Origin of the sequence: Polynucleobacter sp. Adler-ghost (assembly GCF_018688495.1) — a bacterium.
Taxonomy (GTDB): domain Bacteria; phylum Pseudomonadota; class Gammaproteobacteria; order Burkholderiales; family Burkholderiaceae; genus Polynucleobacter.
In genome coordinates, this window is record NZ_CP061320.1 from 1,343,703 (window position 1) to 1,401,373 (window position 57,671).

A 57,671-nucleotide genomic window follows, 5' to 3' on the forward strand; every position below is an offset into this window, starting at 1 on the left:
TTTGGCATTAGACCGCCTGATAGCAAGGTGGCACCCGTGACCCATGCCAAACCTTCGTAACTAATTCCGCACGCAAGATTTCCAAGCCAGCCATTATTTTTAAAGCGGATCGGTGGCATGCTGTAGAGCCAGGCAAGCACTAAGGCTAATAAGGTTGCGGCGAATCCAATCGGACCCAAGTAACTTCCAACCCAGATAGAAATCAAAGACCAAATGATCGCGATGTATAAACCCCAGCGACCAGGTATGCGACCAGAAGGTATTGGCCGCATAGGTTCATTGATCGCATCTACGTGTCGATCAAACCAATCATTGACCGCCTGACTAGAAGCACAAACTAGCGGACCAGTGAGAGCCAATCCGACAAGAAAAATCGGTAAATTGTCAGCAATTTTTTCACTGCCAGTGATAGAGCCACAAGCAAAGGCCCACATTGGCGGGAACCAAGTGATGGGCTTTAAAAGCGTCAAAATTGCTTTAGGATCAGGCAGATTCATGTAAATGATTTTGTCATTGACATTTAAAAGTGTCAATTAAATTTGACATTTTTATTGCCTGTTTTTACAAGTGAAAACCCTTATAGATCATCACTTAAGGGGAAAAGGAGGGGTTTAGGCTGCCCTGAGAAGCTCTTTTGGGAGAGAAAAATTCACTGTTTCCTCAATTCCCTGGAGTGGCGAAACAGTTCCACTAGAAAATAGACCAATAGCTTCGACGATTTGCGCTGTTAATGCCTCTGGGGCGGAAGCCCCTGCTGTTACGCCAATATTACGAACCCCATCAAACCACTCGCCTTCAAGTTGAGATGGGTCATCTACTAAATAGGCGGGTACATGCATGCTTTCAGCAAGCTCTTGAAGACGCTTAGAGTTAGAGCTGTTTGGACTACCCACCACCACCACTAAATCTACCTGAGGAACCATTGCTTTGACGGCATCCTGACGATTCTGAGTGGCATAGCAAATGTCTTGGCGTTTTGGTGCATGAATATTGGGGAACTTTTCCACCAATGCTTGAGTGATTTCTTGTGTTTCATCAACCGATAAGGTTGTTTGAGTGACATAAGCTACTGGCACATTTTCTTCAAAGTGCAGCTGGGCAATATCTTGTACGCTCTCAATGAGATAGATCGAAGAATCAATCTGACCCATCGTACCCTCAACTTCCGGGTGACCACGATGTCCAATCATGATGATTTGATATCCACGCTCTTTTAAGCGGACCACTTCAGCATGCACCTTGGCTACCAAAGGGCAAGTCGCATCAAATACCTTGAATTGACGATTATCTGCCTCAATTCTGACGGCCTGTGAAACCCCATGCGCACTAAAAATCAGAATGGCACCCTGAGGAACATGCTCCAATTGATTAATGAAGACTACACCACGAGATTCGAAATCTTTAACAACATAGGCGTTGTGAATGATTTCATGCCGAACATATATGGGGGCACCATAAATTCTGAGCGCCTCCTCAACTATCAAAATAGCCCTTTCAACTCCGGCACAAAAACCGCGGGGTTGCGCTAAGAAAATAGTTTTTTTTGAAAGCATATTCGAATCAAATTAGTGATTTTTTTTGTAGCCCCACTTCCAAAGTAATTCACTTGGAAAGGGCAGAATTAAAAAGAGGTGCTCTAATAAACCAAGGGCTAACAGGGTTCCTAGCAAAGCATATGAGGCCCTATCGAAGGGCGAAGAATCCAATCCTGCACTTGACCAAATCGGGATCAATATCATCACCGAGACTAAAACAGAAAATGGCATCAGGAAGTTCATTGCCCTACGTCTGAAGTAGGTGACTAAGTACTGTAGGTGCTGCGGCAAGAAAGACTCATTAAAATTAAGGACGCCCAAAAAGATATTGATCTTCGTACTCTGGCGCATTCCCCATAGGATGACAAAGGTCCAAAATCCAGTTTGATTCACTGAATCTAAGTTAATGAAAAATAGAATCATTCCTAAGCTCAGTAATGCCAGCTCGTGATAATTGATCGTCTGAAATGCATACCATGCTCTGGTCATGGGGCTCAGCCCATTAGGACATTCCGAACGTCGTGATCCAGTGATGTAGCCCAAAAGAAAGGCCAGCTCTTGCCATCCCCAAATGATGATGGCACAAGTAAATGAACAGTAAGCACCAGCAATCGTCGCCTGCTGACTGGAGATAGACAAACCCCAAAAGGCAAGCAATAAAACGCCAACCGAGACTACAAATATGGATTTAAAAAAACGCTTAGGAAGGCTATGCACCTTCAAAATAAGCCCTGTGCTAAACCACCATATAAAAACGGTGAATATCAGCGGGCTTATCCAAAAATACATAGTGAATTACCAAACAGGTGCCATACGAATATCACTCGGTAATTCATTTGGCACTACTGGCAACATATAAAGACGTAAGAAGGTAGCAGTAGCCGCAATTGCTAGAGCACCTCGTTTGATAGCTGAAAAGACACCACCAACCTGCTTCAAATGATCTACCTCATCTGAAATTTTTCTCAGCTTTTCAAAACACTCCCAAATTCTTGGATCATCTAAATTGATAGTGAAAGGGAAAACCTGCTTAGTGATATCAGAAGTAATTTCTAGTACCTTGCGGTCATAGTCTGTTGGTGATACCCCAAGCGCTTTATGGAACTCTGGTCTGGAATGATCGCGCACATACATTGTTGCGTATACCGCCAATAAAAAGAAGCGAATCCACAGTCGATTACCACCACTGAGTAACTTTGGAGTAGAACGCATTAATAAAGCAAAGGCCTCACCATGACGGAATTCATCATTACACCATTTCTCAAACCAGAGAAAAATCGGATGAAAGCGCAATTCTGGTTTGTTTTGAATGATTCGATAAATCGTGATGTAGCGGGCATAGCCAATTTTTTCAGACAAATAAGTTGCATAAAAAATAAACTTTGGCTTAAAGAAGGTATATTTTTTAGTTCTTGCCAAAAATCCTAGATCAACCCCAATACCAAAATCTTTGAGCCACTGATTAATAAAACCGGCATGTCTACTCTCATCACGAGCCATGTATGAGAACAAGTCTTTTAAGTCGGGATTCTTGATCGACTTTTTAATCTCTGAATAGAGAACACAACCTGAGAACTCTGAAGTAATTGAACTAATTAAGAAATCTAAAAACTCTTGGTACAAGCCCTCTGGCAAGTGGGAGTAGTCCTTAGACATATCATCAGGACGCTGAAAGTGAGCCTGATTAATATCGGAATCAAATTCTTGCATGAGCTTATCCCACTCGGGCTTTACTGAGCTGATATCAAAACGATCCATCTCATCAAAATCAGTGGTGTAAAACCGAGGACTTAGGATCGTACTCTCTAGTGCGCGATCGGTTGATTCATTAATGGGGCGAAGCGCTTCCATGGTTGGGGCATTAGCACTCATACTTCAATACCTTTAGTCACAATAAGGGGTTGTGTGTGCACTACTGGGCGCACTCTTGGATATTTTTTCGCTTGACTGAATCGAGTAGTAGAAAAGCTGACCTCGTATAACAAGGTAATTTCGAGTCTTGCAGTGAGATATACCCACAAACGCGATAACCAGCCAGCCTTAGAGACAGTTGCTGTTCTTTGATAGCTCAAAACCTCACCAAACGGCAGCTCTACAATCGGATCATGGACGAGCACCTGATCTCCTGGGCCGACTTGAACGCCGTCAAGATCCACATGGGCATATAGATACTCTGAAGTATTGGACATATCTACAGAACATTTAACCAGCTGTTTAGACATCATTGCCCCGCGCTATTTAAAAATGCAGCAAACTGCGCTGCGTTATCTCGACCAAATGACTCCAAATCAATGCGATTGCCTGTTGCTAGATCTACTAAAGTCAATCTACCATCAGAACGACTAATTAATTCAAATGCATCATCGCTGGTAATTTGGCGAATGCGACGTTCACGAGCCAATGCTCGCAAAATCCCCCTTACAAAACCAGCCTGACCCTCTACTTGTGCAATCATTCTCCCATTAGAAGCTGATATAACCCCTACTGAGCCATCAGGGAGATCCCTAAAAAACAATGTTTTTTTCGCGATCACACTGGCGTCTACCTGCGTTTCCGCTTTACCAGACTGAACGGCATTGGCAACCACGAACACTACCCCCACCAAAACGATGACCACAAATACTGCAATATAGTTTTGAATACGGATAGGATTCATGCGCAAAATCATGCTGCCTCTGCCCCTGAGTAAGGTGTATTTACCATCGATGGATTGCGTTGAGCAGCTTGAACTGATCGAGCAATGACATTGTTCTGGGTAGCCCAAGCATCAACCAAAATTTTGGCAACTTCGGAGCAGTTTTTAATGCACCGGAGAGTAGGCTGAGGGCTGGCCCAATGTGATGGTCTGGAATGAGGCCATAAGTGAAATATCGCAATTTTTGTATCTTTACTTAACTTCAGAGAAATATCTCCCGTACCCTGCTTGGTGACACAGCAATCTGCCGACTCAATCATCTTGAGCGGGAAATTAAAAGTCATATTCAACACAATTCCAATACGCATGACTACGCGCTTATTGGTGATGGTGTAGACCGCAGTTGATGCCATCAAATAAGCAAGCAGAGCAACTAGGGATAAACCAATGGCTGAAAAAATCGTAATCCTTAAGGAGGAGAAAAATATCGCACTGAGGGACTCTCCATCAGTAACGCCAGTAACAATCTGATAGAGCAAGATCAAGCCAAAATAAATCAAGAGCCCTTTGAGGTGAAACACTCGCAGAAGCATCGCCTTTACATCAGGCGAGCCCTGCCACAAAATACGCTCGCCCTCAGGCAACTTTTCAGGAAGTCCTAGCTCTGGTTCAAATTCATGCTCTGGACTACTAGGAATGTTCAGGCTCATATTAACGGCTCCTGACGATCGGGAGTGGCATATAAAGTGCCGGCACCAAAGTACGCCATGATCTTCTCTTCTTCCAGCAAGGTGATTTCCTCTGGATTTTTTGTTTTTGGCACAGCTGCAAACTGATCTGCAAGAATTGACTTCACCCGAATGTCTTGCTTGCCAATACGTGAAAAATTCACTGGCAATAGGACTGTCGCACCCTTTGCATCAACCTCTAGGTAGCGAATCATCATTTCCATATGATCAACCCAGACATCTTTCACAACGCCGGCTTTATGACCATCTGCACCGATGACACTCAAGCCAATCGGATTAATATCCTGCTTTGCAATTGCGAAATCATTTAACTTTCTCAGTGGACGAATTCGCGCATGACCCTCTAGATCATAATCAACATGATCAGCGCGGTTAGCATAAGAACCTGGCCCAACTCCTGCTAATAATGGATTGCCAATTGGGGCAATAGGCGCGCCATTCCATGGATGAATTGGCTCCGCTGATAGGCGCTCAGTTTCAGGCGGGGTTTCTAAGGGAGCGTAATAAGTTTTGCCAAATTCTGTGACAAATTTTTTCACCCTTGGCATGCCAAGAATTCCGTCTTCACGTCGAACCTTACCGAAGCGCTCAGTTTCCAGTGGAAATCCTTCTCGTTTACTTTCCAATGTTAGGTATATAACAAGACCCACAAAAAAAAGTAGGAATAGATAGAACACCACTTGAGCGACATCTATATATTGTGTAATTGCACCAGTACCCATTTTTTCTCTCCTTCTTTAATAAACTAGCTTGGAAAATCCGCTAGGCCAAACTTACTCATTTTTGAAATATCCAGGTTTCGCTTTTGGGCTACTAGTGGACCTAACGCGATCAAAGTAATAAACAACAAATAAATCTCAATGTGATAAACAAAGCTATAACCAGTAGCAGGGCTCATTAACGTAGAACCAATCATTCCGCCCATTGCTAAATCCGAGATCAGATCACGAATAACTCCACCCAGTGACATACCAATTCCGGAGCATGTAGCTGTTACCGCTCCCCAAGCACCAATGACCATCCCAGTTTTGTTCTCCTGATCCATGCTCATCGCAATAGTGAGCGTACTGACTGCGAATAGGCCGCCACTAAAACCAATCAGAAGTGCGCCCAATCTGAAGAGATTAGGTGAACCTAATGGCTCTGAAAATATCACCATGGAGAAGGCAATCAGCCCAAGCAGGAGGCCGGCTGCAGAAATTCTGTAGGCGTTATAGCCCTTGCTTAGCCAGCGTGCAGAAAGCGTAAATGCCAGTAAAGATCCACAGGCAATCAGTGCGGTCAAAAAGCTGGTGGCAGATACATCCAGTAGAAGTATTTCTCCGCCATAGGGCTCCAAGATAATGTCTTGCATGCTAAAGGCAGTGGTTCCAAGACCTAGCATGATGAGGAAGCGACGAACCTGTGGCGCCTTAATAAACTCACTCCAACTTTGTGAGAATTTTGGCTGAACAATAGATGGCGCAGTATTTTTAGGTTGCCTTGCTTCTTGCTTCCACAAGGCAAATAAATTGAGCAGTAAGGTAATGAGCGCAACTCCCTGAATCACCTTAATTAACTGAATCGGGCTAAATGGGTCCAGGAAGACGCTAAACATGACGCCGCTCAAGACCATACCAAAGAGCAGCATGACGTACATCATGGCAACAACACGGGGGCGATTTTTTGCGTCTGCCAAATCTGTAGCAAGAGCTAAGCCAGCAGTTTGAGTAGTTTGCATACCCGCGCCAACCAGTAAAAATGCCAACGCACTGCCAAGGTAGCTAAACCAAGCGGGCCAGTGAGTATCTCCAGATAGGATGATGAGGGCAAAAGGCATGATGGCTAAACCACCAAACTGCAACCAAGTCCCAATCCAAATATAAGGAACTCTTCTCCAACCCAATATGGATCGATGGGTATCTGACCTATGGCCAATCAAGGCTCTAAATGGTGCAAAGATTAATGGCAAAGCAACCATTAAGGCCACCATCCAAGCCTCCATGTGTAACTCAACAATCATGACTCGGTTTAAGGTGCCAACCAATAAGGCAGTAGCCATACCTACTGAAACTTGAAACAAAGATAGTCTTAAGAGGCGGCTCAGAGGTAAATCTGGGGTCGCCACGTCAGCAAAAGGCAGAAAGCGAGGATCAATCCTCGTCCATGTCTTAGCCATCTTTGACAGATTGATCATGATACTTTTTCAATCTCCATCAGTTGTGACTTATAAAAACCGCTGGAAACTAATTGGGTATGGGGAATCTTCCAATCCACAAACCAGGGTGATTGATCGATTAACTTACTTAGCTTATTTTGACTTATAGGCTCTATAAAAGGAGCCCGATCTTTTCTAGGAAATAGACGGCCAACACGAATCATCACCTCAAGCGGTAAGGTACTTGGCGCAAAAGTAAATACAATCTTATTTCTAACTCGCGGGGCCAACTTTTCCAGCACAACTAACATATCAGTCGCGCAATAATGGATCATCGAATCCATGCCCACAACATAATCAAATTCACCTAAGCTGTCATCAAGCATATCGCCAGATCTAAAATCAATATTTTGACGATCAGCTGGTGCAATCCTTTCTTTAGCCAGCTCAATGAGATTAGGCGATAAGTCAATCGCAACAATACTCGCCCCTTTTTTCGCTAACTCGAGGGCCAAAGCGCCGGTGCCGCAGCCCGCATCCAAAATCCGCTTGCCAGCCAATGACTCTGGTAAGCGAGCAATTAGATTTGAGCGCATTTGATCACGCCCTGCCCTGACTGTTGCCCTGATTCCACTAACTGGAGCATCAGAAGTTAATTTTGCCCAAGCATCATTTGCAGTCCGATCAAAATAGTCCTGCAACTTACTACGTCTATTTAAATAAGAAATAGCACTCATGATTAGTCAAATCCTAGTAAGTCAAATATTTCACGGTCTTTGAGTGACTCTGTCAGCAAAGGATCGTCGTCTAAAAGTAGGCTAGCAGCTAAACGCATGTATTCATCTTTAACCTTCTCAATCTCCGGGGTCGATTCCATTTCAAAAACGGTACATTTTTTGAGGCGGCTTTTACGAATCGCATCGAGATCTGGAAAGTGCGCCATTGTTTTTAAACCTACCCGCGTATTGAACTTATCAATCTGGTCTGTATCCGCGCTTCGATTAGCGATTACGCCACCCAAACGCACGTTATAGTTTTTTGCTTTAGCACTGATAGCCTGAACGATGCGATTCATGGCAAAAATAGAATCAAAATCATTCGCCGCGACAATGAGGGCTCTGTCAGCATGCTGTAACGGGGCAGCAAAGCCACCACACACCACATCGCCTAAGACATCAAAAATAACAATGTCGGTATCTTCGAGCAGGTGATGCTCTTTCAAGAGCTTTACAGTCTGACCCACAACGTAGCCACCGCAACCGGTTCCCGCAGGGGGGCCACCAGCTTCTACGCACATCACACCGTTAAAGCCTTCGTAGACAAAGTCCTCTACTCTGAGCTCTTCCGAGTGAAAATCGACTGACTCTAGAATGTCAATGACGGTAGGGACTAGTTTTTTAGTCAGCGTAAAAGTGGAATCATGCTTTGGATCGCAGCCAATCTGAATGACTCGCTTACCTAGCAATGAAAACGCTGCAGACAAATTAGAAGAGGTTGTACTCTTACCAATCCCGCCCTTTCCATAAATGGCAAATACTTTAGCATTCCCAATTTTTTCATTGGGGTCTAGGTGAACCTGTAAGCTCCCCTCGCCATCAGTTGGTTTACTTCGAGTGTTAATCGAAGAAACTGGCACACTAACTGTATTCATTAAATAGGTACTCCCTCATAAACGCCTTCAAGTCGATCTTCAAAGTCATTAGCAACGCGACGCAAGGTCTCTAATACTGATGGCTCTGGCTTCCAATAATTTCTTTCTGATGCTTCCAATAGTCGACTTGCAACTTTTGCTGATGAAGTTGGATTGAGCTTCATCAATCGCTCCCGCATTTCTGGATCCAATATGAATGTTTGTGTTAGATGCTGGTAAACCCAAGGCTCTACCTGACCAGTCGTAGCAGACCAGCCAACAGTGTTAGTCAAATGGCTTTCTAATTGACGAACACCTTCGTAACCATGTTTGAGCATCCCTTCGTACCACTTTGGGTTCAACATGCGTGAACGGGTCTCTAGTGACACCTGCTCATTAAGGGTTCTGACTACGGCAGTACCGCGAGTTTGATCGCCAATATATACGGGTGCTGCTTTTCCACCTTTTGCTCTTCTGACCGCTCTACTAACACCACCCAAGGTGTCAAAATAAGTATCGATTGTGGTGACGCCAAGCTCAATGGAGTCAAGGTTTTGATAAGTAAGCTCAACATCAGCAAGGATATTATTAAGAAGCTCACTTTGCAGCATAGGGACACCAGTTCTGCCATATGCAAAACTTTTGCGACGAGTATAAGTTTCAGCTAACTCGTTTTCATCCTTCCATAAGCCGTTATCAATCATCATATTGACATTGGCGCCATAGGCACTCTCAGCATTACCAAAGACACGTAGCGCAGCAGTCTCAAGATCACAGCCGTTTTGAGCTTGATAAGCTAAGGTATGTTTTCTAATAAAGTTTTGCTCAAGCGGCTCATCAGCACAAGCCGCTAAGTAGGCTGCCTCTGCAAGGATACGGATTTGCAAAGGCATCAAATCTCTAAATATCCCTGAAATGGATACCATGACATCAATTCTGGGCCTGCCCAACTCTTCTAAAGAAACTAGTTGAGCGCCAGCCAATCTACCGAAGCTATCAAAGCGTGGTAACGCCCCCATCAGCGCCAAAATCTGGGCAATCGGTCCGCCTTCAGTTTTTAAGTTGTCAGTACCCCACAACACCATCGCAATCGACTCTGGCAGTGGATTGCCATCGGCTTTATAACGTTCCAAGAGCATATTTGCTTGAACCAGACCATCCTTCATTGCAAATTTACTCGGAATACGGAATGGATCGAAGCCATGAATATTTCGACCAGTTGGCAATACCTGCGGGTTACGAAGGACATCGCCACCAGGTGCCGGGCGAATATACCGCCCCTCTAATGCCTTCATCACACCTTGCATTTCGCTATCGGCCTGTAACTCCTTGTACACCGCCAGCAATTCTTCTAGCTCAGCACGTAGTGCAGGAGTCAGACTCATTTTTTGGGCTTTTACAAACTGCTCCAAACTGTCGCTATTAATCAGCATTTCAATACTAGCTCGATCAATATTTTTGAGTTCACCCTCTTGAACAGATAAAAAGCTCACCAACATATCCAAACTCTGCTCCATGCTCAGCGGACTGCCAAGCACATGAAGTCCGTAAGGAATCAAGGTGTACTCCAACTCCAGAATTTGTTCATTCAGATGCATCACAATCTGGTTTACTTGGCTTGCGCTTAAATTTTTCCAAGCCGGCTCTTGTGAGGAAAATTCGAGTTCAACTGCTTGTGCTTGAATTGAATTCAGTAACTCTTGCTCGGTTTCGCTCCACGCTTGCGCTGTTTCATTTGGAACCAACTTACGCCAGTGCTCAACTGCTTCTTTAAATTCCAGCAAGCCTTGATATAGGCCAGACTGTGAAACAGGTGGAGTTAAGTAGCTAATTAAGGTTGCTCCAGCACGACGCTTGGCAATAGCACCTTCCGATGGATTGTTTGAAGCATAAATATACAGATTTGGTAAATCATGAATCAGGCGATCTGGCCAGCATGCACCTGACATCCCCGATTGCTTACCTGGCATAAATTCGAGTGCGCCATGGGTACCAAAATGCAATACCGCTGAAGCTGCAAAATCTTCGCGAATATAACGATAAAAGGCGGAGAAAGCATGCGTCGGTGCAAAACCTTTTTCATACAACAAGCGCATTGGATCGCCTTCATAACCAAACCCAGGCTGAAGAGCTACAAATACATTACCAAACTGTTTACCCAAAACAAAAAGTGAGGATCCATTACTCAGGAAGTTTCCTGGCGCTGGGCCCCACTGCGCTTCAATCTCTTTTAACCAAGGCTCACGACGAATGTGATCTGCTGCACTGATCTGGGCATGTACATTAGCATCTGTACCGTGCTCTTTCGCATTGCCAATCAGAATCATGTCCCGAAATTCATCGATGGATGCGGGTACGTCAACGCTATAACCTTCTGCCTTGAGGCTTTTTAAGGTATTGAATACGGATTCAAAAACACTTAAATGGGCAGCAGTACCAACCCTTCCCGCATTTGGAGGAAAGTTAAACATCACCAGAGCTACTTTGCGATCAGCACGCTCAGCTTTGCGTAAGGCAATGAGTTTTGATACACGTGCAGCCAACATCGCTGTACGTTCGATGCAGGTATGCATGTCATGACGATTAATGCTGGCCTCAAATACGCAGCCTTTATGACAACCTTTGCACTGCACATCTGCATCACCTGCTCTGCCACCAAATACCATCGGCACGATCGCACCATCGAGCTCTGGTATGGCGATCATCAGAGTGTTTTCTACGGGCAATAATCCTCGGTCAGAGCTACCCCAATCATTGAGGGTCTGAAACTCTAAAGGCTGCGCCGCGAGATAAGGGACATCTAAAGAGGCAAGCACTTCTTCCGCCGCTTTTGCATCGTTATAGGCAGGCCCACCTACCAAGGAGAACCCAGTAAGAGATATGACCGCATCAACTACTTTCTCGCCATTCTGATAAAAGAATTGATCGATAGCCGGTCTTGCATCCAAGCCCACTGCAAATATCGGCAGTACTTGTAGTCCTTGCGCCTCAATTGCAGCGATAACTGAGTCATAGTGCAAAGTATTGCCAGCCAAAATATAGGATCTGAGCAACAGCAAACCAACGCGACCCTTAGATTTCTTATCAGAAACCAATTTAGGCAAATCATCGATAGACTCACTCATACGACCTTTGAGCCGTGGGTGATAAATGCCATTATCTGGATAGATGACTGGCTCAACTAGCTTTTCTTTGGTCCTTAAAACTTCTCTTTCACCAGCGGCATAGCGATTGACTAAGTTGGTCACCATATGGAAGAGGTTCTCTTCGGAACCACCTAACCAATATTGCAGCGTTAAGAAATAGGCCCTGACATCTTGCGCATTGCCTGGAATAAATCGCAGAATTTTTGGCAGGCGACGCAACATGCGCATTTGAGCTGCACCACCAGTTTGAGACTTCTCTTTATTTCCGCGTAAACGCTTTAGTAAGCCCATCAAGCCAGTTGCCGGCTTACCCATATCAAACCCACCCATGCGAGTCAGGGAAACCACTTCACCTGCTGACATGGCACAAATCATGGCATCACATTCATTGCGCCGAGCTTTTAAGGCTTCAATCACTGGTTTGTAGTGATCTTCCATAAAGAGCATGGTCACAATCAGAATGTCTGCAGACTCAATATCGGTAATACAGTTTTCTAGAGCTTTAGCATCCACAGTCCAGCTAGAAGCCGCATGAATGCTTAGCTCAAGACTTGGCAGCTTTTTCTTGAGGGCGTAGCGGGCTCTCTCTGTCGCACTACTCAAGTGCGTATCCATCGTAATGATGGAGACTCTCATGGGGATTTTCTTATCTGCCATAGTGAGCCTTTGCATCGTAGAGCGTTTCAATAGTGATATGGCTAATACCATGCTCAACTGCAAATTTCTCAGTATTGCGTCGTGCTTTTCCTCTAACAAAGAATGGAATTTTTCCCAATTCTTTTTCCGCTTCTACATCCCATAATTTTGCTGGCTCTGTACCGCTAAATGTCTCTGCATTTACCTGGGTATGACTGACAACTGGAGCGACCTCATTGGATTGTGCATCCGGTGAGTGCAGATTTTCTTTCACGGCTGCTGAATGACCTAGATGAGAAGGTGCTGCCTTAGCAGTAAATTCAAAATCATCGCGGAACATCATAATTAGATGCTCTTCAAGACCCATCATAAGTGGATGAATCCAGGTATCAAACAATACATTGGCGCCCTCAAATCCCATCTGTGGTGAGTAGCGCGCTGGAAAGTCCTGAACATGGACTGGCGCAGAAATTACAGCACAAGGAATGCCGAGTCTTTTAGCGATGTGGCGCTCCATCTGCGTACCCAAGACCAAGTCTGGAGTAAGTTCAGCTACCTTTGCCTCAACCTCTAAATAGTCATCGGTAATTAAGGCTTCTACCTCGTACAGCTTGGCAGCTTCACGGACTTCGCGGGCAAATTCACGACTATAGGTACCTAAGCCAACTACCTTAAAGCCTATTTCTTCTGATGCCACTTTTGCGGCCGCAATCACATGACTTGCATCACCAAATATAAATACGCGCTTATCGGTGAGATAAGTGGAGTCGACTGATTTTGCATACCAATGGGCCCGCTCATCTTGAGACTGTAAAAAAGTCTCTGGATTGATATTGGCCAATGCAGCCACTTCTTGAACAAAGGCTCTAGTTGCTTTAGTACCAATCGGAATGGTCTTTGTGAAAGGCTGCCCAAATGTTTTCTGTAGCCAAGTGCATGTGAGTTGAGCAACTTCTGGATACAGCATGACATTAAAATCTGCCTGAGGTAATTGGGTGATATCTGCAACTGAGGCATTGAGCGGTGCAACCACCTTCACCTCAATACCCATCGCCTCTAATAGAGACTTGATTTCTTGAATATCGTCGCGATTTCTAAACCCTAATGCAGTAGGTCCAAGAATATTGCAGCTAGGCTTTTGATCTTGTTTTGCATTATTAGCTCGTACCTCTTGATACTGCTGAGCACTCACGGACTTATCAACTGGAAGCAATCCACGAACAATGTGATAGAAAGTTTCTGAAGCACCCCAATTTTCTTTTTTCTGATATGAAGGCAATTCCAGTGCAATGACAGGAATCGGCAAAGTAAGCGCTCTTGCCAAACCACCTGGATCATCCTGAATTAACTCTGCAGTGCATGAAGCGCCCACGATCATGGCTTTAGGCTGGAAACGTTCATATGCAGAATTGACAGAATCCTGGAACAACTGCGCCGTATCCCCACCTAAATCTCTTGCCTGAAATGTTGTGTAGGTAACAGGTGGACGGGTTTTAGCGCGTCCAATCATCGTAAACAATAAGTCAGCGTAAGTATCACCCTGTGGCGCATGCAAGACATAATGCAAATCGGTCATGGAGGTAGCGATTCGCATGGCACCAATGTGTGGCGGGCCTTCATATGTCCAAAGTGTCAGTTGCATGTGAGCCCCTTAAGCCGCTAGTTTCAGACTGCGATTTAAAGGTCGCGCAAACAGCTCTGCTAAATCAGCAGCCTGCTCATATCCATGCACGGGGCTAAACACCAACTCAATTGACCACTTAGTCGTAATACCCTCAGACTCAAGGGGATTGGCTAAGCCAAGTCCACAAACCACGATGTCGGGCTTATCACTCCGACAGCGATCTAATTGCTTCTCGACATCCTGTCCTTCAACAATGCGAATATTTTCCGGCAATAAATCAAATTCACATTCCAAATGCTGCTTATGAATATAGGGTGTGCCTATCTCCAGAACTTTCATGCCACATTCTTTGGACAAGAAGCGCGCTAAAGGAATTTCTAGCTGTGAATCTGGGAAGAAGGAAATACTTTTATTTTCCAAAGCTGGCAGGTAACGTGCGAGACTCTTTTTAGCCCGATCAATTCTGACTTGGGTTACTTGATCAAATTTGCTGTCATCAATACCCCAAGCCTTGGCTGCAGCTTTAAGCCATGCAGTGGTGCCTTCAACTCCAAACGGGAATGGTGCAGATAGTCTCTTTGCGCCCCGCTCCTCAATGAGTCTGGCGGTTTCAGCTAAGAAGGGTTGGGCAAGTAGGTATTGAGTATTGTTGTTGATCTCAACAACTTGCTTTGAACTCTTTGGCGGGAAGAACGATACATTGGTAATTCCCAACTCATTAAAAATGCGCTGGAATTGATCCTCAACGATATCTGGCAAGCAACCAACGATGAGTAAATTTTGTTCGGCTGCAGGAGCTTGTTTTGGTGTGTCAGATATTAAGGATGCCAAGCATGCATCCTCGCCTTGAGTAAAAGTTGTCTCAATCCCGCTGCCTGAGTAACTCAATATGCGGCATTGATTGATCATCTCTTTATTTAATCTTTGCGCGGCACGAGACAGATCTAATTTAATCACTTCTGACGGGCAAGAACCTACCAAAAAAAGCATCTTGATGTCGGGACGCCTTGTCAGTAAAGCCTTTACAACGCGATCTAGCTCATCATGCGCATCCGCAATTCCAGCAAGATCACGATCATCAATAATCGCCGTCGCAAACCTTGGCTCTGCAAAAATCATGACTCCAGCCGCTGACTGAATCAAATGCGCGCAGGTCCTAGAACCAACAACCAGGAAAAAGGCATCTTGAATTTTTCGGTGCAGCCAAATGATCCCTGTGAGTCCGCAAAATACCTCTCTTTGGCCACGCTCTTTATAGATTGGAATATTTTTCCCAACATGGGACTGAGCTTCTTTTGGCAGATCAACGATAGCGTTCATGCTGCAACCTGGTCGTTAAACTGCAGGCGAGCCATCCGAAGCTTATAAATAAATTGGCCTGCATTAATAAAATAGGATGCATACGCTGCGAGAGCGAGATACATCAGGCTACGATCACTCATACCGCCAGCCATGAGGAAGTAGAGATAAATTGTATGTAGGGAGATGACCAACATACTAAATACGTCTTCCCAGAAGAAACTATCGGCAAATAGATACTTTCCGAAAACAACCTTCTCCCAAATACTTCCGGTAAGCATGATCAGATACAAAAAGAAGGTTTTAACCACTACTGAGATAGTGGCTAATTCATAGTTACTTCCAGAAATGAGATATTGCAAGACCAAATACAGACTAATGAGGCAGACTAAAAATTGAACTGGCGCCAAAATTCCCTGAACTAGGGTCCACACAGTAGCATCGCGTTTTGCGCGTTGTTCCTGACTGTATAGAGGCTTATTAATCTTCATTTTTGGACGTCATATATTTGGCTATGTGTAAACAAAACTTTACGCCAATTAGAACTTACTAATACTAGTACTTTCCCTAATTTATACTAGTATTTACCCTAGTTAATAGAAAATAATTGCCATTATTAGATCTCTAGTGTAATAATTATTTTACATATGTTTGTAAATAACACAACAATTTAGATCAAGGGCCATTTGGTGAATCCATCTTTTAAAAAAGAACTCATCATGGAAGTGTTCAGTACGCAACTACCCCGCTTAGTTGAGGAAATTGAACGCAAAGTTGAGGGAGCCAATCAGCCCAAAGCCTCTAATGAAGATGGTTGGATTGAGTCTCCAGCACCTACCCTGGGTAAAAAGGGGGGCATGCTGGATGATGAGGAGATTAATCGGATCACCCAATTACTACTATCTACTGAAGATGGTGCCTTTGAACTCGCAATCACAGTACTCAAAACTCATGGGGTATCAATCAATTACATCGTCTTAGATCTGATACCCACTATTGCAAGAAGATTAGGCAAACAATGGGAAGATGACACTCTGAGTTTTGCTGAGGTATCGATTGGCGTCAATAGACTTGAGCGGGTTATTCATAAGCTCGACTACCTTTTTCAGGTGACTCAGCTAGAAAAAAGGGGGGATCATTCAATTCTCATCTCGGTTTTTCCAGAATCGCAGCACTCTTTAGGTACGCTCATTCTTTCCAATTACTTTATTCATTCCGGCTGGCGTGTTTATCGTCCAGAAAATACCAGCTTAAAGTCCATCAGCCGAGAGCTTGAGTCAAATAAGCATGATGCTATTGCCATCTCAATATCGTGTGACGAGCAATTAGAGCGGCTACCAAATACCATTAATGTCCTGAGGGAAAAATCGAAGAACCCGAAAATCATCGTTCTTATTGGTGGCCCGCTCTATAATAAAGCGCCTGCAAAATTTGATCACATTCAGGCAGATATAAAAGCATTTACCCCTGAGGAATGTGTCGAAAGATTAAATCTTGTGCTCAGTCAAATACAAAAATAATTATTAGAAAAATCGGTAAATAAAATATAGTGGCCAAAATTTTTAATCTAGATCCTCAAGCAATCGATGCCTTAGATGTGCATCAAGCAGCCGCCATGCTGTCGCTTTCAGTCGATCTTGTTCTTGTGATGAATAATTCAGGCTTAATAGAGAATGTATTAAACGGATCAAAGCCGATTGCTAACAATACACAGTCTTTAATCGGGAAAAATTGGCTCGATACTGTGGCTATTGATAGTCAACCAAAAGTAAATGCCTTGCTAAAGACAGGTGAGGATGATTCCGAACAAAAGTGGCGCCAAGTAAATCAATGGGTTGAAGGCTCGCCCTCTCTTCCAATTCAATTCAGTACGATTTTTTTTTCAAAAGAAAATAAGCTGGTTGCCATTGGCAAAGATCTCAGCAGTATCTCCACGCTGCAGCAAAAGCTTGTAGAGTCTCAACAAGAAATTGAGCGTGACTATGCCAATCTTCATGCAATACAAAATCGTTACGTCCAACTATTTAATAATATTGATCAAGCCTATTTAATAGTAGACAGCCAAACTTTGAAGATTCTTGAGGTCAATAAATCCGCAGGCTTTTTAGTAGGCGATTTAAAAAAGATTCAAGGGAAATTATTTACTAATTTATTTCCTGTAAAAGATTATGAAGCGATCCAGACCTACTTGGCAGATTCAAAATCCGGAATTATGCAGTCTTCAATTCAATCAACGCTTGAGAATCTCAAGGAGAATGTAGAAATCTCTAGCGTCTTATTGCGTGAAGGCAATCAAAATATTTGCCTTGTATCTATTAAGCCAAGATCGAAGAGCGTCCAGACTAATAATCTGAATGAGCAAACCACTTTACTTACACAGGCCATTGAAGACTTTCAAGATGGCTTTATTGTCTGCAGTACTAGCGGCGTCATTTTGACCGCCAATAGCACCTTTGTTTCTATGTCTCAATCTGCCCAGAAAGAAAATATTCTCGGCAAGTCTTTGGAAGTATGGCTTGGAAGAGCAGGTATTGATTTAAAAATAATTCTTGGCACCGTACGTGAATATGGTTCCATCAAAGACTACTCAACAACCATTACCGCTGATGATGGTAGCTCACCACGAGAAGCCCAAATTTCAGCAGTCAGCTTTATTAGTGGAAAACTTTCAGCGGTTGGCATCAGCATTCATCTAATCTCGAAATCTGTGCAACAACCCAGCGCTAAATCTGAGAACTTGGGAAAGAATGCAAAAGAACTGACCCAATTAGTTGGGAAAGTTCCTTTAAAGCAAATCGTTACTGAGACTACTGACATTATCGAAAAATTATGTATTTTGGCTGCTTTAGATCTGACTATGTCCAACAGAGCATCAGCAGCTGAATTACTTGGCTTATCTCGACAAGGTCTTTATATCAAAATGAGACGTTTTGGCATCGTTGATGGTAATGCTGCCGAAGATCTTGATGCCTAATTTCTCATGACTAATCAGACAGCAGTATTAGCTTTAATTAATATTGCTGCTGGTTCTGGTGGATGGGGACTATCACGCTATATTCTGGGTAAATATCCCTTCACTGGAGTGCCCGGACTTCAGTTCTGCAAAGTATTGGGCTCTGGATTTAACGGGGGATTTAGTACAAAACCAAGCCTCACGAAACAAGGCTTCTTTTGTGTATTTGATGAACCAGAAAATGCGGGTGCTTTCTTAAAGAAAGCTTCTATCGTGCGTGCATATCAAGATCATTCCAGTGAAATGTTTACCGCCACACTTCAGGCATACTCAAGTCGTGGTTCGTGGTCTACATTTTCAATTCAAGACTTGGTACAAAAACCCATTAGCGGACCTATTGCATCCCTCACTCGGGCCTCAATTAGACCTACTAAAGCGATGCAGTTTTGGAACAAAGCAAAGCCTGCTGAAGATTCTATTAATAAAGCATCTGGAAAAGTACTGACCGCGGGACTTGGCGAAGCGCCCTATCTTCGCCAAGCCACGTTTACTATCTGGAATGATGAGCAATCTCTAGATCGCTATGCGCAGGAGGGGGCTCATCTCGCCGCTATTAAAGCTGCATACGGTAAAGACTATTTTTCCGAATCGATGTTTACGCGCTTTGTAGTCAATTCAGCTCAAGGTGTATGGCAAGGTAAGCATGTTGACATCGCCTAAGGTTCTGATTGTTGGGGCAGGTGTCGGCGGTCTTAGTGCCGCCTTGGCGCTATCTCATCAAGGTCTCGATGTTACGGTAATCGAGAAGAATTCAGGGCCAGGCGGAAAGATTCGCCAAGTGCAAGCAGGTAATTCTTTTATTGATTCTGGTCCTACCGTCTTTACGATGAAATGGGTCTTTGAAGAACTCTTTGCAGATTGCGGAGAAGATTTTGATGCAGAATTTGAACTTGAGTCGCTAGACATTCTCGCAAGACATAGTTGGGGTGATGCTTACTTAGATCTCTACGCTGATAGCAAAAAAAGTGCTGATGCTATCGGTCAATTTAGTGGAGCAGAACAAGCAAGGCAATTTTTACAGTTTTGTAAAACAGCAAAAAAGGTATACCAAGCACTTAAAACGCCTTTTATTGAGTCCCCTCGCCCCAGCATGATGGGAATGATGTCCTCTTTAGGGCTAGCAAAAAGTAAAGTGCTTTGGGATATCGGCCCTTTTAGTAACTTATGGTCAGCATTGGAGCGCTACTTTCCCGATCCCCGTCTACACCAATTATTTGGTCGCTATGCAACCTACTGTGGCTCATCACCCTATTTGGCCCCAGCAACCCTGATGTTAATCGCCCAAGTAGAAATGGAAGGTGTTTGGTCTATTAAGGGCGGAATGATCAAAATCCCCGAGGTCATTGCACGCTTAGCCCAAAAGAAACAATGCAACTTTAGATACAACGCTGAAGTCCAATCATTGGATATTGCCGGGGATAAAGTAAAAGGTGTATTACTCTCTTCCGGCGAATATCTTAACTGTGATTACCTGATTTTCAATGGCGACATTAACGCCTTAAAGCATGGCTTACTGGGTGAACCAGCTAGTGAAGCAATTCCTAAAAATCTTCAACAGACAGACTCCCTGTCTGCAGTCACTTGGTCAATGCAAGTAAAAGCATCTGGCTTTCCACTGGTCAGACACAACGTTTTCTTTAATCAACCTTACCGTAATGAGTTTTCGGATATTTTTTCTCAGAATAAGATTCCAGAAAATCCGACGGTGTATATATGTGCTCAAGATAGAACGGATCATGCGATCGAGAGCGACTCACATGAACGACTGCTTTGCCTGGTCAATGCACCAGCAAATGGTGGCAGTTCATCCTACGATACAAAGGAAATAGATCGATGCGAGCAAAAAATCTTTTCACTCATGAGCCAATATGGTCTTCAGCTTCAGAATCTGGAAATGACTCGAACGAGCCCTCAAGAATTCGCCAAACTCTTTCCAGGTCGTGGGGGAGCTCTTTATGGTCAAGCAACCCATGGATGGATGAGCTCATTCCAGAGGCTCGGTTCTCAATCTCAAATCAGCAATCTACTGCTGACGGGGGGAAGCACCCATCCGGGTCCGGGAGTTCCCATGGCGGCTATGTCCGGTCGCTTGGTGGCCGCAACCCTAATGGAACACCTCGGTTTGACCAAGCGGTAGATCCAGGCAATTATCTCTGGTGGTATATCGATGGTCTGAGTGATGATGGTCTTTATGGTTTTAGCATCATTGCATTTGTCGGCAGCGTGTTCTCGCCCTATTACGCTTGGGCTAATAAAAAACAGCCTGCCAACGCAAATGACTACTGCGCTATTAATGTTGCGCTTTACACACCGAATTCAAAATACTGGACCATGACTGAGCGAGCTCAGAATGCAATCAAGAGAACAGAACATACTTTCACGATTGGCCCCAGTCATTTACATTGGGACAAGGATGTATTAACAATCAATATTAAAGAGCGTGTGCCTTTACTGGGGCAAAAGGTAGAGGGAACAATTAAGGTATATCCAGATCAACTCTTTAATCAGGTTGTTGCATTAGATGATCTTGGAAAGCATCGCTGGGGGCCGATCTCTCCATCGGCAAGGGTCGAAGTCTCCTTTACCAAACCCAATTTACATTGGAAGGGAAGTGCCTATTTTGACTCGAACGAAGGCGATGAGGCAGTCAGCCAATCGTTTAGCGAATGGGATTGGTCTAGAGCACATCTTAAGGACGGTAGTACAGCCGTTATTTATGATGTCCGTCAAAGTAATGGCGTCGAGCGCATCATTGCCTCCAAATTTAATCTCGATGGCACAGTTGAGCCCTTTGCAGCTCCCGAGAGAGTCTCTCTACGCAAAACTGGCTGGGGCATCAAAAGAAATATGCGCTCAGAAAAGTCTCAGTCAATTGAGCTCTTAAATACCTACGAAGATACCCCGTTTTATGCGCGCTCCAGAATCCAATCCCACCTACTTGGGGAGGAAGTCATTTCAATGCATGAGACCCTCAACGTGAATCGCTTAAAGTCCAATATTGTGCAACTCATGTTGCCTTGGAGAATGCCTAGAAACCCGACAATGATTTTTTAAGCTAATCGGGTTTTTAGGCTTGCTGCTGAGCCTTAGCATGATAGCTTGCTGTTTTTCGGAGTTCGACTTTTTCAAGTAGTCCTACAACCCAAATTAATCTTTCCTCGACACTTCCAGTGTAATGAGCGTAAGGCTCTTCTGGCCTGACGACATCAACTAAAAATTGAATAGAGGCAATCTGACTAAAGCTACGGTCTGGCTTTGCAGTAAAAATAGCGGTTCTAAAAGCCTTAACGAGTAAGAGTAGCTTTCTCTTTTTAGAGACTACAGCACGTCGGGAGACTGAATCATAAGCTTGTCGCTCTACCTGACGACTGATTTCCGAGTAAATAAAGCTAGCAGCGGCAATTGCTGACCTACAGTTACGCGGTAAGCCAGAGAATCCAAAGGAAGAACGGTTGTAAAGGTCATCCGCGTAAGTAATCAGTCTTTTCACTACTCTGGATAATGCAGGACTAAATTGTGGATCGAGTAGCCACTGATCCGGATCAATACCCTCCTCTTGAAGCCATTGCTTTGGAAGATAGAGTCTGTGATTTTTTGCATCCTCACCAACATCTCTGGCGATATTACTTAGTTGCATTGCCAATCCGAGCTCGCATGCCCTCTCTAAGACAGCGCGATCTCTGACCCCCATGATTAAAGTCATCATGACTCCTACGGTAGAGGCCACTCTTGCCGAATAATCACAGAGTTCCTCTATCGTGTCATATTGCCTACCATGGCGATCCCACCTGAATCCCTCAACAAGAGCCTCTAGCAATTCCCTGGGAATCAAAAATCGTTCAACCACTAAGGCTAGCGCCCTGTCTGCAGGGATATCAGCGGGATTCTGCGCATAAATGCAATCGAGTCGATGCTCAATTTGTTTGATAACATCATCTGGAGCATAGGGGTCGTCCACCATGTCATCCAATAGTCGGCAAAAAGCATACAGGGCGATGGCAGAATCTCGTATTTTGCTGGGTAATATGCGTGAGGCAGAAAAGAATGACTTAGAGCCTTCTTTCATGAGATCTTCACAAGTCTGGAGATCTTGCTGAAATCCAAATTCAGCGGTAATTGCTCTATCGTGCACGGCCACCTGCAACCTTGACGGGCTCGATTAAGGAATCAAGGGCTTTTGCTGAAGACAGCACTCCAGGTATGCCAGCACCAGGGTGGGTGCTAGCACCAACCATATACAGACCCTCAATGTCTTCGCTACGATTATGCGGTCTGAACCAAGCGCTTTGGGTTAGGAGTGGCTCAAGTCCAAATGCAGCACCCTTAAATGATAAGAGTCTGTCTTTGAAATCCTCCGGAGTCATCACAAAGGATTCCACAAGATTTTCTTCTAAGCCAGGCAAAACCGTCTCTTCCAACATTTTGGCAATAGCCTGCCTATAGGGCTCAGCCTCTTTCTTCCAATCCGTTCCACTATCTAAATGGGGCACGGGAGACAAAACATAAAATGTGTCGCAGCCATCTGGTGCCAGACTAGTGTCGGTAGCAGTCGGTCGATGCAAGTAAAGACTGAAATCTTTTGCTAAGTGATGACGTTTAAAAATATCCTCTAGTAATTCTTTATAGCGTTTGCCAAGCAACATCATATGATGCGGGATTTGTGGATACTGTTTCTTGGTTCCAAAATACCAAACAAATAAACTCATGGAATACTTCCCATTGTTTATTTTTCTATCTGTCCAGATCTTTCTATGCTGCGGCTCAATGAGATTTTTATAAGTCCACGCAGTATCTGCATTGGATACCACCTTATCGGCGTAAATTACCTCACCGCTCTCTAGGGTAACGCCTGTGACCTTACGATCGACGATATTAATTTTCTTAACTGTGCTGTTATAACGAATTGAGACACCAAGCCCCTCTAACAAACCTACCAATCCTTTAATAATGGCGCCAGTGCCACCCATCGCTGAATGTACGCCCCACTTACTCTCCAAGGAATTAATTAAGGCGTAGACAGCTGTTACTGAAAATGGATTACCGCCAATGAGCAAAGGATGAAAGCTCATGACCTCTCGGAGTTGAGGATCTTTCATATGCTTGGCTACCAAGCTGTAGAGAGTTTCCCATGCCCGCATTTTGATCAGACTGGGGAATGCCTTTGCAAGATCGGCCAGACTATCAAAGGCGACATCGCCTAACTCTTCAAAACCCAACTTATAACGGTATTTGGCATCTTCCAAAAAGCGTAAATAACCCGGTAAATCCTTGGGATTAAATTTACTGACCTCCCGCTTCATTTGCTCTAAATCGCCGGTGTAATTAAAGATCCGTCCATCAGCAAATCGTATTTGGTAGAAGGGATCCATGGCTCGAAGATCAACATCGTCGGCCATTTTTTTACCGCACATCTCCCACAACTCTTCCAACAGAAATGGGGCAGTAATGATGGTGGGGCCAGCATCAAAGGTAAAGCCATTCTTTTTATGAACGAATGCCCTGCCCCCTGGACTCTCAAGTCGCTCCAATACTTGTACTTGATACCCTTTTTTTGCCATGCGAATGGCGGAAGCTAGACCCCCAAATCCCGAACCTATAACTAGCACACGTTCAGCATGATGGCCGTCATTAAAGGTTGTGATTTGTTCCGGAATCTTAAATAGATCGACCTTTTGGTCCATCACACTTCCTTTAGTGAAATCCCCCTCTTACTCCCGATGAATAAGAGGGGGTCTACATCAATTCTTAGCGCTATGAATACTATCGCTCGGCTTAGTCTTAGCAGGTACGAGATATGGATAATCTTGCAGCATGCTTTTTCCTAATAGAGGCTTATTCACTCCTTGGTGGCAAGTTGCGCAATTGGCTTTGGCTACATCACCAGTAGGTCCCAAACGATTTGCTGGGAATACATCCGTTAAGGAGCTAATGAAATTCGTATTAACATCCTTCAGCATTTGGATACCGTGCCAAGCCTGTACGCGCTGCGGAGTACTTTGCTCCCAACTAGAGAAATTATTTGAGTTGTGGCAATAGGTGCAGTTCACATTCAGAGAAGTAGACATGTGAGTCATGAAGCCGTACACATTTTCAGTGCTCTGCAGGGTGGCCTTATTACCAGTCGGCAATGCGGTATCACCAATCACTCTTGCAGCCCCAGACTTACTTGTTAAATAGCTTCCAAAAGGTTGATTTGGCAATGAAGTGTATCCAACATTGCTTGAGGGATCATTTTGCCCATTAGCATTGCCGAGCATATTGCCGCCCCGCTTTTCTTCAGGATTAAACCAAACGTTTTGTGGAATATTATTACCTCGGTGACAGGTATAGCATGTCACCCCAGTAGTTTTCACGTGGTTATTCCAGGTGCCATTGATCTCTTGATTCATCAAGATCATTTTTCTAGCAACAGTCTTGGTGTACAAAGAATCATCAGCAAAGTTTTGAACGTTATGGCAGTATGCGCAACCCTCTTTTGGCGCAACCCAAGATGTCATCGACACCATGAAAGCACCAAACTGAGCGGTACTTAAGTTATTGAGTACCTTCACGTTCTTGTAAACAGTACCAGCCTTAGGCCCATCAGCCGATGCTGGAACTCCTGCTGGCATTTCATTAATCTTTGCCAGTTGAGCATCTGTTCTCGGATTATTGATCTGATCCATACCAGTTCCTCGGAAGCCAGTTTGCTTTGAATCTACTGGCGGCCGCTCGCATGCAGTCAGCATCAAAATACCGAGAATTCCCAATACAACTGTTAATTTATGGCGTAGGTTTTTCATTTTTTCTCCCCTATAGCAACTGGAGCAGCGGGCGCTGTAAGGGCAGGATCTGCCACTGTTCCATATATTGCTGGATAAGCGGGTGCAATGTTGTGCTTCACACCCCATAAATACCAGTTATCAACTACTGTTCCAGTTAACAAGATTCCAATACCACCTGTTAGCGGGGTAAGTACTGCAAACCACCAAGCCCAACGGTGAATGGATTCCATGGTTGCATTGAAACCCATGGTCCATCTCCAAAATAGTGCAGCGCGCTCTGAAGCTGTACCGCGATCAACAATTTGCTCGATTTCTCGCTCGCCACCAAATCGGCTTACCGCCAGAATAGTTGCTCCGTGCATTGCGAATAACAAAACGGATCCATACAAGAAAACAATCGAGAGCATATGGAAGGGGTTGTAAAACAAATTACCGTAGCGAATCGAAAATGCAGATACCCAATCTAGGTGGGAGAAAATTCCGAATGGTACTGCTTCACTCCAGCTGCCCATTAAGACAGGTCGAATGAGGCCGAGTACTAAAAATAACCAGATTGCGGAAGCAAATGCCCAAGGAACATGGTTACCCATACCCAGTGCTTGTGCACGACGGAAAGTTCTAAGCCACCACAACATAATGGAAATCGTAGAAAAGAGACCCACAATAAGCCACCAGCCGCCCTCATTTAGAGGTGGGAAGCTAAGGCCATATTTTGGCGAGGGAGCATCCAAGGAAAGCCAAAACAGTTTTTTGACAAACTGGAGTGGATTCCATCCTACCTGGGCCAGCATATTCATACCGATGATGAAAAATGCAGTCATGCCAAAGATAAGTGATGCGACGCCAAGTCGTCCCAGGTAAACCGGTCCGAGCTGAGCATTGCCCAGACGCCCCAGTAAATGGCTAAAGCCAATTGAGCGAGTTCGCTCACGCATATCGTATGCGTTTATGGGCACGCCATGACTAGCAGGTCCAGTTACTTGAGTTTGAGTAAATAAGTTTTGATATTCCATGATGCTCTCCGCATATTTAAATCAGCTGAAAACTACCCCCAGATAGGCAAATTCAACCACCACGTCCACCACTCAGGCCATCCTTTTGTCCAGAAAGGCCCGCTGATCACGATACAAACTGCACTCCAAAATACGGCTGCTAATGCCAGGAATAGACCAAGACGATGAATTCCCAAGGTTCCTACTGAATAACCAATAATGTCTCTGAAGAAGGTATCTTCATGCTCTGGGGTTTTTACAGTCTGACCTGGAGCAGGATTTGTAGAAGACAAAATCAAAGCGCCATGCAGCGCAAGCGCTAGTGTTGTGGTGAAAAATAAGGTCACCGCAATCATGTGCGCCGGGTTGTAATGAAAGTGCAGATACTGATAACCCGTATTGGATACCCAATCTAGGTGACTCAATATTCCGTATGGGAATCCATATCCCCAGGCACCCATCAGTACCGGACGAATGACCACCAAGGTAAAGTACGCAAAAATTGCCATGCTAAAGGCCAGCGGCACATGAAGGCCCATACCCAGTTTTCTGGAGATCTCTACCTCGCGCATAGCCCATGATCCGAATGCGCCCAATGCACAGATCGTAATGATCTGCCAAAGTCCACCCTCCATCATGGGAGCCGGTCCAAGACCATACTTTAGGTCTGGCGGGGCAATATTGATTTGCCAGGGATTAAATACCCCTGCGTGAGAGGCTCCCCAGAAAATCATTGCAGTCCCGAGAAACGTAAAGAAGACTGTAGTGACACCAAAAAATCCCACGTAAAACGGGCCTACCCAGAAATCAAATAGATCTCCACCGATAAGCGTTCCGCCGCGTACGCGGTATTTCTTTTCAAAGTTGAGCATGGCCATTTAGCGCTCCTTGCACTATGAGATTTTTTCTCATAATTAATTAATATTGCGTAGACGAATTACTATCTCTAGAAATTCGTCTACGGTTGGTACATCTACTTACTTCTTCGCTGCAGAAATTGCTGCTTTGTACTGCTCTTGACTCATACCATCCAACCATTTGTATTGAACAGTGCTCAATAAAATGAGATGAATCATCGCTGCCAAAGCAAAGAGAAAAACTCCTTGCGCAACCATTGCACGTAGTGGGTCGTATAACTTCCAAATTCTCCACATAATATTTCTCCTAATTTAAGTAAGACATAAAACCGTAAACACCTGATTCCACTGATTTGAAGAAGGATCCCCCATCAGATCCAGAAAATAACCACGCTTTCTGGGAAGCAGGCAATACAACCAAAAAGAGAGCCGCCATAAAGATCACTACATAGCTAATTACAAAAATAATCTTGAACGACAATGTATCGGGAAGATGATTCTTATTCATTAAATCCGTATTGGTCTTCATATAAAACACTCCTTTTAGTTGAATCTATTTACTATGTACTTACTGCTGCATCAAAAGAACCATGGACGCCATGCCCATACAAGTATGTGCGCGACGACTGCGATAGCAGTAAATCCAAGCAAACCTTGCACATAAAATGCATGGAATTCTTGAGCTTCTGCATCGGTAAGCCCAGATATAGATCTGTTTTCACTCATGATGACTACTCCTTGAAACTGACCTTACGGTCTTTTCTACATCACCCCTGTAGATTTGGGGATACAGCTTTACTACGCCATATACGTTTAGCCTTTTAATAAGGCAATTTCTTTTATCAAAAGTCATACTGTCTCTCCACTCATGTGGGATAGCGTTGACTTTTGAACACAGTCGACTGTCACTCTTTCAATGTTTTGTTTGCGAGCCTCAAACTCAGCTTCATCACGAATTCTTTTTGCAGCTGATATTTGTGTGAGCACGGGCTGATTACTGATTAATTTGTTCATTAATGCTTGAGCTTCTTCTTCCCAAGGAATGGATGCGATCTGGCCCTGTATTCTTGCCGGGGTTGGATCCACCTTGTCCATCTCTGTGCCTAAAGGTAGGATGTGAAAAAGAGCATCAAATAATGAGTTACACACTTCTTGAATCAGATATACCGCTCCGGAATAGCCCATAAATGGAGTTCCGGTATGCCGACGAATAATCGCACCAGGAAAGGAAGCGGGGATATAGGAAAAACGTGCATTCACTTCGCTGCCGTACATCCGTTCGTTATAGCTACCAAACATAACCAATGGTGTTTTTTTCTGAACCAGATCTCTAATTTCAACGTTATTCGTTTTATTACCTGGCAATCTAGAAACAGCAAAGTTACAAGGAAGACCCATTTCCTCTTCTAGGAAATTTCGCACGCCGCGGGTATAGGTTTCGTTTGCAACGATGGCAAAGCTGGCGGTACCAAAGAAGTCTTGGGTTACAGAGCGCCATAAATCCCATGCTGGCTTGAGTGTGGTGTGCTTTTCTTTTTCAATAAAGCCTTCCACATCGATCTCACAAAGTTCGCCAAGCTTACGAAGGAAGGCTGTAGTGGATTGCATCCCAATTGGCGCTTGCAAATAAGGGCGCTCTAGCGTCTCACACAACAAGCGTCCATATTCGCGATACATACAAATATTGACATCTGCATTGACTAACTTGGCAACATCGGCAAGATGAGAGCTCAATGGGAATACCATATTGACCTCTGCACCAATACCTTCTACTAAACGTCTAATTTCTGCAAGGTCACTATATAAATTAAAGCTGCCATAGGCTGGTCCAATAATATTGACCCTTGGCTTTTCGCCCTCTGCTCTTTCGCGCTTTGGAATCTTTTTGAGGCCGTACTCTGTCCATAACCAATTCATGGCACGATTTGCGCACTGCCACTGATCTTCATCAATGGTTCTTGGTAAGAAACGCTTAATTCCAGTTCCTTCTGGTGTCACACCGCCGCCAATCATTTCAGCAATAGAGCCTGTAACTACTACTGCTGGTAAATTGGGATCGAGCACCTTATGGGCCCGCTTCATGGATTCTTCTGTGCCTTCTCTACCGAGCTGCTCTTCTGCTAATCCAGTAACCACAATCGGCAACTCATGCGGAGGCAATGCATCGGTGTAATGCAAGACTGAAGTCACTGGTAAATTTTCACAACCGACAGGTCCATCAATGACAACCTGCAGCCCCTTGATAGCTGTAAAGACATACACAGCCCCCCAATAGCCGCCAGCGCGATCGTGATCAATGACTAGCATTAGCCCATCTCCTCCGCTTTTTGCTTAGCGATTGCCTTTTCTAACTTGCGGCGAACTTCAGCTTTGAATTCAGGGCGATCTACCGGCATGTCTTCCCACACACCAGTTGTGTGCTCGGTACCAACGCCTTCAAAGAATTCAGTCATGTTATTGAATCGCTCTTTGTTAGCTAGAGCTGCATTAATAACCTGGGCTAATGATCCCGCACCTGCGGCACCCATTAGCGGACGTGCAGAAATTAAATTCGTGAAATACAAGGACGGTATGGCTAATTCTTTTGCTTTTTGAACTACTGGTGTTGTGCCAATAACCAAGTCCGGAGAAAACTCTTTCATTGCAGCAAGGTCTTGCTCAAGAGAAGCGCGGTATCGGACATGTATGCCACGGGATTCAAGCCAATCTAAGTCTTTGCTGCTCCAAATTGTTTTTGGACAAGCTGTTCCAACATAGCGAACATCTGCCCCACTCTCAACCAATAGTCGAGCAACCAGCAACTCTGATCCCTCGTAACCACTGACAGTAATTCGACCTTTGATGGGCTTAGCATCTAAGGCCGCCTTAATCATTGGTAGAAATTTTGACTTTGCATTGCCAATTTTTTCAGCACTGACACCACAGGCCTTGCCAATTTCATCAAGCCAGTCAGCTGTACCGTCATATCCTATTGGTGCAGAGCCAACAATTTGTCTGCCTGCAGTCTGAAACTCACGAATACTAGCTGTATAAAAAGGATGAATAGCCGCAACCACTTTTGAATCCATCGCTTGATACAGCTCGCGCCATTCTCTAGTGGGAACAACAGTTCCGACAGCCAAATCCATGGGCTCCAGCATCATCCCAATACTGATAGGGTCTACCGGGAACATTTCTCCAAGTAAAGTGATGGTTGGCTTCTCTGATACACCGTTACGAGGAGCTTGAACTGGTCCGCTTTCAATTTCATTCCGCGCATAGCGCAACATAGCGCTGGCTAAAACATCTTTTGCCTCGGCATGGGTCGGAACTCCAAAGCCAGGAACATCGATACCAATGATGCGAACACCATTAATTTCTTTTGGCAGCAATTGAAGTGGTACACCACTTGCAGTCGGTACGCATAAATTAATAATGACGATGGCGTCGTAAAGCTCAGGGTTAGCCTCTTTGTAAACTGCTTCACGAATGTCTTCGAATAACTTGCCAGTTACTAAGGATTCAGAATTAAATGGCACATAACCTACGCTGCGACGGGCACCATAAAAATGCGAGGTAAAAGTTAAGCCATAAACGCAACAAGCTGAACCTGACAGAATGGTGGATGTGCGACGCATTCTTAAGCCAACTCGTAAAGATCCAAATGCAGGGCACATACTCTGCGGTTGGTCATGAGGCCCCTTTGGGTAATCTTGAGCGTACTGCCCCAAGATCTCGCTCTTACTAGCATTTTTTGCTGCAGCGAGTAATCCTTCTGCGCCAGAATGGCAAGCAATCCCCGATACATCGGCAGATGCATTTTGAATAGGAATTACTTTAGATGATTTCATTTGGCTCTCAGTCTCTATGCTTTGTCATAAATGACTTCGAGAGTTGGCTTAATCACTTCATTTTTGCCAACCATGTCAAAAATAGTTGCGGGCTCTAGTACGACATCTCTACCGACTTGGCTTGCAGAAAATAGTCCTAGCAAATCATCTGGAGCCATTGGTTTTGGTCTTACAGGTGGCGCCTCTGCAACATTGCTAGCTAACTCTTCAAAGAGTGGGCCCCATTGTGAATCTGGTCGACCGATGATTTCGTAACTAGCACTCTTTCTTCTAATATCGTCGTTTGCAGGAATAACAGAAAGGATAGGAATTCCAACTTGTTCAGCGAAGGCGGTGGCTTCACCAGTGCCATCATCACGGTTGATAACCATACCTGCGACACCTACATTGCCGCCCAACTTCCTGAAATACTCCACTGCAGAGCAAACATTGTTTGCTACATAGAGAGACTGCAAATCGTTACTTGCCACCACAATGACCTTTTGGCACATATCGCGAGCAATTGGAAGACCAAAGCCACCGCAAACTACGTCACCCAAGAAATCAAGCAATACATAGTCAAAGCCCCAGTCATGAAAGCCAAGCTTTTCTAAGGTTTCAAAGCCATGAATGATTCCGCGTCCACCGCAGCCTCTGCCAACCTCAGGTCCACCAAGCTCCATGGCGTACACGCCATCGCGCTTAAAGCAGACGTCACCGATTTTGACTTCTTCGCCGGCTAATTTTTTCTTTGAGGATGTTTCGATGATAGTTGGGCATGCCTTACCACCAAAGAGTAATGATGTCGTATCGCTTTTAGGATCACAACCAATCAGCAGTACTTTTTTACCTTGCTGTGCCATCATGTAAGACAGGTTGGCTAAGGTAAAACTTTTACCGATACCACCCTTGCCATAAATGGCAATGATTTGAGTTTCTTTTTTGATCTCGCCGGTATGAACCTGATCAGGCTCGATAGCAGCCTCTTTCTTTAATGCTGCGAATTGAATCGTAATTTCTTTTGGGACGCTTGGCGCATTCATGATGCTTCTCTCCAGTCAACAATCATTTTGAGACAGTTTGGATCCTCAAATGCGGTGTGATAAGCCTCACCAATTGAGCTTGGGGTTCTGTGATGCGTAATTAATCCTCGCAGATTGAGGTGTCCGCTTGAGATCATTTGTTTAACATCGGCTAGATCCTGAGGCGCCCACTGAGCGGCAATTCGAAATCTCGCCTCTTTCATGAAAGCCTGCGGAAAGTTAAATTGAATATCTTTGTTATAAAAACCAGCCAAGGTAATTTCTCCGCCTGGCAACAGTTGTCCAACCAGTGAATTTAAGACGTCCACCTGGCCGCTAGCATCGCAAATGTTTTTATATTTACTCTCTTGATCTTCACTAGGATGAACGACGGTATAACCATCAGCCTTACCCATGCGATCTGAATTAATTTCCCAAACAACGGGGTGGCCACCTAGCATGACCGCAATTCTGGCGATCAAGCGGCCCAGTACGCCATGCCCAACAATTAAGTCTGGTTGCAAAGCCTTCTTACCCTGAGTCACGTGATATGCAGTTGCTGCTAGAGCCAGCAATACGCCCTCCTCACCAATCGTTTCTGGGAGGGCAATAATTCGATCGCTTGGCACCACAACATGAGAAGAGGCACCGCCAAATAATCCCTTCACATCACCAAAGCATTTAGCGCCAGGCACGAACACCCGTTGGTTCAAGCTAAATTTGGATTTTTTACCAACTTTAGTAATGCGGCCAACAGATTCGTATCCAGGCACTAATGGATAGCCCATGCCAGGGAAATCAGGCATGGTTCCATTCCAGAGTAATTTTTCTGTGCCAGTACTGATTCCGCTCCACTCAATCTGAACAACTACGTCCTCATCCCTTGGCTCATCAAGCAAAAGACGCTTCAACCGAAGCTCGCCTGGAGACTCGAGTAAGACTGCTGTTGAATGAAGTTGACTTGGCATTTGTATATTTTTATTTACTTTGCTGTATGTAAACTAATTTATACACATTATAGGATATGAACATCAGTATTTACCCTTAATTAAGGGCTAATTAGCAAAACTTGGGCGTTAATCGGCATATTGGAGGGAAGAACTTCCACTTTTTTGAAGCCTGAACCGATTGCCAGGGCCGAAATCTCAGAAATACTCCTGGGTTTGCCGCGACCCATAGCAAGTAGATAAAAACCAAAATAAGCGCGTCCCATTGCAGGATGCCCCGGAGTATCAGCCATCGGCTCAGCAATCAATAGCTTTCCATTGGGTGGGAGTGCTTCAAAAATTGAACGTAAAAGAATTTTGACTCGCGCATCATCATGATCAAAGATCACCCGAATCAATGTAATCAAATCGGCTCCATGAGGCAGTGGATCCTTAAAAAAATCACCACCGAATACTTGAATATCTTTTTGTTTTTGGTCTTTCAAAAAACCATCTTGTGCAAGCTCCGCTACGCCTGGAAGGTCAAATAGTTTTCTCTGCAAGTGAGGCGCATTCAGATGCACTCGTTTTAAAAAAGTTCCTTGACCACCGCCAACATCCAGAAGACATTTGTGCCTAGAAAAATCGTATGCATCAACTACTTGGTCGGCGACTAGTGGGAGTGATGCAGACATCAAATCTGAATAATTTTTTACCCGCTCTTTATTTAATAAGGATTCTTGTTCCTTTTCATCTTCAGAAACATAAGGCCAAAATTTTTCTAGATTTTTATTTTTAATTCCACCTGATAGCAATAACAAAGGATCTTTAAGATCTTCATAAAGTACAGTGTGATGCTCGATCATGGCAGACAATGCGGTGTTACCAACCATGGGGGCGCCAAGTGTACCCAAGCCATATCTTTGGTGAGAGCGCAGCTCTATTAGATCAATAGATACTGCGCCATCAAGTAACTTCTGTAGCGCACTCAACTCAAGACTGCAATTATTTTTTATCTGCCCAATTTCTAATGGGCCATTTTTTAAGAGGTTAAATAGATTGATTCGAACGCAAGCAAGCAGTATTTGTGTGTAGACAAATCCGGCCATTAAATCAAACAGTTGATTGGCTCTTTTTTTTGCAATTCGATTGATAAAAGGGATTTTTGAAACTGCATTTTGAAAACGACTATTTGCAATGAGCTTATCTCGATAGATACAGAGTTTGTCCCAAAGGCTATACTCCCCAAAGCCTGTATTGACCGCAGATGATTCTAGTAAGGACATATTGATAAACGATTCGAGTTTAGGCAAGTTGTCTTTGGGTTGCTATCGCAATTTGTCTCTCGCCACGCTCGAACCAGGATGAAGGGAGTAGTCTCTCCGCCTCAAATGCTACCAGTTTTTTAAGTGCTACATCACCCGCACAACTTGGGATCGAAAGTATTGCTTTTCCAACGAGAGAGTCAAAGTGTTCAACAGCGCCATTGAGTCCCAATTCTTTTGCAGAACTTGGACGATGGTGCTCTTCATCTTGTCCTGCTGGCTTACCAAGAAACTGAGCATCCCCCAAAACATCACGAATATCGTCGGCGATTTGATAGGCCTCACCTAGCCATTCCCCCAAGCCCATCCAGGTTTGTGCATCAGCACCAGCAGCTTGTGCGCCGCTAGCTGTTGCTGCGGCAAACAGTGCTCCTGTTTTTGATCTTTGGTAGTCACTGAGAACTGCTTGCGATTCACACTCCCAGGATTGGCCAGCAATAATTCCGAAAGGCGCTCCTACTCCCTCAGAAATTGTTTTAATAATTGGGGCTAGGCGTTGCGCTGATCTTCTCGAAGCAGCAGCAACTGTTTGGTATGCCATCACAATCAGAGCATCACCTGCAAGCACCGCTAGTCGCTCTCCAAACTCTTTGTGAACCGAGGTTTGACCTCGACGCATTTCCGCATCGTCAAAGCAGGGTAAATCATCATGCACCAGAGATCCGCAGTGAATCATCTCAATGGCAATTGCACTTGCCATTGATAGTTGTGGATCATCGTTACCGCAAGCATGAGCTACTGCCAAGGTAAGTTGCGGTCTAATGCGCGCACCTCCAGGAAACACTGCATGTCTAATGGCTTTACTCAGTAAAGCTGGGCCTTTTACTGACTCATGTGATTTCAAGGCTTGCTCTAAGGCTCTATCCAAATGCTTGATTGGTGACATGTTCTTGCCCCTAAAAGGAATAAATTACTTTGTCAAAATAAGAATACGATTTAATATGTAAAAAAATATAGACACTATTTGGATGGCTGTCAAACCAATTTATTCGGGTAAACCCTTAATTTTTAAATGTAAGTTGCTGAGGATGATGAAAAGAGTTCCAAAAGATTGGCCCAATAGCGCCTATAGCCAGGAAGTTCAGGTTGGGGATTTATTTTGGCATGTGCAAATTGTAGGAAATTCACCAAGTCATCTGCTCTTGCTTCACGGCACTGGATCATCAACACATACTTGGGGACAAATCTTCACAGAGCTATCAATGCATTACACCGTGATTGCAGTGGACCTGCCAGGTCATGGCTTTACAAAAAACTTAGGCAATAAAACACTTAGCCTGGATCAATTGGCTGACAGGCTTACAGACCTGAGGAAGGCTTTAAAGATTGATTATTTCGACAGCATTGTTGGGCACTCTGCTGGAGCAACGCTGGCCTTAAGTTACGCACTAAAAAATAAACAGCCAAAGACAATTATTGGACTAAATCCCTCGCTTATTAGCTTGCCCAATTTTTACAACAAGTTCATAGCTCCGTTTCTCAATCCCATTGTGACCTCATCATTTTTTACGGCCGTGTTATCCGACTTTCTACCAAAGACAAAGATGATTGATAGCCTATTGGATTCGACCAAATCAGTCCTTCCGCCTGAAAAAAGAGAGCGCTATAAAACACTCTTCAAAAGTGCAGATCACCTCAATGGTTCCATGAGCTTCATGGCTGGGGCGGATATCCCGAGCCTACTCAATCAGTGCAAGAAAATTAACTCTAGATTGACATTTATCGTCACAGAGGATGATGGGTGGATTCCGATGAAGCAACTCTGTGAGGTGATTAGAAAAGACTTTATCAATCCTCATATCCTAGAGAAAAAGGGTGGGCATTTATTTCATGAGGAATCAGAAAAACAAGCGCTTGAATTAATTATGGGCGCACTAACAGAAGAAGAGGTAAAGGATGTTCACGCTGACTAATGTTGGACTATGCCTAGGTGCTGCAATAGGACTAGGACTTTTTATGAATGCTTACCTTAAAGGCAAGAAAGTCTTGAGTAAGCTTTCTCAAAAGAAACCTTATTGAACACTCGCAAGCTGTATAGCTGCATGCGAGATCATCTTGCCCGAGCCGTTATAGGGTAGAGCTAAATATTGTGCAGCCATCATGTCAGAAAGCTCTTGCGCCAAGACTTCAGGCTGAGGCGAGGTATCAACAAACAAAACGCAGTGATTTTTTAATCTCAGCTCTTTAGCCGCTAACAGGGCATCACTGTGAGCCTCAGATCTACCGCCCACTCCCTTGAGATTCACGTTTGCTTTGCCGTCACTCAGGATGACAATGATGGGGGTTAAGCCTTTTCTCTTCAGCACTATAGCCATTTCATTTGCCGCTCTAAAGCCCGCTGCCAGAGGGGTGCCTCCACCGCCTGGGAGTGTCGCCAGGTTTCTTTTTGCCCTCACAAGTGATCGAGTCGGCGGCAGAATTAACTCCGCTTTAGAGCCTCTCATCGACAGCATGGCCACTTCATCACGACGAATATAGCATTGCGCCAGGAGCTGCTCCAAGGCCCCTTTTGCCTCAGCTAGGCGCTGTGTCGCAGAAGATCCTGATGCATCGACTAAAAAAATGGTGACCGTTCCCCGTCTTTTTAGATACTGTTTTATATGTAAATCTTCAGACCGAAAATCGATTTTATTTTTTCCGGAACTATATTGCTGTGAGCTGACCTGTCTCTCGCGCAAACGCTGCCAAGGAATCGCAGCTCGAATGCTCTTTAATACATCCAAGCGCCGGCCACCTCCTGGTTGACCCTTGCGTGAACTCATTGGTCTCCCACTGATAAAGCTATTTTGAGACTCGCCAGATTTTCCAGAAATATGCGATGCTGCATTAGTCGAACGAGCGCCTTGTTTAGACTGAGCCAGGAAATCCTTGGGGACAGATGCCTTAGCCGCAGCAACTACGATATCTTCCAGCTCTTCCTGAGATGGTGGCTGGGGATTGGATTGCTGATCTTCAAGCTCTTGATTGTTGTCTACATCCTCTTCAGGACGATTACTTTCTGGATTCTGAGAATGACTCTCTTCATCTTTGGGGTTTTCTCCATCATCTTGATTTGGCTGCTCTGCCTCTGGTGGTGCATGTAGTATTTTGGAAAAGGTATAGACCAAGCGCGCTGCATCAACGACCTCATCTTGGCCAACCTCCTGTAAACCGCGCAATGCTGCCAATGTCTTAGCAGTCTCCACTGCAAATTGGTTGGCCCTAAAAGAGCCAATACCAATCTTGAGGGCTGATTTAGTCAATACCTCGATGAAATCAATACTACAAACTACTCGGGGTAATAATGTTTTGGCGCTCTGAATGTCATCCGCATGAATCGCTAAATTTTGTTTCATGTCAGCGAGAGAAAATTGATCGAGATAGACTTCAAAAGCAAGTCTATCCATCATCCTAGGGCTAAACCTATCGCCCGCAGCTTCTGATTCATCTAGGGCGATTACTCCAAATTCAGAACCCTGCAAATTGCCGCTATCCAATGCTTGCGAGATTAACGCTAGCACCTGAGTATCCATGCGCTCAGCCATTGATAACAATAAGAAGTTGCCTTGAGCCTTCTCTAAAAGTCCTTGACTAAGTGCTAAGGAACCTTGATTGAGAGTAGCTTCAATATCTAAGGAGCCCATTAATTGCTCTGCCACTAGGTTGGCAGGCGCCTTGATTAAGCGAGCTGTCGGGGCACAGAGATCTGAGAAATAACTAAGCCATGCCTCTCTCACCGGACCAAACTGACCCTTGAGGCAGATACCCTTAAGCCCCCGAGGATTAATCGCTACTAGTGCAGCAACTATATTTGCATCAAACCACGCTACTTGATCTGAATTCACTTCGATGTATCGGCAAAGAATTCTTGCATTGCACGTTCAATGCGCACATTAGAGCTGCTGTCATCTAGTGGATTACGGCGTAGACGATGGCCTAGTGCAATAGGAGCAATTTTCTTTAAGTGCTCTAAGTTTGCTTTTTTCTTGCCCTCGAATGCGGCAAGTGCCCTTACCGCCCTCAACACAGTCAGCTCACCTCTTAAGCCATCTGTACCCAAGTGTGCGCAAAGCTTGGTTGCTAGCTCCAGAAGGCTGTCATCAACCTCAACTTTATCCAGCATTTTTTTGGACTTACTAATTTTTTTCTTAAGCTCTAACTCTTCTGCTTGGCATTGAGCAATAAATTGTGCGGGATCACGCTCAAACTCATCACGTTTTTTAATAATCGATACCCGCTCTTTAAAGTCTGCAGGGGTTCGCACTTCAATTGATAATCCAAAACGATCTAGCATCTGGGGGCGAAGTTCGCCCTCTTCAGGGTTACCACTTCCAATCAAAACAAATCGTGCTGGGTGCCGAATACTCAAGCCCTCGCGCTCAATAATATTTTCTCCAGAGGCAGCAACATCAATGAGTAGATCCACCAAGTGGTCCTCGAGCAAGTTGACTTCATCAATATAAAGATAGCCACGGTTTGCTTTAGCCAGCAGACCCGGCTCAAATGACTTGATTCCTTGTGTCAGCGCTTTTTCAATATCTAAGGCGCCAACTACTCTATCTTCAGTTGCCCCCAAGGGGAGATCAACTACGGGTACGGGAATTAGCTGTGATGTGAGCTTTTGCCCGCTTGCTTTTTTAGCCAAGCAGTCTGTACAAAGATTAGTGGAGTCTGGATCACAGTGATAGTGGCAAGCAGCAACCGACTTCATTTCCGGGAGCAAGGAAGCTAAGGAGCGAATGGTAGTAGATTTTCCTGTACCGCGATCTCCAAAAATAAGTACTCCACCAATTGAAGGGTCGATCGTACAGAGTATGATGGCAAGCTTCATTTCAGCTTGTGAGACTATTGCTGTGAACGGAAAATTAAGGGCCATCGTTATTCCAGGGCAGTTTAGTATTGAGTTTTAATTTTACTTAGATTAGTGTAACTAAAAGTGTGCGGAACCTCTCAATATTTGAGGGTTTTCATATAGTTAGCATCAGAAATAAACGCGCTTAGCCTATTCCTGCAACTGAAAGCCTCATTTCTAGGGACTTATCCTCCCCATTACCGATACCCTAAAGTGCACCCAGCACAATGCATCAATAAAAGAACTCTCAATGCCTGAAAACGAAATGCCAGCTAGCAATAAGCTAAAAGCCTTAAAAACGCTTTTACCATTTATAAAACCCTATAAAAGACAGCTTTTATTAGCAGCAATTAGCTTAATTCTTGCCGCTGGGGCAACTCTAGTCATTCCGCTGTGCTTTAGAACCATCATTGACCAAGGCTTTAGTGAGGCAAGCCAAACCCAAATAAACCGCACTTTTATTAATTTATTTGGGGCGGCAGTCGTCTTGGCATTTGCTAGCTCTCTGCGCTATTACATCGTCTCATGGCTCGGAGAAAGAATCACTTGTGATATCCGAAAAAAAGTCTACTCCCATATCATTTCTCAAAGTCCTGAGTTTTTTGAAACCCAGCAAAGTGGTGAAATCCTGTCACGAATCAATAATGACACCACCATCATTCAAATCTTGCTAGGTACCAGCATTTCAATGGCATTAAGAAATCTATTTCTGTTGCTTGGCGGCATGGCGATGATGTTCATTACCAGTATTGAGCTATCCCTACTGATTTTATTAACTCTCTTACTTACGGTCATTCCCATCGTTTTGATGGGAAAGAAAGTTAGACAACTTTCTAGAAACTCTCAAGACAAAATCGCCCTGACGTCCGCAATCGCTGGAGAAAAGATTAATGCAATCTTTACGGTGCAATCTTTTGCAAATGAAGAAAAAGAAATTAAAGTCTTCAATGAATCAATTGAAAAATCATTTTTAGCGTCAAAAAATCGTAGTGCTGCACGTGGAAAACTGACTTTTGTTGCCATCCTTTTAGGATTTACTAGCATTATCTTAGTGCTATGGCTGGGCGCCTATGCCGTCAGCAATCAGGAGATATCTGGCGGTCAACTCACTCAGTTTTTTCTTTATGCGGTCATTGTCGCCGGTGCTATAGCGGCACTATCTGAAGTTCTCGGAGATACTCAAAGGGCGATGGGGGCGGGAGAGCGACTGCTAGAGCTTTTGAACTCTCAGTCCAAGGTGGTGAACCCATTAACACCCCATATCAGGACTCAGAGTGCAGATAAAGCCATTCATGTTCAGATCGAGAACCTCAGCTTTGCTTATTCATCAAACCCCAATCTCGTGCTCTCTGATATCAATCTGTCAATTAAGGCGGGTGAGAAAATTGCTCTAGTGGGCCCTTCAGGGTCTGGAAAAACAACCCTCTTTAAATTAATACAACGCTTCTATGATCCCCAATCGGGTTGCATCAAATTTGATCATGTTGATATTAAAGAATTTAAGTTAGCGGATTTGAGAAGATTAATTGGTGTTGTGCCACAGGACATCAGTATATTTTCTGAAAATGCACTTGAAAATATTCGCTATGGTAAAGAAGATGCGACTGATGATGAAGTACATGAGGCAGCTGTGCAAGCCGCTGTTGATGAATTCATTTCCAGGCTTCCAGAGCGCTATGAGTCCTTTTTGGGAGATCGAGGGGTCAGATTATCGGGAGGGCAAAAACAGCGTATAGCCATAGCCAGAGCGCTACTTAAAAATCCTCCATTACTACTTTTAGATGAAGCAACGAGTTCCTTAGATGCAGAATCAGAGAGGCTTGTCCAACAAGCTCTTGAAATTGCCATGAAAGGAAGAACTACTATTGTGATTGCGCATAGACTCTCTACCGTTAAACAGGCAGATCGAATTATTGTGATGGAACATGGTCGAATTATTGAGACTGGCAACCATGCAAGTTTGATAGCCCAATCAGGACTGTACTCACAGCTAGCAAAATTACAATTTACGGATTTGTAATATCAGAGCCCGATAGAGGGCTACTCTTTACGCTCAGAAATTGAGTTTAGATACAAACCAAACGCAAGCAGCGATCGTTGAGAAAATGCCTGTAAATATCAAGATGCCTGTAAGGTAAATATTTCTTGATTTATCGCGTATCAAGCTGATGCGTTTTTGATTCATTCTTATGCCCACAGGTTCTATTAGTTAATGCATATTAATGCATTTAGCTGAATGACGCAGGCGCCTAGATCACATCTCTGAAAAACTGCTCACTAATTCAGCTTCTTACCTTCGCCGCGTAAGGCCAATAGCAGAGGGTGCCCAACTGGAAAATTAACCTCATCTATGGCAGCACTCACCTCAGGTAAGCCCTTGAATAATTCTTTATCGCCTTGAAACACCATGGTCCACTTTTCAAAGTTTCTAGCGTCAATACTTTTCTTCTCTATCAATCGAATATTTTTATGGCGATCATCTTTTTGTATTTTTTCCCATAATGCATGAATCACATCCTCGGGACCCTCAATCACCTGACCAAATTGATTATTTTCGTAAATGAGTGCGCCAGTAATTTCTAATCTGAGATTTCTTAAATAGGAGTGATAGAGAAGCCGCATGAGACCTAAAAAGGACATTCCCTGAGCGGGCTCACTGACATAGGTTAATTCCATGAGTTTTGACATCACTCCATACTATGGAGGAATAATGATAGTTTCTGTAGGCATATACCCTAAAGTAGGTGCCCGAAAGATTTACATCTCCATTGCTGCCTTCGATTAATCCCGAACTGTGATCAGGATTTCATTACGGCGCATGAAGGGTATAGACCAAGGAGGGTTATACCGGGCAAATTGTGGGTTGCCAATTGACTGCCATTGCTTACTTTTGATCCAAGCTTCCAATGCATTTGTTTTTTCAAGGACTTTCGCTTCATTATAAAAACCAGAAAAGGTAATTGCCGCGCGTCTTTGTGCGGGTAACTCCCGAATACTCACCAATGGATTTAATGGCTTGGGTAGTGTCGCCATAGTGTACTCAGAGGGCATTACAAATGAGAATACCCATTGACTCACACCTTTCGCAGAATCCTTGCTAGCCTCAATACCTACTGGCACGGTCATCGCAATCTTAGTGCTTTGTGCTGTTTCAATCGCTACTGGAGCAGTCATGGATATTTTTTCACTAACTTGGTTCTGACCAAAAATGAAAGCTGCTATCAGACGAAATCCTTGACTGGAGGCTGTATCTAAATCACCCTCCACTTTGACCTCGGCAATCAACTGAGGAGCATAAGAACGAAGTTCAAAAGGTTCTGATTTTTCAATAATAGAAAATCGAGGTTCTTCAGTGGCCATTACAGTACTCGCAATCAATATGCTGGTCAGGAATACTAAGAGTCGGGAGATGGAAATGTTCATGATTAATTACTTACCAAGCTGAGTGAATAGTAAACCCCGATGCATCATATTGAATGTGGGCTTGCGCACCTACTGGCAAAGTAAGCTTCTCGGCTTGATGCCCAAACGGTAAGCCGGTTAATACCGGAATATTTTTTGGAAGACGCTGATTAATCGCCTCAATGGCAGTTTCTAGCTCATAGCCACGATCATTATCATAAAGACGATAGGCCGAGAATCCACCCAAGAGAATGGCACTTTGATTGGCTAATATGCCTGCATCCAATAATTGCATCAACATCCGCTCAATTCGATAAGGATGTTCATTCACATCCTCTAGAAATAAAATCCCACCTTGAGTTTGCTGCTGATTTGGCAAGTAAGGCGTGCCAACTAAACCTGCCAACACGGTTAAATTTCCACCCCATAGCATTCCGGATGCTTGGCCTGAGGCAGGATTTCTTAAGAAGGGTTGCGCAGCCCGGATAGTGCAATCCAATTTACGCTCTGTAATTGCTTTCTGAAAATGCGCCCACATAAATGCATTCGGTGTAACGCCATCACCCTGCTCGCCTTGACAAGCAAAATCAAAATTGAGCATGGGACCGGCCAAAGTAATTGAGCCAGTTTGAGCCAACAAGCCCAACTGAAAAACTGTGAAATCACTGTGTCCACAAATTTGTATGCCACTCTTAATAGCTTTACTAATCGCACTCCACTCAATCCCTGGGAGGAGGCGATGCAATCCATAGCCGCCGCGCATAGCTACAACGACACTATCTGGAGAAAGTGTGGCGATTTGATTGATTTCAGCTAAACGCTCAGCATCCGATCCAGCAAAACGTTGTTCGACTCGGCTTACACAGGTGGAATTGAGAACTTCAATACCCTGCTTCTGAAGCCACTCGATTCCAGCTAATGGGCTGCGTACATCAAGGCTTGCTCCAGAAGGGGCAATTAAATGAATTGACTTCAACGCCGCTCCTTAAAAAAATTGCGCAGTATTTGCCCGCACTCTTCGTTCATGATGCCACCTTCAACCTGGGTCTGGTGATTAATCCGCTTTTCCGAGAATACATTAAGCACACTGCCTGCAGCACCAGTTTTAGGATCCGCAGCACCAAATACCACGCGCTCAACCCTGGCATGCAGCATCGCTCCAGCACACATGGTGCAGGGTTCTAGCGTGACATAAAGAGTTGTGCCAGGCAGACGATAGTTTGATTCAATTTGAGCTGCGGCACGCAATGTCATCATCTCGGCGTGGGCGCTAGGATCGCTACTACTAATCGGCCGATTAAAGCCTGTTGAGATTACTTGACCATCTCGAACTAATACAGCACCTACAGGTACCTCACCAGCTGCCGCAGCGAGCTTAGCTTGATCCAAAGCTTGCTGCATAAATTGACGATCAAGCTCTGCTTGCATATTACTTTTTATGAGTGAGAAACATCAGCCCAACAATTGGGGGTTTCATAAAGACGAATAGATGCTAGCTTAAGACGGCCATCAAAGGCTTTTTCAAAAACTGGCTGCAATACTCTAAAGGCTGCGCTGGCTAAGTTCTCAACTGTGGGGACATGTTCCATCACCACCGTCTTGTGGTTAGGAATGGAATTTAAATAATTTACTAATCCGGCATCTTCTTTAGCTACCAGAAACGCATGATCCCAAGGCTCTACTACATATTGATTGGTAAGGCGCTTGATATCCCCAAAGTCCAAGACCATGCCATCATCCGCTTTACCAGGATGATCTGCAATCACCCCTGTTAGCGTGACTTCAATTGCATAGCGATGACCATGCAGGTGACGACACTGTCCATCGTGATTCGGAATGCGATGACCTGAATCAAACTCAAGTCGACGGGTGATGGAAATAGCTTCTTGCTTTGCAGTCATGTTATGTTTTCTAAGTACTTAAAAATTACTTGATCCGACTCTTATCGGATACCAATGATCTTATGGGTTTGAACACTCAAACGCCACAAGGGGCGCTTCTGACAGAGGCGAACTGCCAATGCGAGGTTTTCTTGGAGATGTGGACCATCCATCGCTTGCAAGAAACGGTTGCGATAATCCATCTTCTCAAACCGAGCTAATAAGGTTTCAATAGAAGTGTGTCCAGCTTGAGGTATTACCAACTTCATTTCATCAGCCTGCAACACAATTAGTTCAGAACCGGCTTTAGGACTGACACATACCCAATCAACCCCCTTAGGCACCTTGATTGTTCCATTCGTCTCAATGGCAATGGCAAAGCCCTTGGTATGCAAAGCATCGATCAAGGCAGCATCTAGTTGCAGTAGAGGCTCGCCACCCGTAAAGACGACGTAGCGTTGCTGTGGTCCTGCAGAAGTACTGCTCCATACTTCTTCAATGGTATCAGCCAATAGAGAGGCAGTTTCAAACTTTCCGCCACCAGCGCCATCACTTCCAACAAAGTCGGTATCGCAAAATTGGCAAACCGCAGTAGCACGATCTTCTTCGCGACCGCTCCACAGATTGCAGCCAGAAAATCGGCAAAATACAGCCGCACGACCAGCGTGGGCGCCCTCACCCTGAAGGGTTGGAAAGAGTTCTTTTACGGTATACATAGCTATGCCTCGATTTTAAGCGCTTTGCTTACTTCCAGGACACAAGCTCCCACTCTAAGTAATCTTCCCAAAGGGCACCCGCCCACGACATGCCACCCCATAAGTATTGTCCAGAGCTTCGTCTAATGACCCAGCGACCGATTTCTGGCGAAAGCCAGACGTCTTCTTGGCGATAATTAGCCACTCGTGAGAAGTCATTGCTAGTGAAATAAGGCGCCTCACTTTGATACTTCAAGACCGGAAATTGCCCTGCAGGAGTGCTGACACCCTCCCACCCTACTGCACTTATATTCAAGCCCCAGTAGTAATCATTGTCTGGATAAGCAAGCACCTGATAACGATTACGATAAAACCCAGACCATCCTGGAGCCAGTTGCTCAGGCCACAAAGGGATGGGCTGTAAAAACCGTTGAGGAGGATTCCAATGGGGATCTTGAACAATGTAGCCCCAAGGTTGCTGGATCTCATCCGGGAGCGGCCCAGCCTTCAGTCCACTGCGCTCAATCCGAACCTGAGGTCCAACCGAAACCACTTTCTCGGTAACGATATCCACTAGCTCTTGGTTAAACACATTGCGTACGTTATAGACCCACTGCTGACCAACTTGTGGCGACCTCACCTGAGGAGGGTTGATCGGTTGCGGTAAGGGTGTTGAAACTGGATAGGGCTGAGACGCAATACATGCCACCAGCAATGCTGGTGACAGCAGCACAACTAATCTACGTACGACACTTATTTGTAAGAGCTTAATTGCCATTGATAACTACCCTCTAAAATCACTGGACCAATCTGCCCTTGAATTTGATAAGAACCAGATGCCTCACGCGCAACCCAGCGGCCAATCTGGGGAGCAAACCAAACCGTTTCCTTACGGATGCAATCAACCTTGTTTGGATCTTCACTCTCATAACTAATCAGGGTCTGAAAACGTAGTGCCACAAACTCTCCGGCAGGAACAGTAATTTTTTCCCAGCCCTGAACGGACATATATTCTTGCCAATTCATTCTTAAGTCTGAATAGCCAGCAATGCTGTATTTAGTATTGAACTGCTTAGCCCAGGTAGGGGATAGTTGCTCAGGCCAAAGCGGCAAGGAAGGACTGAAGTTGAGTAAACGTGACCACTGCGTATCGGTAGTAACCATTCCCCATGATGTTTGGATTTCACTGGGTAAGCGAGCGCCATCAGCCGTAGACCGGTCAATCACAATAGTTGAGCCAATATTAGCAACACGCTCAGTAATGACATCTAGCGTTTTGCCATCAAAAATATTTTTCTTAATATAGGTCCACTCCTGCCCCACTTGCGGAGGACGCACAACGGGCAGTGGTTTTGGTTGAGCAACTGGAATCCCATGCTCATAAGACAGGCTTCCACAAGCTACAGGAGCTAGAGCGGCTGATACGATGAAAGATCGGCGAGATAAATTCATATTCTTACCCAAAATAATTAGACTTAACAACTACAGAAGTAATGCAGAAAATAAAGTTTATACATGCTTCAAAGCTTTTGCTATTTTATTGCGCCCCACCGAGGTCTTTGGGATATCAGGCATATCAAACCACCGATGGGTTTCTTCCTCAAAGCCTACGCCATGCATAAAGTTGTATATCGCCTTTTTGAGGCCAATACCAAGATGATCGTGATCTACACCTGTGGGGTCGATAAAGGCAACATCATTTTTCGCAAAACTAATGGGCGGTAATGGGATGAGTTTGATGCCATAGGCTGCCGGATCAACACCTACTGGGGAATGGGCCGTACAAGTAAATCGATGAAAAAAGCCACTCTGAATACAGCCATTCTCGAAAAGCTGACGAACATACTCAAGAGAGTCAACAGTTTCTTGAACAGTTTGCGTTGGGAAACCATACATCAAATAAGCGTGCACCAAGATACCCGCGTCTGAAAATCCTTTTGTCACCTGGGCCACCTGCTCCACAGAAACGCCTTTTTTCATCAGATCAAGAAGTCTGTCAGAAGCCACTTCCAAGCCGCCAGACATCGCGATACAACCGCTCTGAGCTAATAATTCAGACAGCTCTGGAGTAAAGGTTTTTTCGAAACGAATATTACCCCACCAAGAAATTACCACCTTGCGCCGAATTAATTCTTCAGCAAGTGCTTTTAAGATCTTCGGTGGCGCAGCTTCATCTACAAAATGAAATCCTGTTTGACCAGTCTCCGCAACAATCGCTTCGATACGATCTACCAATAAACTGGCTGAAGCAGTTTCATAACGAGAAATGTAATCTAGACTGACATCACAAAAGCTGCATTTTTTCCAATAGCAGCCATGTGCAACAGTGAGCTTATTCCAGCGCCCATCACTCCAGAGGCGATGCATGGGGTTGAGCATATCCAACAAGGATAAATAAGAATTGAGAGGCAGACCATCCCACGTGGCAGTGCCTACCTCTTCAAAAGGTATATCAGGCTCTTGCCAGTTGATGTAACGCACTTCATTACCAGTAGTTCGGATAAAGGTACGAACCAATCTTTCCGCAGAGCGCTTGCCATTTAAATGTTCTAGCAATGCAAGCAAAGGTCGCTCACCAGAATCTAAAGTGATGTAGTCGACAAAATCAAATAGGCGTGAATCGGTGAGCTCACGTAACTCGGTATTCACATAGCCGCCCCCAAGACCAATTTGGATGCTGGGGTGATGTTGTTTGATGGTTTGAGCAATACGTAGTGCAGCATACATTGCCCCAGGAAACGGTACCGACAATAGCACTAAAGTTGGCTGATGTTTTTCTATGGAGGACTTTGTTAGATCCTGTAAATGCAAATCCATTAATGTGGGGCTTGCCGTCAAGGCATCTGCCAGCGGTGTAAAAGTAGGCTGACTACCTGCCAAGGATTCCGCATAGCGAACAAATTCAAAGCGCTCGTCCACCGCATCACGTAGAACGTCAGATAAATCGTTGAGATAAAGAGTAGCCAAATGACGTGCTCGATCCTGGGAACCTAGCGCACCAAAGGCCCATGCCAATGAATCCCCACCCTCTTCTTCCTCATAAGAATCTAAGGATGCAAAGCGTGGGCCTTCAGGTAACAAAGTACGACTATTAATGCGGTGGGCAAGCGTACTATCTCTTCCTTGCAAAAATGCAATAGCTATAGCAATGGTGCTTTGGTAATCTGCAAAATAATCCAGAAAGAAGTTAACACTGGCACTACGATTTTCTTCAGAGAGCATCAAGGCTTGGCCTTTAATCTCTAGTAAGCCCTGGGGAGTAAAGAAACCAAGAACCAAGGCCAAAGCTAAATCTTCTTGAGCCGCCTCAAAACCACGTGAACGTAAAAATCCCGTGAGATAAGCAGTTGATGGATACGGCGTATTGAGCTGCGTCATTGGCGGAATGAGGCTCAGAATTTTCATGCTGCTTGCGTCCGCTTATCACCAAGGGATTCCAGCAACTCTAATTCTTCTGCAGTAAAGCCAGCCTGCTCACGCGCTTCAAAATTAAACGGCCCCCTCAAAGTGGGTGCACGGTATTTATCGGCCAATTCTCGATAAGTCGTAATCGGAGATAAATTCTCATTAGCGCACAAGAAGTTAAACCAGCGATTGCCAACGAGCACATGGCTGATTTCATCATGAAGAATAATTTCCAAAATCTCAACAGCACGTTCATCTTGAATTTGCTTAAACCGATCCCGAATCTCTGGAACTGCATCAAGACCTCTTGCCTCCATGGTTCTGGGAACTAATGCCATACGAGCAATAACTGAATCTGAAGTTCTCTCTACCATCTCCCACAGACTATTATGGGCTGGAAAATCACCATAGCCAAATCCAAAAGACTGTAAATGGGCATTGATCAAACTGAAGTGATATGACTCTTCCTTAGCTACCTTTAACCAGTCCTCGTAGTAGGTCTTAGGCATATTTGGAAAACGCCAAATCGCATCTAGAGCGAGATTCATGGCATTAAATTCAATGTGTGCCAGAGAGTGCCAAAGAATGGCTCTACCCTCAACTGTATCCATTTTTCTTTTAGGAACAAACTTCGGCGCTATTAAATCTGGCTTATTGGGACGACCAGGCAGATGCAGATTCTGACTATCGAAGTTAACAGAAAGATTAATCGCAACACGCTGAGTCAAGTGATCATTGAACAAGCCAAATAGCTGGGCAACTTTAGATTGCGGGTCAGTATTTGCCAGTATTGCTAAGGCGGTTTCTCGTAACTCAAGCATGGGTATGGGTCGGACTTAACAAGGCCTATTGAAGAGCTAAGCCAAATCTACTAGTTTGAGCCCTATCCCAGTACTGAACGTACTCTTGAGGTACATCTTTTTGCGAAGAAGCATCAGCACCTGGCAATAGCGCTCCAGCTGTTAGGGTTGGTAGCTGAGATGCCAATGAGGTTATCTTGCCTGAACCATCTCTGCATAATAGATAATCAGGCGTAATTTGATTAGGATGCATGAGACCTGCAGAGCCAATTAAATCCGCCAAAGATGCAACAGTGTTCTGATGGAATGCAAATACTCGCTCAGCCTTATCAGGAACTACCAATGCTCTTTGACGACCCAAGTCCTGAGTTGCAACACCTGTAGGGCACTTGTCCGTATGACATGTTCGTGACTGAATGCAGCCTAATGCGAACATAAATCCTCTTGCAGAATTGCACCAATCGGCCCCCAATGCAATGGCTCGAATGATGTCATAGCCAGAAATAATTTTTCCCGAGGCCCCGATCGCAATCTCCTTGCGTTTATTAATTCCGACTAAGGTGTTATGTACCAATCTAAGGCCATCACGAAGCGGCATCCCCACATGATCTGTAAATTCAACAGGGGCGGCACCAGTACCACCCTCGCTGCCATCGACCACTATGAAGTCAGGACTAATGCCTGTCTCTAGCATCGCCTTAGCAATACCAAAGAACTCCCAGGGCTGGCCTACACATAATTTGAAGCCAACAGGCTTCCCACCACTCAACTTACGTAAGCGCGCAATAAATTTCATGAGCTCCAATGGAGATGAAAATTCAGCATGATGGGCTGGAGAGATGCAATCCTCACCGATGGGTACGCCTCTAGTAGCAGCAATTTCAGCAGTGACTTTAGCGCCAGGCAGGACCCCGCCATGACCAGGCTTAGCGCCCTGTGATAGCTTAATTTCTACCATCTTGATTTGCGGATCAACTACTTGAGCAGCAAATTTTTCCTCCGAAAATCGACCATCTGCAGTACGACAGCCAAAATATCCAGATCCAATTTCCCAAATAATATCGCCACCGAACTCGCGATGATATGAAGAGATTGAGCCTTCACCAGTATCGTGAGCAAATCCACCAAGCTTTGCACCTCTATTAAGTGCGCGAATTGCATTTGGTGAAAGTGACCCAAAACTCATCGCAGAAATATTAAATATGGACAAAGAGTACGGCTGAAGACAACTTGGGCCACCAACTTGAATACGAAACTGACTTGGGTCAGGATGGCATGGGGAATTTGAGTGTCCTAACCATTCACCTTCAGAACCATACATTGACTTGATTGAACCAAATCCCCGCTTATCGTTATCCTTTTTGGAGCGGCTATAAACCATGGCCCTTTGATTTCTGGAAAAAGGAATTTTTTCCTCATCATCTTCTAAGAAATATTGGCGTATTTCGGGGCGGATATATTCAAGTAAGAATCGAAAATGTCCTATCAAAGGGTAATTTCGCAATACTGAATGATGCTTTTGAATTGAATCTTTTAGACCAATCAAAAATAATACCAAGAAAAATATAGCTAAATATGGGCTATATGAAAAAGAAAGGGGAGCAAGTATGCCGGTTGAGAGCCAAAAAAAATATCTTGAATAATGCATTTGTAGACCTCCTGCCCAAGATTTTGATAACCAGTATTGAAAAATAGATGCCTATTTAAATCTACAGCAAGAAGTACAGAAGCGATAACTTGATTGCGATTCTATTCCCACTCAATAGTTGCCGGCGGTTTTCCACTGATATCGTAGACCACACGATTAATGCCGCGCACTTCATTGATGATGCGATTGGATACTTTACCAAGTAGATCATGAGGCAAGTGAGCCCAGTGCGCAGTCATGAAGTCTTGTGTTTGGACTGCTCTAAGCGCAACAACGTATTCATAGGTTCTGCCGTCACCCATGACACCCACTGATTTCACAGGCAAGAAGACGGCAAAGGCTTGGCTGGTGAGGTCATACCAAGATTTTTGACTCGCTTCATCAATCGTATTACGCAGCTCTTCAATGAAAATAGCGTCAGCACGTTGCAAGAGGCTGGCGAATTCTGCTTTCACTTCACCTAAGATACGCACACCAAGACCAGGTCCTGGGAATGGATGGCGATATACCATCTCGCGAGGCAAAGCTAATGCAACACCAAGTTCACGCACCTCATCTTTAAACAATTCACGTAATGGCTCAAGTAACTTGAGGTGCATATCTTCAGGCAAACCACCCACATTATGGTGGCTCTTAATCGTATGCGCGCCCTTCTTACCCTTACCAGCAGACTCAATCACGTCTGGGTAAATCGTTCCTTGAGCAAGCCACTTGGCATTTTTAATCTTGCCAGACTCAGTTTGGAAAATCTCTACGAATTCTTTACCGATGATCTTGCGCTTGGCCTCAGGATCTGCAACACCTGCGAGTTCAGACATAAACTTTTGTTTGGCGTCCACTCGAATTACCTTAACGCCAAGGTTTCGAGCAAACATTTCCATCACCATATCGCCTTCGTTCAAACGAAGTAGGCCATGATCAACAAACACACAAGTGAGTTGCTCACCAATGGCGCGATGTATTAAAGCTGCTGCCACACTAGAGTCAACGCCCCCGGATAAACCGAGAATCACTTCTTCATCACCAACTTGCTTACGAATATGCTCAACCGCTTCACTAATGTAGTCGCCCATGACCCAATCTGGTTTGCATTGGCAAATCTCATGCACAAAGCGACTTAAGATGGCTTCGCCTTGCAATGTATGCGTTACTTCAGGATGGAATTGGAAAGCATAAAAACGACGCTCTTCATCAGCCATACCAGCAATAGGGCAGGAGTCAGTTGAAGCCATGAGTTTAAAAGATGGTGGCATTGTTGTTACAGAGTCACCATGACTCATCCATACCTTCAGAATGCCGTGGCCGTCACTAGTAGAAAAGTCCTGGATACCTTTTAATAAATTGGTATGGCCATGAGCACGTACTTCTGAATAACCAAACTCACGGGCCTTACCCAAAGACTCAGCAGAAGCCACGGCGCCACCCAATTGGGTTGCCATGGTTTGCATGCCGTAGCAAATACCTAGAACGGGAACGCCTAATTCAAAAACGATTTGGGGTGCACGAGGACTACCGTCTTCTGTTACAGAGCTTGGCCCACCTGAAAGAATGATGCCTTTACCACCCTGCTCTTGAATGAACTTACGAATAAATTCTGGATCGCAATCGTAGGGATGAATCTCAGAATAGACGCGCGCATCACGCACACGTCGGGCAATCAATTGGGTAACTTGTGAACCAAAGTCGAGAATCAGTATTTTGTCGTGCACGAAAGGATTACCTTAAATTCAAGCTGCTGTTACTTCTTAATCAATATGGTAATTCGGCGCTTCCTTGGTGATCTTCACATCATGAACATGTGACTCACGAACACCCGCTGAAGTGATCTCCACAAAATTCGCTTTCTCGTGAAGCTCATCAATGGTCTTGCATCCAAGATAGCCCATTGAAGAACGAATACCACCAGTCAGTTGATGCAAGATGGCAAGGACGCTACCTTTGTAAGGTACTTGCCCTTCAATACCTTCCGGTACTAGCTTCTCCGCATTCGCAGCACTGATATCGCTTTGGAAATAACGATCTGCAGAGCCATCCGCCATCGCGCCCAAAGAGCCCATGCCGCGATAGCTTTTGTATGAACGACCTTGATAGAGAAACACTTCGCCAGGAGCTTCTTCAGTACCAGCAAACATACCACCCATCATGACTGAGCTTGCTCCAGCAGCCAAGGCTTTTGCAACGTCACCTGAGTAACGCACACCACCATCAGCAATGAGAGGAATGCCTGTACCTTTGAGGGCAGCAGCCACATTGACGATGGCGCTAATCTGAGGCACACCAACACCTGCAACAATCCGGGTAGTGCAAATAGAGCCAGGACCAATGCCGACCTTCACGCCATCAGCGCCGTGGTCAGCCAATGCTTTAGCAGCATCACCCGTGGCAATGTTTCCACCAATCACTTGTACGTGAGGGTAATTTTTCTTAACCCACTTCACGCGATCTAGAACGCCTTGGCTATGTCCGTGTGCGGTATCCACCACAATCACATCGACGCCCGCACGAACTAAGAGCTCAATACGCTCATCATTATCAGGACCAACACCGACTGCAGCGCCAACGCGCAATTTACCTTCGCTATCTTTACAGGCATTTGGATGCTCAGTCGCCTTCAAGATATCTTTAACGGTAATCAGACCACGTAATTCAAACTTGTCGTTAACTACCAGTACGCGCTCTAAACGATGCTGACTCATCAAGCGCTTCGCCTCCTCTAGAGAGCAACCTTCTTTGACTGTGATTAAGCGCTCACGGGGAGTCATCTTGGATTTCACTGGCGCATCTAAGTCTTCTTCAAAACGCAAATCGCGGTTGGTAATAATGCCCACTACTTCTTTGCCCGTCAGCACTGGGAATCCGGAGAAACCATGCTCACGAGAGAGTTGAATAACTTGGCGTAGAGTGGCATTTGGATCCACCGTAATAGGATCACGCAAAATACCGGATTCGTAACGCTTCACCTTAGCCACTTCCCTAGCCTGTTCAGCAGGCTTGAGATTTTTATGGACAATGCCAATACCACCTTCGCTAGCCATGGCAATTGCCAAGCGGCCTTCAGTGACGGTATCCATTGCGGCAGACACCAACGGTGTATTGAGTGAAATTTCTCGAGTTAACTTACTTGCCAAGCTGGCATCTCGAGGGAGTACCGATGAATAAGCCGGTACGAGGAGCACATCGTCAAAAGTGAGTGCTTTTTGAATGAGTCGCATGCAAAACCCCTAGTCGCAAAAACCGATTATAGCCTCCTAGCCTTTCTTTTAGCTGCGGCAGCCTGGAATTTGGCATCTTGATTCTGATTGGCCTTCTTGCGACGGACAGCCTTAGGGTCAACTAGGAGCGCAGAATATAGCTCTAGGCGATCACCCTCATAAATAGGGCTGTCCCAATCCTTACGCTTGCCAAAGACGCCAAAACAGCCTTTTCTTGCCAAGATGGGATCATTTGGGCCTTGAGCAATTCCGGCTCTCAAAAGGGCAAGCCCTACAGTAGGAGCCTCGGAAGGCAATAAGTGCAGTGTGAAAGGGTTTAAACGAGGCTCACCTAAGCGGGCATCGCAAATCAGAATCTCAATAGACTGACTAGCCATAGAGGTCTTCAGCTCGTTTGACGAAGCAATCCACAAAGGTGCCTGCAATATGTCCGAAGACCGGGCCAATGATCTTATCTAGGATGACGCTCTTGAACTCCCAGTGAAGTTTAAATTCCACCTTGCAGGCATCTTCCTTGAGGGGAATGAAGTTCCACTGCCCAGAAAAATGCTTGAATGGGCCATCCACAAAGACCATATCAATACTTTCAGGGCGACGATTGCTATTGCGAGTATGAAAATACTGATTAATACCCTTGAAGTGGATATTGATTTTGGCGTCCAAAATAGTCTCGGATTGCTCAAAAATTTCTACGCCACCGCACCAGGGCAAGAACTCTGGGTAGCGGGCAACATCAGTTACCAAACCATACATGCGGTCCGCGGATTGGCCAATTAAAACGGTCTTGTTGACGTCTGCCATAATCGATCTTGAGAAGCTAAATAAATATGAGTATCGTCGATAACAAAAAAGCCTTCTTCGATTATTTTATCGAGGAACGGTTTGAGGCAGGGCTGGTTCTGGAAGGCTGGGAAGTAAAAGCTATCCGCGCCGGTCGCGTGCACATCAAAGAAGCGTATGTTGTCATCCGTCGGGCGGAGCTGTTCCTGATCGGTTGCCATATCACCCCCCTGCTATCAGCTTCCACTCATATAGTTCCAGATAGCACCCGAACCCGCAAACTCCTCCTCAATGCAATTGAGATTAAAAAACTCATCGGCAAAGTGGAGCAAAAAGGCTATACCCTTGTTCCATTGAACCTGCATTTCTCCAAAGGGAATGTGAAGTGTGAGATTGGATTGGCCCGCGGCAAGAAGCAGCATGACAAACGCGCTGCCACCAAAGAGCGTGAATGGGAAGTCCAAAAGGGTCGAATTGCTCGAGGCGACCTCAACGCCTAATTTCTTGCACCAATAAAGTGCATTGAAGCACCAAGCTGCCCCATCCCTCTACACGAGGCCAATCTAAAGGCATTAGTTTGTAAGTATGAAATTGCCTTTTGATGAAATGCTCGACGCCAGCGGAAAAGCGCGCCCCCATTACCAAGTTTTCCACCATTGGCTCAAGCAACAAAGCGATACCCTCATGGGTCTTAAGCGCGCCGAAGCTGACCTCATCTTCCGACGTGTTGGCATTACCTTTGCAGTCTATGGAGATGATCTTGGATCTGAGAGGACCATTCCCTTTGATCAAGTTCCCCGTATCTTTACTGCCAAAGAATGGGCGCAGCTAGAGGCTGGCTTACGTCAACGGGTTAAAGCACTCAATCGCTTTATCTACGACGTCTATCACGAAGAAGACATTATTAAAGCAGGCATTATTCCCGCTGAGCAAATTTATAACAACGCGCAATACCGACCAGAGATGCGCAACGTGAATGTGCCACGGGATATTTATGCCCAGATCGCCGGAATTGATATCGTGCGGGCTGGAGAGGGCGAGTTCTACGTCTTGGAAGATAACTTGCGTGTTCCGTCCGGCGTCTCTTATATGGTTGAAGATCGCAAAATGATGATGCGACTCTTCCCCGACCTATTTCAACAATATCGTGTTGCACCTGTTGAGCACTATCCCGATTTTTTATTGGAATGTTTAAAGTCAGTAAAACCTGATGATGTCAAAAAGCCTAACGTCGTAGTGCTCACTCCGGGCATGTACAACTCTGCCTATTTTGAGCACAGCTACCTAGCCCAGCAGATGGGTGTTGAATTGGTTGAGGGCAAGGACTTGTTTGTGAAGAATGAGCAAGTCTTTATGCGCACTACCCAAGGCCCTGAGCGGGTAGACGTTATTTACCGCCGCGTTGATGATGACTTCTTGGACCCCCTGGCATTTAGGTCCGACTCGACTTTAGGTGTTGCAGGACTACTTTCTGCACATCGCGCGGGCAATGTGACCTTGGCAAATGCCATTGGCACTGGTATTGCTGATGACAAATCCATCTATCCTTATGTACCCGACATGATTGAGTTCTATTTGGGTGAGAAACCGATTCTCAATAACGTGCCGACTTTCCAATGCCGCAAGCCAGATGACCTTGCTTACACCTTAGCGAATTTAGATAAGTTGGTTGTGAAGTTGACGCATGGTGCTGGTGGTTATGGCATGTTAGTGGGGCCGGCGTCGAGCAAAGCAGAGATAGAAGAATTCCGAAAGCATCTGATTGCCAATCCAGATAAATACATTGCCCAACCAACACTTGCACTATCCACTTGTCCAACCTTCGTAGAGTCTGGTGTCGCGCCCCGCCATATTGATTTGCGCCCATTTGTTTTATCGGGCAAAACTATCAAGATGGTGCCAGGCGGACTTACTCGAGTGGCGCTCAAAGAAGGCTCTTTAGTCGTGAATTCATCACAAGGTGGCGGCACTAAGGACACCTGGGTACTCGAAGAATAAAATGGATAAGTCAATATGCTAAGTCGTACCGCTGATTGCCTTTACTGGATGGCTCGCTACACAGAACGCGCAGAAAATACTGCTCGAATGTTAGATGTCAATCACCAAACCTCCCTCCTCCCACAGCCTGCAGAGTTTTTAGAGCAAAGCTGGAAAAAGCTCCTCACGATTTCTAAGCTGGAAACATTATTCCTAGAGAAATACGATGTAGTTACTCGTGAGAATGTCTTGGATTTTATGATTTATGAAACCAGCAATCCATCTAGCATCGTATCTTGCCTATTTGCTGCTCGTGAGAATGCGCGCGTCATTCGGGGGAAGATTACTTCCGAAGCATGGGAAACCCAAAATACTACTTGGCTGGAATTGCAACGCATTCTGGAATCCCGCAATCAAACTGATCCAAGTAGATTGCTGGAATGGGTCAAACACCGCTGCCATCTATTTAGAGGCGTGATGCATGGGACTATGCTCAAGAATGAAGCCTTCTACTTTATGAATGTTGGCACATTACTAGAGAGGGCCGATAACACCGCTCGTATTTTAGAAACTAAATACGAAGGTCAAGTGGCCCTGAAAGCATTAGGTAAAGTCAAGGAGGGTAAAGAAGGCAAGTCAGTTGATGAGACTGATGGCAATTTCTTTGATTTCTATCACTGGGCCGCCCTACTACGCTCAGTCTCTGCTTTTGAGATCTATCGGCAGATTTACTCTGATCAAGTAAGCCCCAAGAAAGTTGCACAACTCTTAATTTTTAATAAGCAAATGCCACGCTCACTAGTATGCTGCGTTAATGAGCTCATTCCTTTGATTGCAGAAATGAAAAATCAACAATCCAAAGAAATTGAACGCCTGCTAGGCAAGCTCAAGGCAAGCTTAGACTATTCCGATATTGATGAAGTTTTTTCTCAAGGGCTAGAA

Annotated in this window: 56 protein-coding genes (2 of these 56 cut by a window edge); 10 read left to right on the top strand and 46 right to left on the bottom strand. The window is 44.8% G+C overall.

Annotated elements, in window-relative coordinates; genetic code table 11:
* The 15 genes from chlG to bchF form a co-directional block, all read right to left on the bottom strand.
* Positions 1-497 carry the 5' portion of a chlorophyll synthase ChlG gene (gene chlG, locus ICV89_RS07045; protein WP_215307716.1) on the bottom strand. The gene continues 382 nt to the left of window position 1, outside the view, so the window shows 497 of its 879 coding nt (coding positions 1-497); it begins with the start codon at positions 495-497; the stop codon falls past the left edge of the window.
* 114 nt (positions 498-611) lie between these two features.
* The gene (gene ispH, locus ICV89_RS07050; RefSeq protein WP_215307718.1) at positions 612-1,553 is read right to left on the bottom strand and encodes a 4-hydroxy-3-methylbut-2-enyl diphosphate reductase; all 942 of its coding nucleotides are present in this window, start codon (positions 1,551-1,553) and stop codon (positions 612-614) included.
* Positions 1,554-1,565: 12 nt separating this feature from the next.
* Positions 1,566-2,324, bottom strand: coding sequence for a putative photosynthetic complex assembly protein PuhE (gene puhE / locus ICV89_RS07055; RefSeq protein ID WP_215307720.1), 759 nt, complete (start codon positions 2,322-2,324; stop codon positions 1,566-1,568).
* A gap of 6 nt (positions 2,325-2,330) precedes the next feature.
* Positions 2,331-3,407, bottom strand: a complete 1,077-nt coding sequence (gene acsF, locus ICV89_RS07060; RefSeq protein WP_215307722.1) for a magnesium-protoporphyrin IX monomethyl ester (oxidative) cyclase — start codon at positions 3,405-3,407, stop codon at positions 2,331-2,333.
* Complete coding sequence (locus ICV89_RS07065; protein WP_215307724.1) at positions 3,404-3,760, bottom strand: hypothetical protein; 357 nt, start codon at positions 3,758-3,760, stop codon at positions 3,404-3,406. Before ICV89_RS07065 ends, acsF begins: the two co-directional genes overlap by 4 nt.
* Complete coding sequence (gene puhC, locus ICV89_RS07070; RefSeq protein WP_251370805.1) at positions 3,757-4,191, bottom strand: photosynthetic complex assembly protein PuhC; 435 nt, start codon at positions 4,189-4,191, stop codon at positions 3,757-3,759. Before puhC ends, ICV89_RS07065 begins: the two co-directional genes overlap by 4 nt.
* An 8-nt stretch (positions 4,192-4,199) precedes the next feature.
* On the bottom strand, positions 4,200-4,880 hold the full coding sequence (gene puhB, locus ICV89_RS07075; RefSeq protein ID WP_215307728.1) for a photosynthetic complex putative assembly protein PuhB: 681 nt from the start codon (positions 4,878-4,880) through the stop codon (positions 4,200-4,202).
* Positions 4,877-5,641, bottom strand: a complete 765-nt coding sequence (puhA, locus tag ICV89_RS07080) for a photosynthetic reaction center subunit H (RefSeq protein WP_215307730.1) — start codon at positions 5,639-5,641, stop codon at positions 4,877-4,879. The genes puhB and puhA overlap by 4 nt, the downstream gene beginning before the upstream one ends.
* Positions 5,642-5,664: 23 nt before the next feature.
* A complete protein-coding gene (locus tag ICV89_RS07085; RefSeq protein ID WP_215307732.1) occupies positions 5,665-7,095 on the bottom strand; it encodes a BCD family MFS transporter in 1,431 nt (476 codons plus the stop codon).
* A complete protein-coding gene (bchM, locus tag ICV89_RS07090) occupies positions 7,092-7,793 on the bottom strand; it encodes a magnesium protoporphyrin IX methyltransferase (protein ID WP_215307734.1) in 702 nt (233 codons plus the stop codon). The genes ICV89_RS07085 and bchM overlap by 4 nt, the downstream gene beginning before the upstream one ends.
* Before the next feature lie 2 nt (positions 7,794-7,795).
* On the bottom strand, positions 7,796-8,707 hold the full coding sequence (bchL, locus tag ICV89_RS07095) for a ferredoxin:protochlorophyllide reductase (ATP-dependent) iron-sulfur ATP-binding protein (RefSeq protein ID WP_215307735.1): 912 nt from the start codon (positions 8,705-8,707) through the stop codon (positions 7,796-7,798).
* Positions 8,707-12,489, bottom strand: a complete 3,783-nt coding sequence (locus ICV89_RS07100) for a magnesium chelatase subunit H (protein WP_215307736.1) — start codon at positions 12,487-12,489, stop codon at positions 8,707-8,709. The genes bchL and ICV89_RS07100 overlap by 1 nt, the downstream gene beginning before the upstream one ends.
* On the bottom strand, positions 12,479-14,110 hold the full coding sequence (bchB, locus tag ICV89_RS07105; RefSeq protein WP_215307737.1) for a ferredoxin:protochlorophyllide reductase (ATP-dependent) subunit B: 1,632 nt from the start codon (positions 14,108-14,110) through the stop codon (positions 12,479-12,481). The genes ICV89_RS07100 and bchB overlap by 11 nt, the downstream gene beginning before the upstream one ends.
* 9 nt (positions 14,111-14,119) lie before the next feature.
* Entirely contained in the window at positions 14,120-15,412 is a 1,293-nt protein-coding gene (locus ICV89_RS07110) for a ferredoxin:protochlorophyllide reductase (ATP-dependent) subunit N (protein WP_215307738.1), read from the bottom strand.
* A complete protein-coding gene (gene bchF / locus ICV89_RS07115) occupies positions 15,409-15,882 on the bottom strand; it encodes a 2-vinyl bacteriochlorophyllide hydratase (protein WP_215307739.1) in 474 nt (157 codons plus the stop codon). Before bchF ends, ICV89_RS07110 begins: the two co-directional genes overlap by 4 nt.
* A gap of 198 nt (positions 15,883-16,080) precedes the next feature.
* Here bchF and ICV89_RS07120 point away from each other — a divergent pair, with 198 nt between their 5' ends.
* From ICV89_RS07120 to ICV89_RS07140, 5 genes are all read left to right on the top strand, one after another.
* A complete protein-coding gene (locus ICV89_RS07120; protein WP_215307740.1) occupies positions 16,081-16,911 on the top strand; it encodes a B12-binding domain-containing protein in 831 nt (276 codons plus the stop codon).
* A 29-nt stretch (positions 16,912-16,940) separates the two neighbouring features.
* The gene (gene ppsR, locus ICV89_RS07125; protein ID WP_215307742.1) at positions 16,941-18,365 is read left to right on the top strand and encodes a transcriptional regulator PpsR; all 1,425 of its coding nucleotides are present in this window, start codon (positions 16,941-16,943) and stop codon (positions 18,363-18,365) included.
* Between the two features lie 6 nt (positions 18,366-18,371).
* Positions 18,372-19,064 (top strand): spheroidene monooxygenase, encoded by a 693-nt coding sequence (locus tag ICV89_RS07130; protein ID WP_215307744.1) that lies wholly within the window; start codon positions 18,372-18,374, stop codon positions 19,062-19,064.
* Entirely contained in the window at positions 19,048-20,541 is a 1,494-nt protein-coding gene (gene crtD / locus ICV89_RS07135; RefSeq protein ID WP_215307746.1) for a 1-hydroxycarotenoid 3,4-desaturase CrtD, read from the top strand. The genes ICV89_RS07130 and crtD overlap by 17 nt, the downstream gene beginning before the upstream one ends.
* A gap of 86 nt (positions 20,542-20,627) precedes the next feature.
* Positions 20,628-21,458, top strand: coding sequence for a carotenoid 1,2-hydratase (locus ICV89_RS07140; protein WP_251370806.1), 831 nt, complete (start codon positions 20,628-20,630; stop codon positions 21,456-21,458).
* Between the two features lie 13 nt (positions 21,459-21,471).
* On the opposite strand, the gene ICV89_RS07145 is transcribed toward ICV89_RS07140, so the two are convergent.
* From ICV89_RS07145 to ICV89_RS07210, 14 genes are all read right to left on the bottom strand, one after another.
* The gene (locus ICV89_RS07145; RefSeq protein ID WP_251370807.1) at positions 21,472-22,536 is read right to left on the bottom strand and encodes a phytoene/squalene synthase family protein; all 1,065 of its coding nucleotides are present in this window, start codon (positions 22,534-22,536) and stop codon (positions 21,472-21,474) included.
* Complete coding sequence (locus ICV89_RS07150; protein ID WP_215307748.1) at positions 22,526-24,085, bottom strand: phytoene desaturase; 1,560 nt, start codon at positions 24,083-24,085, stop codon at positions 22,526-22,528. The genes ICV89_RS07145 and ICV89_RS07150 overlap by 11 nt, the downstream gene beginning before the upstream one ends.
* 57 nt (positions 24,086-24,142) lie before the next feature.
* Entirely contained in the window at positions 24,143-25,186 is a 1,044-nt protein-coding gene (pufC, locus tag ICV89_RS07155) for a photosynthetic reaction center cytochrome PufC (RefSeq protein ID WP_215307750.1), read from the bottom strand.
* A complete protein-coding gene (gene pufM, locus ICV89_RS07160; RefSeq protein WP_216861255.1) occupies positions 25,183-26,181 on the bottom strand; it encodes a photosynthetic reaction center subunit M in 999 nt (332 codons plus the stop codon). The genes pufC and pufM overlap by 4 nt, the downstream gene beginning before the upstream one ends.
* 32 nt (positions 26,182-26,213) lie before the next feature.
* Positions 26,214-27,038 carry a photosynthetic reaction center subunit L gene (pufL, locus tag ICV89_RS07165; RefSeq protein ID WP_215307752.1) on the bottom strand — a complete coding sequence of 275 codons (825 nt, stop codon included), beginning with the start codon at positions 27,036-27,038 and terminating at the stop codon, positions 26,214-26,216.
* A gap of 99 nt (positions 27,039-27,137) precedes the next feature.
* On the bottom strand, positions 27,138-27,314 hold the full coding sequence (gene pufA / locus ICV89_RS07170; RefSeq protein WP_071608677.1) for a light-harvesting antenna LH1, alpha subunit: 177 nt from the start codon (positions 27,312-27,314) through the stop codon (positions 27,138-27,140).
* A 10-nt stretch (positions 27,315-27,324) separates the two neighbouring features.
* On the bottom strand, positions 27,325-27,546 hold the full coding sequence (locus ICV89_RS07175; RefSeq protein ID WP_215307754.1) for a hypothetical protein: 222 nt from the start codon (positions 27,544-27,546) through the stop codon (positions 27,325-27,327).
* A gap of 50 nt (positions 27,547-27,596) precedes the next feature.
* Positions 27,597-27,743, bottom strand: coding sequence for a light-harvesting antenna LH1, beta subunit (gene pufB / locus ICV89_RS07180; RefSeq protein WP_046330418.1), 147 nt, complete (start codon positions 27,741-27,743; stop codon positions 27,597-27,599).
* A gap of 123 nt (positions 27,744-27,866) precedes the next feature.
* A complete protein-coding gene (gene bchZ, locus ICV89_RS07185) occupies positions 27,867-29,324 on the bottom strand; it encodes a chlorophyllide a reductase subunit Z (protein WP_215307756.1) in 1,458 nt (485 codons plus the stop codon).
* Positions 29,324-30,847 (bottom strand): chlorophyllide a reductase subunit Y, encoded by a 1,524-nt coding sequence (gene bchY / locus ICV89_RS07190; protein WP_215307758.1) that lies wholly within the window; start codon positions 30,845-30,847, stop codon positions 29,324-29,326. The genes bchZ and bchY overlap by 1 nt, the downstream gene beginning before the upstream one ends.
* Positions 30,848-30,861: 14 nt before the next feature.
* On the bottom strand, positions 30,862-31,869 hold the full coding sequence (locus ICV89_RS07195) for a chlorophyllide a reductase iron protein subunit X (protein ID WP_215307760.1): 1,008 nt from the start codon (positions 31,867-31,869) through the stop codon (positions 30,862-30,864).
* Positions 31,866-32,816: a chlorophyll synthesis pathway protein BchC gene (bchC, locus tag ICV89_RS07200; protein ID WP_215307762.1), complete on the bottom strand. Its 951-nt coding sequence runs from the start codon at positions 32,814-32,816 to the stop codon at positions 31,866-31,868. The genes ICV89_RS07195 and bchC overlap by 4 nt, the downstream gene beginning before the upstream one ends.
* An 80-nt stretch (positions 32,817-32,896) precedes the next feature.
* On the bottom strand, positions 32,897-34,060 hold the full coding sequence (locus tag ICV89_RS07205; protein WP_215307764.1) for a methyltransferase: 1,164 nt from the start codon (positions 34,058-34,060) through the stop codon (positions 32,897-32,899).
* A 19-nt stretch (positions 34,061-34,079) separates the two neighbouring features.
* A complete protein-coding gene (locus ICV89_RS07210; RefSeq protein ID WP_215307766.1) occupies positions 34,080-34,985 on the bottom strand; it encodes a polyprenyl synthetase family protein in 906 nt (301 codons plus the stop codon).
* 142 nt (positions 34,986-35,127) lie between these two features.
* On the opposite strand from ICV89_RS07210, the gene ICV89_RS07215 reads away from it, so the two are divergent.
* The gene (locus ICV89_RS07215; protein WP_215307769.1) at positions 35,128-36,012 is read left to right on the top strand and encodes an alpha/beta fold hydrolase; all 885 of its coding nucleotides are present in this window, start codon (positions 35,128-35,130) and stop codon (positions 36,010-36,012) included.
* Between the two features lie 99 nt (positions 36,013-36,111).
* On the opposite strand, the gene ICV89_RS07220 is transcribed toward ICV89_RS07215, so the two are convergent.
* Both ICV89_RS07220 and bchI read right to left on the bottom strand, forming a co-directional pair.
* Positions 36,112-37,923 carry a VWA domain-containing protein gene (locus ICV89_RS07220; protein ID WP_215307771.1) on the bottom strand — a complete coding sequence of 604 codons (1,812 nt, stop codon included), beginning with the start codon at positions 37,921-37,923 and terminating at the stop codon, positions 36,112-36,114.
* Complete coding sequence (bchI, locus tag ICV89_RS07225; RefSeq protein WP_215307773.1) at positions 37,920-38,954, bottom strand: magnesium chelatase ATPase subunit I; 1,035 nt, start codon at positions 38,952-38,954, stop codon at positions 37,920-37,922. Before bchI ends, ICV89_RS07220 begins: the two co-directional genes overlap by 4 nt.
* A 226-nt stretch (positions 38,955-39,180) precedes the next feature.
* Here bchI and ICV89_RS07230 point away from each other — a divergent pair, with 226 nt between their 5' ends.
* Positions 39,181-40,950, top strand: a complete 1,770-nt coding sequence (locus ICV89_RS07230) for an ABC transporter transmembrane domain-containing protein (RefSeq protein ID WP_215307775.1) — start codon at positions 39,181-39,183, stop codon at positions 40,948-40,950.
* Between the two features lie 257 nt (positions 40,951-41,207).
* Here the strand turns inward: ICV89_RS07230 and ICV89_RS07235 are convergent, their stop codons facing one another.
* The 15 genes from ICV89_RS07235 to ICV89_RS07305 all read right to left on the bottom strand — a co-directional run bounded on the left by ICV89_RS07235 (position 41,208) and on the right by ICV89_RS07305 (position 54,773).
* Positions 41,208-41,618: a BLUF domain-containing protein gene (locus tag ICV89_RS07235; RefSeq protein WP_215307777.1), complete on the bottom strand. Its 411-nt coding sequence runs from the start codon at positions 41,616-41,618 to the stop codon at positions 41,208-41,210.
* 93 nt (positions 41,619-41,711) lie between these two features.
* On the bottom strand, positions 41,712-42,353 hold the full coding sequence (locus ICV89_RS07240; RefSeq protein ID WP_251370808.1) for a heme-binding protein: 642 nt from the start codon (positions 42,351-42,353) through the stop codon (positions 41,712-41,714).
* Positions 42,354-42,363: 10 nt separating this feature from the next.
* The gene (locus ICV89_RS07245) at positions 42,364-43,308 is read right to left on the bottom strand and encodes an LD-carboxypeptidase (RefSeq protein WP_215307779.1); all 945 of its coding nucleotides are present in this window, start codon (positions 43,306-43,308) and stop codon (positions 42,364-42,366) included.
* The gene (gene tadA / locus ICV89_RS07250; protein ID WP_215307781.1) at positions 43,305-43,760 is read right to left on the bottom strand and encodes a tRNA adenosine(34) deaminase TadA; all 456 of its coding nucleotides are present in this window, start codon (positions 43,758-43,760) and stop codon (positions 43,305-43,307) included. Before tadA ends, ICV89_RS07245 begins: the two co-directional genes overlap by 4 nt.
* Positions 43,761-43,768: 8 nt before the next feature.
* Entirely contained in the window at positions 43,769-44,233 is a 465-nt protein-coding gene (gene queD / locus ICV89_RS07255) for a 6-carboxytetrahydropterin synthase QueD (protein WP_215307783.1), read from the bottom strand.
* A 41-nt stretch (positions 44,234-44,274) separates the two neighbouring features.
* On the bottom strand, positions 44,275-44,928 hold the full coding sequence (gene queE / locus ICV89_RS07260) for a 7-carboxy-7-deazaguanine synthase (RefSeq protein ID WP_215307785.1): 654 nt from the start codon (positions 44,926-44,928) through the stop codon (positions 44,275-44,277).
* Positions 44,929-44,956: 28 nt separating this feature from the next.
* Positions 44,957-45,685 (bottom strand): hypothetical protein, encoded by a 729-nt coding sequence (locus tag ICV89_RS07265; protein WP_215307787.1) that lies wholly within the window; start codon positions 45,683-45,685, stop codon positions 44,957-44,959.
* Positions 45,661-46,359 (bottom strand): hypothetical protein, encoded by a 699-nt coding sequence (locus tag ICV89_RS07270; RefSeq protein ID WP_215307789.1) that lies wholly within the window; start codon positions 46,357-46,359, stop codon positions 45,661-45,663. Before ICV89_RS07270 ends, ICV89_RS07265 begins: the two co-directional genes overlap by 25 nt.
* A gap of 57 nt (positions 46,360-46,416) precedes the next feature.
* Positions 46,417-48,312 carry a radical SAM protein gene (locus ICV89_RS07275; protein ID WP_215307791.1) on the bottom strand — a complete coding sequence of 632 codons (1,896 nt, stop codon included), beginning with the start codon at positions 48,310-48,312 and terminating at the stop codon, positions 46,417-46,419.
* The gene (locus ICV89_RS07280; protein ID WP_215307793.1) at positions 48,309-49,133 is read right to left on the bottom strand and encodes a ferritin-like domain-containing protein; all 825 of its coding nucleotides are present in this window, start codon (positions 49,131-49,133) and stop codon (positions 48,309-48,311) included. Before ICV89_RS07280 ends, ICV89_RS07275 begins: the two co-directional genes overlap by 4 nt.
* Before the next feature lie 25 nt (positions 49,134-49,158).
* Positions 49,159-50,760, bottom strand: a complete 1,602-nt coding sequence (locus ICV89_RS07285) for an FMN-binding glutamate synthase family protein (protein WP_215307795.1) — start codon at positions 50,758-50,760, stop codon at positions 49,159-49,161.
* Between the two features lie 101 nt (positions 50,761-50,861).
* Positions 50,862-52,469, bottom strand: coding sequence for a glutamine-hydrolyzing GMP synthase (gene guaA, locus ICV89_RS07290; protein WP_215307797.1), 1,608 nt, complete (start codon positions 52,467-52,469; stop codon positions 50,862-50,864).
* Between the two features lie 36 nt (positions 52,470-52,505).
* Positions 52,506-53,972, bottom strand: a complete 1,467-nt coding sequence (gene guaB / locus ICV89_RS07295) for an IMP dehydrogenase (protein ID WP_215307799.1) — start codon at positions 53,970-53,972, stop codon at positions 52,506-52,508.
* Positions 53,973-53,998: 26 nt separating this feature from the next.
* Positions 53,999-54,349: an RnfH family protein gene (locus ICV89_RS07300; protein ID WP_215307801.1), complete on the bottom strand. Its 351-nt coding sequence runs from the start codon at positions 54,347-54,349 to the stop codon at positions 53,999-54,001.
* Complete coding sequence (locus ICV89_RS07305; RefSeq protein WP_215307802.1) at positions 54,342-54,773, bottom strand: type II toxin-antitoxin system RatA family toxin; 432 nt, start codon at positions 54,771-54,773, stop codon at positions 54,342-54,344. The genes ICV89_RS07300 and ICV89_RS07305 overlap by 8 nt, the downstream gene beginning before the upstream one ends.
* A gap of 26 nt (positions 54,774-54,799) precedes the next feature.
* Between ICV89_RS07305 and smpB the strand changes: the two genes are divergently transcribed.
* From smpB to ICV89_RS07320, 3 genes are all read left to right on the top strand, one after another.
* Complete coding sequence (gene smpB / locus ICV89_RS07310; RefSeq protein ID WP_015421400.1) at positions 54,800-55,252, top strand: SsrA-binding protein SmpB; 453 nt, start codon at positions 54,800-54,802, stop codon at positions 55,250-55,252.
* An 85-nt stretch (positions 55,253-55,337) separates the two neighbouring features.
* Positions 55,338-56,750, top strand: a complete 1,413-nt coding sequence (locus ICV89_RS07315; RefSeq protein WP_215307804.1) for a circularly permuted type 2 ATP-grasp protein — start codon at positions 55,338-55,340, stop codon at positions 56,748-56,750.
* Positions 56,751-56,765: 15 nt separating this feature from the next.
* A protein-coding gene (locus tag ICV89_RS07320) for an alpha-E domain-containing protein (protein ID WP_215307806.1) crosses the window boundary here: on the top strand, positions 56,766-57,671 show its 5' portion. It continues 87 nt past the right edge of the window; only the first 906 of its 993 coding nucleotides appear in the window; the start codon lies at positions 56,766-56,768; its stop codon lies off the right edge, out of view.

Coding starts and splice junctions, on each gene's coding strand:
- puhC (WP_251370805.1), bottom strand. CDS start 4,191: ATGAATCCTATCCGTATTCAAAACTATATTGCAGTATTTGTGGTCATC.
- bchC (WP_215307762.1), bottom strand. CDS start 32,816: ATGCCAAGTCAACTTCATTCAACAGCAGTCTTACTCGAGTCTCCAGGC.
- ICV89_RS07270 (WP_215307789.1), bottom strand. CDS start 46,359: ATGAATTTATCTCGCCGATCTTTCATCGTATCAGCCGCTCTAGCTCCT.
- ICV89_RS07305 (WP_215307802.1), bottom strand. CDS start 54,773: ATGGCAGACGTCAACAAGACCGTTTTAATTGGCCAATCCGCGGACCGC.
- bchI (WP_215307773.1), bottom strand. CDS start 38,954: ATGGCCCTTAATTTTCCGTTCACAGCAATAGTCTCACAAGCTGAAATG.
- pufA (WP_071608677.1), bottom strand. CDS start 27,314: ATGTGGAGAATTTGGAAGTTATACGACCCACTACGTGCAATGGTTGCG.
- ICV89_RS07315 (WP_215307804.1), top strand. CDS start 55,338: ATGAAATTGCCTTTTGATGAAATGCTCGACGCCAGCGGAAAAGCGCGC.
- queD (WP_215307783.1), bottom strand. CDS start 44,233: ATGACTGCAAAGCAAGAAGCTATTTCCATCACCCGTCGACTTGAGTTT.
- ICV89_RS07215 (WP_215307769.1), top strand. CDS start 35,128: ATGATGAAAAGAGTTCCAAAAGATTGGCCCAATAGCGCCTATAGCCAG.
- acsF (WP_215307722.1), bottom strand. CDS start 3,407: ATGAGTGCTAATGCCCCAACCATGGAAGCGCTTCGCCCCATTAATGAA.
- ICV89_RS07275 (WP_215307791.1), bottom strand. CDS start 48,312: ATGAAAATTCTGAGCCTCATTCCGCCAATGACGCAGCTCAATACGCCG.
- ICV89_RS07130 (WP_215307744.1), top strand. CDS start 18,372: ATGACTAATCAGACAGCAGTATTAGCTTTAATTAATATTGCTGCTGGT.
- queE (WP_215307785.1), bottom strand. CDS start 44,928: ATGTATACCGTAAAAGAACTCTTTCCAACCCTTCAGGGTGAGGGCGCC.
- puhA (WP_215307730.1), bottom strand. CDS start 5,641: ATGGGTACTGGTGCAATTACACAATATATAGATGTCGCTCAAGTGGTG.
- ICV89_RS07285 (WP_215307795.1), bottom strand. CDS start 50,760: ATGCATTATTCAAGATATTTTTTTTGGCTCTCAACCGGCATACTTGCT.
- ICV89_RS07265 (WP_215307787.1), bottom strand. CDS start 45,685: ATGGCAATTAAGCTCTTACAAATAAGTGTCGTACGTAGATTAGTTGTG.
- pufM (WP_216861255.1), bottom strand. CDS start 26,181: ATGGAATATCAAAACTTATTTACTCAAACTCAAGTAACTGGACCTGCT.
- ICV89_RS07230 (WP_215307775.1), top strand. CDS start 39,181: ATGCCTGAAAACGAAATGCCAGCTAGCAATAAGCTAAAAGCCTTAAAA.
- ICV89_RS07150 (WP_215307748.1), bottom strand. CDS start 24,085: ATGGACCAAAAGGTCGATCTATTTAAGATTCCGGAACAAATCACAACC.
- guaB (WP_215307799.1), bottom strand. CDS start 53,972: ATGCGACTCATTCAAAAAGCACTCACTTTTGACGATGTGCTCCTCGTA.
- ICV89_RS07195 (WP_215307760.1), bottom strand. CDS start 31,869: ATGAATGCGCCAAGCGTCCCAAAAGAAATTACGATTCAATTCGCAGCA.
- puhB (WP_215307728.1), bottom strand. CDS start 4,880: ATGAGCCTGAACATTCCTAGTAGTCCAGAGCATGAATTTGAACCAGAG.
- smpB (WP_015421400.1), top strand. CDS start 54,800: ATGAGTATCGTCGATAACAAAAAAGCCTTCTTCGATTATTTTATCGAG.
- bchY (WP_215307758.1), bottom strand. CDS start 30,847: ATGAAATCATCTAAAGTAATTCCTATTCAAAATGCATCTGCCGATGTA.
- ICV89_RS07085 (WP_215307732.1), bottom strand. CDS start 7,095: ATGATCAATCTGTCAAAGATGGCTAAGACATGGACGAGGATTGATCCT.
- ICV89_RS07210 (WP_215307766.1), bottom strand. CDS start 34,985: ATGTCACCAATCAAGCATTTGGATAGAGCCTTAGAGCAAGCCTTGAAA.
- bchL (WP_215307735.1), bottom strand. CDS start 8,707: ATGAATACAGTTAGTGTGCCAGTTTCTTCGATTAACACTCGAAGTAAA.
- bchF (WP_215307739.1), bottom strand. CDS start 15,882: ATGAAGATTAATAAGCCTCTATACAGTCAGGAACAACGCGCAAAACGC.
- pufL (WP_215307752.1), bottom strand. CDS start 27,038: ATGGCCATGCTCAACTTTGAAAAGAAATACCGCGTACGCGGCGGAACG.
- bchZ (WP_215307756.1), bottom strand. CDS start 29,324: ATGCTAGTCATTGATCACGATCGCGCTGGCGGCTATTGGGGGGCTGTG.
- tadA (WP_215307781.1), bottom strand. CDS start 43,760: ATGCAAGCAGAGCTTGATCGTCAATTTATGCAGCAAGCTTTGGATCAA.
- ICV89_RS07065 (WP_215307724.1), bottom strand. CDS start 3,760: ATGATGTCTAAACAGCTGGTTAAATGTTCTGTAGATATGTCCAATACT.
- ispH (WP_215307718.1), bottom strand. CDS start 1,553: ATGCTTTCAAAAAAAACTATTTTCTTAGCGCAACCCCGCGGTTTTTGT.
- ICV89_RS07235 (WP_215307777.1), bottom strand. CDS start 41,618: ATGTCAAAACTCATGGAATTAACCTATGTCAGTGAGCCCGCTCAGGGA.
- ICV89_RS07110 (WP_215307738.1), bottom strand. CDS start 15,412: ATGAACGCTATCGTTGATCTGCCAAAAGAAGCTCAGTCCCATGTTGGG.
- ICV89_RS07280 (WP_215307793.1), bottom strand. CDS start 49,133: ATGCTTGAGTTACGAGAAACCGCCTTAGCAATACTGGCAAATACTGAC.
- puhE (WP_215307720.1), bottom strand. CDS start 2,324: ATGTATTTTTGGATAAGCCCGCTGATATTCACCGTTTTTATATGGTGG.
- bchM (WP_215307734.1), bottom strand. CDS start 7,793: ATGAGTGCTATTTCTTATTTAAATAGACGTAGTAAGTTGCAGGACTAT.
- ICV89_RS07300 (WP_215307801.1), bottom strand. CDS start 54,349: ATGGCTAGTCAGTCTATTGAGATTCTGATTTGCGATGCCCGCTTAGGT.
- ICV89_RS07175 (WP_215307754.1), bottom strand. CDS start 27,546: ATGAAGACCAATACGGATTTAATGAATAAGAATCATCTTCCCGATACA.
- ICV89_RS07240 (WP_251370808.1), bottom strand. CDS start 42,353: ATGAACATTTCCATCTCCCGACTCTTAGTATTCCTGACCAGCATATTG.
- pufB (WP_046330418.1), bottom strand. CDS start 27,743: ATGAGTGAAAACAGATCTATATCTGGGCTTACCGATGCAGAAGCTCAA.
- bchB (WP_215307737.1), bottom strand. CDS start 14,110: ATGCAACTGACACTTTGGACATATGAAGGCCCGCCACACATTGGTGCC.
- ICV89_RS07205 (WP_215307764.1), bottom strand. CDS start 34,060: ATGTCCTTACTAGAATCATCTGCGGTCAATACAGGCTTTGGGGAGTAT.
- crtD (WP_215307746.1), top strand. CDS start 19,048: ATGTTGACATCGCCTAAGGTTCTGATTGTTGGGGCAGGTGTCGGCGGT.
- pufC (WP_215307750.1), bottom strand. CDS start 25,186: ATGAAAAACCTACGCCATAAATTAACAGTTGTATTGGGAATTCTCGGT.
- ICV89_RS07100 (WP_215307736.1), bottom strand. CDS start 12,489: ATGGCAGATAAGAAAATCCCCATGAGAGTCTCCATCATTACGATGGAT.